This window comes from Pseudomonas sp. RT6P73 (assembly GCF_054897715.1).
The window spans coordinates 6597501-6652513 of sequence record NZ_JBUBUV010000002.1 but is presented as its reverse complement, the minus strand read 5'-3'; the positions used below and the strand labels follow the sequence as shown (position 1 = coordinate 6652513).

Below are 55013 nucleotides of genomic sequence, written 5' to 3'. Positions count from 1 at the left end.
GGCGAGCAAGCGGTCGTACGCCGCCAGCAGGTCGCGCAGGTTGTCTTCACGCGTTACGCGAGTGAGCGGGATGCCGGTGCCGCCAGTGTGCCCGCGCAAGTCGAACGTCAGGCACACACACCCCAGACCGGCGATGCCTTTGGCCCGTTCCAGGTCTCGCTCCTGGCTGCCGCCCCAACCATGCACAAACAACACGCCGGGGACTTTCGATTTAGGGCTCAGAAAAGTCCCGATCATCTGTTCATCGTCGATGTCGATCTGGATGGTTTCGCTTCTAGCCGTCATAGGATTTGACCGTTACGTACTTGAGAAGAAAGTCACTGTTTTCCGCCGGCCCGCGGTACACCTCGATGGCGTCCGCCGGCAGCGGTTGATCGATGTAGGTTTCTACCGAAGACACGCGAATCGCGCGCATCTGCGGGTCGTTGACGAAGCTCTGCAACGCGGCCACTTCGGCACTGCTGGCACCGCCCATGCGCCAGGACTGTTCAAGCACGCCGCTGCGCTGTTTGCCGTTGCTGTCCAGGCCTTGGGCGATGTCGTAGTTGCGGCGTGAGGCGTAGAAACCGGGATAGGCCTCGTCCGCGGCACTGTCGAAGACTTGCGCCTGCTGGATCGCCAGTCGCACATCGTCAGGCAGGTCCAGCTTCAGCAGGTCATCGTAATCACCCTGCACCACCAGCAGATTGGAACCTCCATAAACCTGCTCGCCTCGACCGTCTTCGGTCAAGTATTGATCACCGCAATAACTCAACACCTTGCCGCCGATAAAGCTCTGGCCGACGCTGTGGGTGATCACGTTGTCGAGATCCTGTTCGAGCACCACGCCCTCAGTGAACAAAACCTTGGCATCGGGGCGGGCCAGAACGGCGTCGAATTGGTCGAGGCTTTTGATCACTTCCTGCCCACGTCCGGCACAGGCGTGAATTGGCTTGATGCGGATAGGGCCGGCGTAGAGCAAATGCTCCGCCGCCGGCCGTGCATCGTCGAGCGAGAACACGCTGAGGCCATCGAGCACGACGTTGCGTACCCGTTCGGAAAACAGCGCAGACCAGCCTTCCGGGGCGTGCGCATTCTTGTTGCGCAATCCATGGCTGATGGCTTTGGTGCAGATGAAATCGTGGTCGACGTAGCCGCCCCACATATCCTCCGGCCCGGTGATGCCTAATGCCCGGGCAGCAGCGACGCCGACCAGGGTTTGGGTCGGCAAGAGATAAAGATCCCGGCCGTTATGAAGTTCGGGATCGTAACTGCCGCCGAACTTGAGCCCCAGGATATGCGCCAGCCAACGGGCCAGCGCACGATTGGTTTCGACTTCGTGCTGGGGCGCCTCGGCGCGGACCGAGTGGGCGACCACCAGTTTCTTGCGATTTGTTGGGGTCATGCGTCCCCCTTCAATCTGCGTTTGATGAATGTAGTTGAAGGGGTGCAGAGATCAAGCCAAGGAGGGCCGCAGTGAAACGGTTTCCGAATCAGCCAGTTGCGAAAAAAGTGATGGCACCAAGCCTGCTTTATTCTGCACGACATCCATTCCGACTCCCGCATTTTGCACGATCCATGCCTTGCATAGAGCCAATGTGGGAGCGAGCCTGCTCGCGATAGCAGCCTGTCATGCACCATCAATGTTGGATGATATGGCCCCATCGCGAGCAGGCTCGCTCCCACATTTGGATCTGCTGTGTTCTGACTATCGAGCTACGGTTGAGGGCGTCACGCCAAACCGTGAGCGGTAATCACTCGGCGCAAGCCCGGTGATTTTCTTGAAGGTCGCCCGAAACGCCCCCGGATCCTGATACCCCACGGTCCACGCGATGTGATCGATGGTGCCGTTGCTGAACTCGAGCATTTCCCGAGCCTTGCCGACCCGCAGGTGCTGGCAGTACTCGGTGGGTTTCAACCCGGTCGAGGCGCGGAATCGGCGCAGGAACGTGCGTTCTTCCAGCCCTGCCCGCTCGGCCATTGCCGTCAACGACACGTCAGTGGCCCCGGTGCTTTGCAGCCAATGCTGGACCTTTAGGATCGACGCGTCACCGTGGCTGAGAATCGGTGAAAAATTGCTGCCACATTCACTCGCGCTGTCGCTGTGTTCGACCACCAGGAAACGCGCGGTGCCGGTGGCGATACTCGGGCCGAGAAGACGGTCCACGAGGCGCAAACCCAGCTCGGACCAGGCCATCAGCCCCGCGGTGGTGATCAGGTCGCCATCGTCGACGATGGGGGTATCGGCCTTGAGTTTGATCGCAGGGTAACGCTCGGCGAAGGTTTTGGCCGAGGTCCAGTGGGTGGTCGCGCTACGGCCATCTAGCAAGCCACTTTCCGCCAGCAGAATAGAACCCACGCAGACGCCACCGAGGGTTGCGCCTTGCGCATGTTGCTGACGCATCCAGTGGATCAACGCCTGGGGTGCCTGCCCTTCGGAAAATCCGGCAATCGAGGGTGGAATCAACACCGCTACCAATGGGCGGTCGGGCCCCGGATGACTGTCGTATACCCGCTCGGGCGCCTGCTCGCCATCAACCTGCCAATGGCTGACCCGCAGTAGCGGCAACTGCGGGGCTTGATGCTCGGCGGCAATCCGGTTGGCCACGCCGAACAGGTCGGTCAACCCGTGCACCGCCGCCATCTGCGCGCCGGGATAAATCAGCACGCCGAGTTCAGCGATTGCCCTTTCTGCGTCCATTGTCAGTTTTCCCCCTTCTATTGTCGGTGCGGCCAATCCCCGGTCGGCCTGCCAGGGCCAATACTTCGTTCCACACCCAACACACACATTCGAGGAAACAGTCATGGCCAAGCAAGCACTCATCGTAGTCGATATCCAAAACGACTACTTCCCCCAAGGCAAGTGGCCGCTGGTCGGCGCCGACGCTGCAGCCGACAACGCCGTCCGTCTGCTCAAAGCCTTTCGTGATGCCGGTGATTCTGTGGTGCACATCCGTCACGAATTCACCTCCGAAGAAGCCCCGTTCTTCACCCCGGGTTCGGAAGGCGCGAAGTTGCACCCCAAAGTCCTGAATCGCGCCGATGAGCCGGTGGTGCTCAAGCACTTCGTCAACTCGTTCCGTGAAACCGAACTCAAATCGATCCTCGACGAGCAAGGCATCAAGGAACTGGTGGTTGTCGGCAGCATGAGCCACATGTGCGTCGATGGCATCACCCGCGCCGCTGCCGATTTCGGCTACACCGTCACCGTGATCCATGACGCCTGTGCCTCACGCGACCTGGAATTCAACGGCGTCACGGTGCCTGCGGCCCATGTTCACGCTGCCTTCATGTCAGCCCTGAGTTTTGCCTATGCGAGCGTGATCTCCACTGACGAATTCCTCGCGGCCAGCCACTAACGTCTTAACCTATTGATCAAATTCCGAAAAGGGCCCGCCGCGTTTTAGCGCTGCGGGCCTTTTTCGTCGGTCGGGAAAAGTAATACAAAAAATCTCACGCGTGAGCTATTGAGAGTGGCAAAAATTGCCTGTAGTGTTTCTCACGCGTGAGTTTTTCACAACGAGGTCAGCCCCATGAAAAGCAGCTCTCCATCGAGCCCCCCAGACGGGCCCGATACCGATACAGCAAGCCGCAAGGGAGAGCGCGCGAAACCGTCCGCGAAAAAACCATCGAGCTTTTACATGAAGCAGATGCGCGCGGGCCTGGGTGCCGCCGGTTATGTGAAACACGAGACTTGGGTGCTTCCCGAAAACCGAAGCCTGCTCAAGCAGATGGAGAAACAGCTTCGCCAACCGATTCTGGCTGGCTCATTCATGTCGGAGAATTACATGAGCGCAGGTACTAACTGGAACATCGATCGCCTCTTCAGCGCCCTTCAGGCCCTGGACGAAGTGGTTTCGAACGACATCACGCTTTCTCTCGTTCAAGGCTCCGAGTCCAGCATCAAGCTGGAAATGAACGATTTCGGTGGCCTGCCGATTTACATCGCGGTGGTGGGCGAACAGATCATCGTCGATACCGTGCTGGTCGACGTCGAGTCCATCAACGACGTACCGGCCTTCAATGACGCCGTGCTGCGCAGCCGGGAGATGTTCCCGCTGTCCTCGATCGGTATCGAGTCCATGCCGAACGGGCAGATTGTTTACAACATGTTCGGCGCCCTGAGCTCCGACTCCAGCCTGACGAACATCGTGACCGAGGCCAAAACCCTCGTCGACAATGTCCAGCGCGCCAGCGAAGCCTTCGAACGTTTCTTCAATTAATTATTCGGTAACAGGAAATATCCAATGACTCAGTCCATCTGGAGCAAATTGTTCACCGCGCTGCGTGGCGGTGCCACTGAAGTTGGCGAATCGATCGTCGACCAACAGGCCCTGCGCATCCTTGACCAGGAAATCCGCGATGCGGACAGCGCCTTGGCCAACGCCAAGCGTGAGCTGGTCACCATCATGGCCAAGCACAAACTGTCGGCTGACCGCGTCAGCGAGTACAACGCCAAGATCAAGGACCTGGAATCCAAGGCCCTGGCCGCGATCCAGGCCAACCGTGAAGACCTGGCGCTGGAAGTGGCCGAAGCCATTTCGACCCTGACCAACGAACTGGACGTCGAGCAAAAGCAGGCCACCGAATTCGGCGGTTACGCTGAAAACATGCGCAAAGACATCACCAAGGCCGAAAACCGCATCAAAAGCCTGCGCCAGCAAGTGGACATGGCCAAAGCCCGCGAAAGCGTACAGAAGGCCCAGGTCAGCGCTTCGATTGCCAGTGGCGGCGCCAACGGCAAGCTGGAAACCGCCGTCGGCACGCTGAACCGCTTGCAGGCCAAGCAGCAGCAACGCGCGGCTGAACTGGAAGCTCAGGACCAACTGGCCGATGCATCGACCGGCACTGACCTGGAACGCAAACTGCGCGACGCCGGCATCACGCCGAACGAAGGCAGCGCCAATGCGATTCTGGAACGCCTGAAGAAAAAATCGGCCGAATAACCGACTCTCGAGTCGAACGCATAACCTGTGGGAGCTAGCCTGCTAGCGATTGCGGTTTGTCAGACAACATTGATGTCGACTGACACTCCCTTTTCGCATGCAGGCTCGCTCCCACAATGGGTTGCGCTTCAGTTTTCAGTGAATCGAGGTCAAGGATGGATGCCCTGAAGGGGTTCAAGACAATCGCAGGCCTGGCGCTCTTCATGGTCGCGCTGCAACTGATCAACGTCGCGACCGGCTACAGCCTCATGGCATTCGGCCTGATCCCGAGAACCGTGCACGGTCTGCTCGGCATCATCACCTCGCCTTTTCTGCACGCTTCCTTTGCGCACCTGAGCGCGAACCTGATTGCCTTTTTGATTCTGGGCACCCTGGTCATCATCGAAGGACTCCACCGCTTCATTGCCGTTAGCGCGATCATTATCCTGCTGGGCGGATCGCTGGTCTGGCTGTTCGGTTTTTCAGGCGTACACATCGGTGCCAGCGGCTGGGTGTTCGGGCTGTGGGCGTACCTCTTGTCCCGTGCCTGGTTTCACCGCAGCTGGGGCAACCTGATAACGGCCGGCGTCGTGGCCCTGCTCTATGGCGGCCTGATATTTGGCTTCCTTCCACGCCAGGGTGTTTCCTTCGAAGGTCATCTGTTTGGTGCGCTCGCCGGATTTATTGCTGCCAAGGTACTTTTCTCCGCGTCGCGCAGCAGGTTTAATGCCGCCCGGTAACCGCACTTAAGCGTTCAGAAGTCGGGGCGATTACTGCGCCGGAACGAGTACCCACGGAGTCAGGGACGAAATGTCGATTTTCCTTTTGTTGCGCCTGTACGCCTCGTCCCTCTTCCACCGCTTCGGCTGGGCAGGTCTGGTCATTGCCTTGGGCGTACACCTGATCACGGCGTATCTGGGCCTGGTGCTTCTGGGCGAACAACACCTCACCGCCCCCGCTACGTTTACTTACTTCTATCTGACCACCACACTCACCGTCGGCTATGGCGATCTCGCGCCGCAGACACCGGCGGGGCGAATTTTCGTGGCTACCTGGGTCATGCTCGGGGGCATTGCGCTGCTGACGGCAGCCATCGGCAAAACCACCAGCAGCGTCATCGATGCATGGAGAAAAGGCATGAAGGGCAAAGGCGATTTCACCGGTAAGGTCGGGCATACGGTTCTCATCGGCTGGGAAGGCGCGTCCAGCGAGCGGGTCATTGAATTGTTGCTTCAGGACGAAACCTCGAACGACAACCTGATCGTCATTTGCGATTGCACCCTTGAAGAGAACCCGATGCCGGGCAAAGCGACCTTCATCAAAGGTGAAAGCCTGTCCTCCGTGGCATTGCTGCTGCGCGCCGGCGTTCCGGGTGCCGAACGCGTCCTGGTGCGAACCCATTCAGACGACCTGACCCTGGCCACCGTGCTGGCGGTCAATCAACTGAAACCTGTCGGGCATGTGGTTGCCCACTTCAATGACAGTGAAGTCGCTGCGCTGGCCAGCGCCTACGCACCCAGCCTGGAATGCACCTCAAGCATGGCCATCGAGATGCTGGTGCGCGCCTCTCAGGATCCGGGCTCGTCCGTGGTCATCAATGAACTGCTGTGCGTGGGCCAAGGCGCCACCCAATACCTGATGAAACTTCCCGAGGCCTTCGAAGCCACGTTCGGCGATCTGTACACTCAGATGAAAGAACACCACAACGCCACGCTCATCGGCTATCGCGCCAAAGGTGCCCAACAACCGTCGATCAACCCGCCCAGCGCCACGCGCGTTGAGGGCGGCGAACTCTTCTACATCGCCTCCACTCGCCTCAAGGAAATCTCCAATGGGATGGTTTAAACAGTTGATGGGGCTTGAGGCCCCGAACGCGACGACCGAGTCGAAATGGACCGCCAACGAAACCCCGCCGCCAGCCACCGGCCCATTGGGCCTGGGATTGGGCAAAGGCGTGATGTTCGACACGACCCTGAAATTATTGCTCGACGAAAAAACCACGGTGACCATCCCGGGCTCTCAGCAGATCTGGAGCAACGGCACCGTCGATCTCGGGCAGTCGACCTGGCTGTCGCGCTATTACATGAACGATGAAGACTACTGGCTGCAGGTGCACACCACCGGCGAAATTGCCGGGCAGGTCGAGTCGGTGATTTTGTTCAATTACCTCAGTTACATCACCATCAGCAGTGAAGCGGAGCTGCGTCGGCTGGCCGGTCCGCAGAGCCTGATCGGGCTGCCGACCTACACCCATAACGGCGTCGAATACACCCGCGAATGGGGCACCGAGAATGGCCAGACAGAATTGGTGGCGTTGAGCGAGCAGCTGAAAAATCCGGAAGAGTCCTACGGCATCGAGCACCGTTCGATGCTGTACGCCCGCGAAACAGGCCTGACCGATCGCCGGGAGTTCCTGCTGTTTTCCGTCGAAGAAGACGCCGAAGGCACCATCAGCTTGAGCACGTCGCTGGGCATCTCGCTGTACACAACCGACCTGAATACGTTCTGAAAAAGGAAGAAGTCCATGCTAGAAGCGCTCTCCATCTCCCTGAACAAAGCCGCCGTGTTCGGGTTTGTCGCGTACATCCTCGGCGCCGCTGTGCTGTTCGCGCTGTTCCAGTTCATCTACACCCGAATCACCCCGCACAAGGAATTCGAACTGATCCGCTCGGGCAACGTCGCCGCCGCAATCGCTCTGGGCGGCGCCCTCATCGGTTTCGCGATTCCGGCCAGCAATGTGATTGCCTACTCGATCAGCCTGCTCGACTTCGTCGTCTGGTCGCTGATCGCAGCAGTCGTGCAACTGCTGGCGTTCCTGGTGACCAGCCTGGTGTTGAAAGGCACTTCTGAACGGATCAAGAAAGGCGAAATCGCGGCGGGTGTCTATGTCGCGGCCGTGGCCATCAGCGTTGGCATGTTGAACGCCGCCTGCATGACCCCTACCCCGAACTGATTGCGCACGGAGCTCCCGATGAAACGAAGCAAGTACGTTCAACTGTCGCTGGCAGCCTCGGTCGCCATGGCGATATCAGGTTGCGGGCCGACGGAAAAAACTTACCCGGTGCAGAAGAAATACAACTTCCAGTCCGTTCAGCAATGTGCCGATGAAAAGCTTCCGGTGGACGTCTGCTCGGACGCCTACATGAGCGCCATGGCCGAGCATCGCCGCATTGCGCCGGTGTACGACAGCCAGGCCGATTGCGATGCCGACTTTGTCGCCGACTGGTGCCAGCAGGATTCCGCCGGCAAGTTCATCCCCAAGCTCGGCGGTTTCGAACTGACCGCCGATGGCCAGGTGACGCAATCCCAAGTGGACGCGGCCAAGGCGCAATTACCCGCCTCGGAAACGGCGAATACTGGCGGCTCGGGCTTTTCCACCGGCAGCCTGCTGACCGGCCTGCTGATCGGCAACATGCTGAGCAGCAACCGCAACAGTTACTACTCAGAGCCGGTGTACCGCTATCGCGATGATCGCGGCAGCTATTCGAACTCGACGCTCAGCCAGCGGATGTCGAAGGGCTCGACGTTTAACAAGTCCAATCAGGCGAGGTACGGCAGTAGCAACTACGCCGACTCGGTCCGTTCTTCCGCAAACAAACCGGTTTCCGTTGCCTCGTCCACCTCTCGTGGCGGCTTCGGCAGCAAGGCCAGCGCACGCAGCGGCTGGGGCGGCGGCGGGTCGAGCAGTTAAGGGAACGGGTCATGAAGAAAATCCATTGCGCAGAGCGTCCTGACTGGAAACAGACGGCCGAGGGTCTCGGCTTTCTGTTCCATACCATCGACGACGAACCCTACTGGGACGAGAGCGCGTATTACCAGTTCTCGCTCAAGCAAATCGAGAACGATCTCGAAGACCCGACCACCGAGATCCATGAGATGTGCATGGACCTGGTGGCCCGCGTGGTTCAGAGCGAGGAGCTGCTGCAGCGCCTGAGCATACCCGCGCCCTTCTTCGACATGGTTCGCACCTCATGGCTCGAAGGTCACCCGCACTTGTACGGGCGCATGGACTTCTCCTACAACGGCACCGGCCCCGCCAAGTTGCTGGAACTCAACTACGACACGCCGACCAGCCTGTATGAGGCCGCTGCGTTTCAGTGGGGCTGGCTGGAGCAATGCATCGAACGCGGCTTGCTGCCCAAGCATGCCGACCAGTTCAACAGCATCGACACCAAGCTGCATCAGGCCTTCGCTCAATTGCAGCTCAAACAGCCTTTCTACTTCGCCTCGATGAAAGACTCGGTCGAAGACAAGGGCACCACCGATTACCTGCGGCTGGTGGCGGAAAAGGTCGGCATCGAATCACGCCACATCGACATTGAAGACATCGGCCTGACCAGTGACGGGCGTTTCGTGGACCTTGAGGATCGCTGGATTCCGCACCTGTTCAAGCTGCACGCCTGGGAGTTCATCTTCCACGAGCCCTTTGGTGCAGCGATTGCCCAGAGTGATACGCAGTTTTTCGAGCCTGCGTGGAAGTCCATCATCTCCAACAAAGGCATCCTGCCGCTGTTGTGGGAGTTCAACAAAGGTCACCCGAACCTGCTCGCGGCCCACCTGGATACCGATCCGAACAAAGCAGTGCCCAAGGGTTGGGTGCGCAAGCCGTTCTTCTCCCGGGAAGGCGCCAACATCGAGCTGCAAACGGCTGACGGTCTGATCGTGAAAGAGGACGGCCCCTACACCGATGCGCCGTTTATCCTTCAGGAATTCGCGCCACTGCCGAAGTTTGGCGACAGCTATACGCTGATCGGTTCCTGGGTGATCGGAGATCAGGCGGCCGGTATCGGCGTGCGTGAGGACAACAGCTTGATCACCAAGGATTCGAGTCGGTTCTTGCCGCACCTGATACTCGACTGACCCTTCGTCATCCCACTAAAAAAGCCCGGTGCCGTGCATCGGGCATTGGGGCGAAACAGGTGTAAACCTGATCGAGAACCAGACAACCACAAGACTTACCGCTGAAAAGCCGGATAATGGCGGCCAAATCGTCTAGCCGTTATTCTGGTAATCCCCCATGGAAATCAAGGTCAACTTTCTCGACAACCTTCGGCTTGAAGCCAAGTTCGATGACTTCACGGTGGTGGCCGATCAACCAATCCGCTACAAGGGCGATGGCTCGGCACCGGGTCCGTTCGACTACTTCCTGGCGTCGTCGGCGTTGTGTGCCGCCTACTTTGTGAAGTTGTACTGCAGCACACGCAATATCCCCACCGATAATATCCGGCTGTCGCAGAACAACATTGTTGACCCGGAAAACCGTTACAACCAGATTTTCAAGATCCAGGTCGAGTTGCCGGCGGACATTTCCGACAAGGACCGCCAGGGCATCCTGCGTTCCATCGACCGCTGCACCGTGAAAAAAGTGGTGCAAGCCGGGCCTGAGTTTGTGATCGAAGAAGTGGAAAACCTCGACGCCGATGCCCAGGCGTTGCTGATGCCGGCGTCCAGTTCAGAGGCGAGCACTTACATAGCGGGCAAGGATCTGCCGCTGGAGCAAACCATCGCCAATATGTCGGCCATTCTGGCGGACCTGGGCATGAAGATCGAAATCGCCTCGTGGCGCAATATCGTGCCCAATGTCTGGTCGCTGCATATCCGCGATGCGCACTCGCCGATGTGCTTCACCAACGGCAAGGGTGCGACCAAGGAAGGCGCTTTGGCGTCGGCGTTGGGCGAGTTTATCGAGCGACTGAACTGTAACTTCTTCTACAACGACCAGTTCTGGGGCGAAGACATCGCCAACGCGCCGTTTGTGCATTACCCGGACGAACGCTGGTTCAAGCCTGGCCGTAAAGATGCACTGCCGGCGGAAATTCTCGACGCGTACTGCCTGAAGATTTACAACCGCGACGGCGAGCTGCGTGGCTCCCATCTGATCGATACTAATTCGGGCAATGAAGAGCGCGGCATCTGCTCGCTGCCGTACGTGCGTCAGTCAGACGGCGAGGTGGTGTATTTCCCGTCCAACCTGATTGAAAACCTGTTCCTGAGCAACGGTATGAGTGCCGGCAACACCCTGGCCGAAGCCCAGGTGCAGTGCCTGTCGGAGATCTTCGAGCGCGCGGTCAAACGCGAAATCATCGAAGGTGAATTTGCCCTGCCGGATGTGCCGGCCGATGTGCTGGCGAAGTACCCCGGGATACTGGCCGGTATTCAGGCGCTGGAAGAGCAAGGGTTCCCCGTGTTGGTGAAGGATGCGTCCCTGGGTGGTGAATTCCCGGTGATGTGCGTCACGCTGATGAACCCGCGTACCGGCGGTGTGTTCGCCTCGTTCGGCGCGCACCCGAGCCTGGAAGTGGCGCTGGAGCGCAGCCTGACAGAATTGCTCCAGGGCCGCAGCTTCGAAGGCCTCAACGACTTGCCCCAGCCGACGTTTGAAGGTCATGCAGTGACCGAGCCGAATAACTTCGTCGAGCACTTTATCGACTCCAGCGGCGTGGTGTCATGGCGCTTCTTTAGCTCCAAGTCCGATTACGAATTCGTGGAGTGGGACTTCTCCGGCCAGGGTGAAAACTCGAATACCGACGAAGCCGCGACCTTGTTCGGCATTCTCAAAGGCATGGGCAAAGAAGTTTACATGGCAGTCTACGAGCATATCGGCGCGACGGCCTGCCGCATCCTGGTGCCAGACTATTCGGAAATCTATCCCGCGGACGATCTGATCTGGGATAACACCAACAAAGCGCTGTTCTTCCGCGCCGATATCCTGAACCTGCATCGCCTGGACGAAGAGGAACTGCAAGCGCTGGTTGAACGTCTGGTGGAAAGCGAGCTGGACGACTACACCGACATCACCAGCTTGATCGGCATCGAGTTTGACGACAATACCGCCTGGGGTCAGCTGACGATCCTGGAGTTGAAGCTGCTGATTTATCTCGCCTTGCAACAATATGAAGAGGCGAAAGAGGCAGTGGAAATGTTCCTGCAATACAACGACAACACGGTTGAGCGTGGCTTGTTCTACCAGGCAGTCAATGTGGTGCTGGAGATGAAGCTGGACGAAGACCTGGAACTGGAAGACTACGAGGCCAACTTCCGCCGGATGTTTGGCAGCGAGCGGACGGATGCAGCGATCGGCTCAGTGGACGGCAGCGTGCGCTTCTATGGCTTGACGCCGACCAGCATGAAACTGGAAGGGCTCGATAGACACCTGCGCTTGATCGATAGCTACAAGAAACTGCACTCGGCGCGGGCAGCCGTAACCACGTCATCCCGTTAACCGCAATTCTGTAGGAGCCGGCTTGCTGGCGATGAACGATAACGCGGTTCGCCTGATTAACCGCGTTGCCGCAATCGCCAGCAAGCCGGCTCCTACAAAACAGCGTGCAAAAGAAAACCCCCGACCAGTCCAGAGGACCGATCGGGGGTTTCGAGGCTAAACCTTACAAAGGCCTAAGCCATATCCTAGAACGGGATATCGTCATCGAAGCTGTCGAAATCCGGAGCCGGTTGCGGAGCCTGCTGTGGTGCTGGACGCGACTGTTGCGGAGCCGATTGCTGCGGTGCCGACTGCTGCGGACGCGGAGCCTGCTGGCGTGGGGCCGGAGAGGACTGCTGATAGTTATTGCCCCCGCCTTGTTGGTCGCCCTGCTGTGGACGGCCGCCGAGCAGTTGCATGGTGCCTTGCATGTCGACCACGATTTCGGTGGTGTAACGCTTGATACCGTCTTTTTCCCACTCGCGGGTCTGCAGCTTGCCTTCGATGTAGACCTGCGAACCTTTACGCAGGTATTCGCCGGCGATCTCGGCAACCTTGCCGAACATCGAAACACGGTGCCATTCGGTCTTCTCGACCTTCTGACCGGTTTGCTTGTCGGTCCACTGTTCGCTGGTCGCCAGACTCAGGTTGGTCACGGCGTTACCGTTAGGCAAGTAGCGAACTTCGGGATCCTGGCCGCAAGTGCCGACCAATATGACTTTGTTAACCCCACGGGCCATAACGTTCTCCTAGGCTTCGCACGCTGTCGCGGCCGGGTTGTTCACCAGACGCTCGAGGGTAGTGCGATCCAATAATTCGGTGTCCAGTTTGATGTAAATCGCCGCTTCATCGGCAACCACGATTGCATCGGTTACTCCAACGACGGCCTTGAGGCGCTCGATCAGGCCAGCTTCACGAATCGCTTCGGGCGACAACGGCAAGCGCAGGCTCGTCACGTACGGAGGTTCCCGCATGGTAACAGCAAAGGCTAGCCAAAGTGCAGCCAGCCCGGCACATCCCAAGAACACAACCGACAAACCGCCGTGCTGGAACATCCAGCCGCCGAGGATCCCGCCCAGCGCCGAACCGAGGAACTGGCTGGTGGAATAAACCCCCATCGCCGTGCCTTTGCCGCCTGCCGGTGAAACCTTGCTGATCAACGATGGCAACGAAGCTTCCAGCAGATTGAACGCGGTAAAGAACACCACGGTGCCAATCACCAGAGCCCGCAAGCTATCGCCGAACTGCCAGAAGAATAGCTCAGTGAGCATCAGCGTCAGCACCGCGCCCAATAAAACTCGTTTCATTTTGCGTTTTTTCTCGCCGTAGATAATGAACGGGATCATGGCGAAGAAGGAGATCAGCAGCGCTGTGAGGTAGACCCACCAGTGCTGTTCTTTGGGCAGCCCGGCTTTTTCGACCAGGGCCAGGGGCAATGCAACGAAGCTCGACATTAACATCGCGTGCAACACAAAAATCCCCAGGTCCAGGCGCAGCAGGTCCGGATGCTTGAGCGTCGGTATCAGCGCCGAACGCGCGACACCGGATTCACGGTGCTGCAACGGCCCGGTGGAACGCGGCACCATGAACATCACGATCACGATGCCGAACAGCGCCATGCCGCCCGTGGCGAGGAACAACCCGGAAAGGCCGAAGGCGCGGGTCAGCAATGGTCCTACAACCATGGCGACAGCGAACGACAGACCAATCGTCATGCCGATCATGGCCATGGCTTTGGTTCGATGCTGTTCGCGGGTCAGGTCGGACAGCAGAGCCATCACCGCCGCGGAAATCGCTCCGGCGCCTTGGAGGATTCGCCCGGCGATCACGCCCCAGATCGAATCGGCATTGGCGGCCAGCACGCTGCCGAGGGCGAAGATGATCAGCCCCAGGTAAATTACCGGACGACGGCCGATGCGGTCGGAGATGAAGCCGAAAGGAATCTGGAAGATCGCCTGGGTCAGGCCGTAAGCGCCGATCGCCAGCCCGATGAGGGCCGGGGTCGCTCCTGCCAGGTCCATCCCATAGGTCGCCAGTACCGGCAACACCATGAACATGCCAAGCATACGGAAGGCGAACACGAGGGCCAGACCGCTTGCTGCGCGGGTCTCACTGCCACTCATGCGTTCGCTGTGGGGATCGTGCATGGAAAAACCTCATGTGAACCGGCGGCGATTCTACCAGTCCCATCGATTGACGGGGTATATCGCGACGCTTTGACGCGCTCCGCTGACAGACTCTTCATGTAAGACATCAACCCGCTCGTTTGATAGTGTGCATCCATCCAGTATTTGGCCGTATACTCCTACGTTTTCGACGCCCGCCAAGCGAGGCCACTTTGGACAAGATCCTGATTCGTGGGGCCCGAACCCACAACCTGAAGAACATCGACCTGACCCTGCCACGGGACAAACTGATCGTCATCACCGGCCTGTCCGGATCCGGCAAATCGTCCCTGGCATTCGACACGCTGTATGCCGAAGGCCAGCGCCGCTACGTCGAATCGCTGTCGGCTTATGCCCGGCAGTTTTTGTCGATGATGGAAAAACCTGACGTCGACACCATCGAAGGTTTGTCGCCAGCCATTTCCATCGAACAGAAGTCGACCTCGCACAACCCGCGCTCGACAGTCGGCACCATCACCGAAATCTACGACTACCTGCGCCTGCTTTACGCTCGCGTTGGTATTCCTCGCTGCCCGGATCACGACATTCCGCTGGAAGCGCAGACCGTCAGCCAGATGGTCGACCTGGTCCTCGCCCAGCCGGAGGGCAGCAAACTTATGCTGCTGGCCCCGGTGATTCGCGAGCGCAAAGGCGAACACCTGTCGGTCTTCGAAGAGCTGCGCGCCCAGGGTTTTGTGCGAGCCCGAGTCAATGGCCGGCTCTGCGAGCTGGACGAGTTGCCGAAGCTGGATAAACAGAAGAAGCACTCGATCGATGTCGTCGTCGATCGCTTCAAGGTCCGCGCCGACCTGCAACAGCGCCTGGCCGAGTCGTTCGAGACCGCGCTGAAGCTGGCGGACGGCATTGCTCTGGTCGCGCCGATGGACGACGAGCCCGGCGAAGAGATCATCTTCTCCGCGCGCTTCGCTTGCCCGATTTGCGGCCATGCCATCAGCGAACTGGAACCCAAGCTGTTCTCCTTCAACAACCCGGCCGGCGCTTGCCCGACGTGTGATGGTCTGGGGGTCAAGCAGTTCTTCGACATCAAGCGCCTTGTGAACGGCGAGCTGACGTTGGCCGAGGGTGCAATTCGCGGGTGGGACAGGCGCAACGTCTATTACTTCCAGATGCTTGGCTCGCTGGCTTCGCACTACAAGTTCAGCCTCGAAGTGCCGTTCAACGACCTGCCGGCCGATCAGCAGAAATACATACTGCACGGCAGTGGCTCGCAGAACGTCGACTTCAAATACCTGAACGACCGCGGCGATATCGTCAAACGCTCGCACCCGTTCGAAGGCATCGTGCCGAACCTGGAACGCCGCTACCGCGAAACCGAGTCGGCTTCGGTGCGTGAAGAGCTGGCCAAGTTCCTCAGCACCCAGCCTTGCCCGGATTGCCGTGGCACGCGCTTGCGTCGTGAGGCGCGGCACGTTTGGGTGGGTGAAAAGACGCTGCCGGCGGTAACCAATCTGCCGATTGGTGATGCCTGTGAGTATTTCGGCGTGCTGAAGCTCACGGGACGCCGCGGCGAAATTGCCGACAAGATTCTCAAGGAAATTCGCGAGCGCCTGCAGTTTCTGGTCAACGTGGGGCTCGACTATCTTTCGCTGGATCGCAGTGCCGACACATTGTCCGGTGGTGAAGCTCAGCGGATTCGCTTGGCCAGTCAGATTGGCGCCGGCCTGGTGGGGGTTCTGTACATCCTCGACGAGCCGTCGATTGGTCTGCATCAACGTGATAACGATCGGTTGCTCGGCACGCTCAAGCACCTGCGTGACATCGGCAACACGGTGATCGTGGTCGAGCACGACGAAGATGCGATTCGCCTGGCGGATTATGTAGTCGATATCGGTCCGGGCGCAGGTGTCCACGGCGGGCATATTGTCGCGGAAGGTACGCCGGCCGAGGTCATGGCTCACCCTGATTCGTTGACCGGTAAATACCTGTCTGGTCGGGTGAAGATTGCCGTTCCAGCCAAACGCACACCGCGTAACAAAAAGCTGTCGCTGTCCCTCAAGGGCGCTCGCGGCAACAACTTGCGCAATGTCGACCTGGATATTCCAATTGGTTTGTTGACGTGTGTGACCGGTGTATCGGGCTCGGGCAAGTCGACGCTGATCAACAACACGCTGTTTCCTTTGAGCGCTACCGCACTCAACGGTGCCACGACGCTTGAGGCGGCCGCTCACGACAGCATCAAGGGCCTGGAGCATCTGGACAAGGTCGTTGATATCGACCAAAGCCCGATCGGCCGTACGCCGCGCTCCAACCCGGCAACCTACACCGGGCTGTTCACGCCGATTCGTGAATTGTTCGCCGGTGTACCTGAGTCCCGTTCACGCGGTTACGGCCCAGGGCGCTTCTCCTTCAACGTGAAGGGTGGACGCTGCGAAGCGTGCCAGGGCGATGGCCTGATCAAGGTGGAAATGCACTTCCTGCCGGATATCTATGTCCCGTGCGACGTCTGTAAGAGCAAGCGCTACAACCGCGAGACTCTGGAGATCAAGTACAAGGGCAAGAACATCCACGAAACCCTCGAGATGACCATCGAGGAAGCGCGGGTGTTCTTCGATGCGGTTCCCGCGCTAGCACGCAAGCTTCAGACGTTGATGGATGTGGGTCTGTCCTACATCAAGCTGGGGCAATCTGCGACGACGCTGTCGGGGGGCGAAGCCCAGCGGGTGAAACTGTCCCGCGAGCTGTCCAAGCGCGATACAGGCAAGACGCTGTACATCCTCGATGAACCCACCACGGGTTTGCACTTCGCGGATATTCAGCAATTGCTGGACGTACTGCATCGCCTTCGTGACCACGGCAACACCGTGGTGGTAATCGAACACAACCTGGATGTGATCAAGACGGCCGACTGGCTGGTGGACCTGGGGCCGGAAGGCGGCTCCAAGGGCGGACAGATCATTGCCGTCGGTACGCCGGAGGAAGTGTCCGAGATGAAGCAGTCTCACACTGGCTTCTACCTCAAGCCGTTACTGGCTCGCGACAGGGACTGATTCAGGCCCATGAAAAAGCCCCTGTCACTTTATCGGTGACAGGGGCTTTTTTCTATCGGGAGCAATCAGGCGTGGGATTGCAGGTAGTTCTCAAGACCGATCAATTTGATCAGACCCATCTGCTTCTCAAGCCAGTAGGTGTGGTCTTCTTCGGTGTCATGCAATTGAACCCGCAGCATCTCGCGGCTGACATAGTCCTTGTGCTGCTCGCAGAGCTTGATGCCCTTGCAAAGTGCAGCGCGGACTTTGTATTCCAGGCGCAGGTCGGCGGCGAGCATGTCAGGCACCGTAGTACCGACATCGAGATCGTCCGGACGCATGCGCGGCGTGCCCTCCAGCATCAGGATACGACGCATCAGGGCATCGGCGTGCCCTGCTTCTTCTTCCATCTCGTGGTTGATTCGTTCGTAGAGCTTGGTGAATCCCCAGTCCTCATACATCCGCGAGTGAACGAAATATTGGTCACGCGCGGCCAGTTCGCCGGTCAGCAACGTGTTGAGGTAATCGATTACGTCTGGGTGGCCTTGCATCGCCCTACATCTCCCTGCTTGAAAGTCTGTAGTTTGAACCAAGGGGACTGTTTGGTCACTTCGTTTGCGCGATAAAAGCGAAGATATTCTGAGAAAAGTAGTTCAAATAACGCAAAAACCGCCCAAATGAGGGCGGTTCTGCTTCTCGTTTAGACTTCGTTAAGCTGTACGTTGAGTGCCTTTGCGATTGCTTCTCCATACGCCGGGTCAGCCTTGTAGAAATGCTGCAACTGGCGATCAACCACATCACTGGAAACACCAGCCATCGCGCCGGCAATGTTATTGACCAACAGGGTTTTCTGCTCGCCGCTCATGAGTCGGAACAGAGCACCGGCGTGGCTGTAGTAGTCGGTGTCTTCGCGATGATCGTAACGATCAGCGGCGCCGCTCAATGCCAAAGGTGGCTCAGCAAAGCGAGGCGCTTGTTTTGGCGACTCGACGTAGCTGTTCGGCTCATAGTTAGGTGCCGCACCGCCATTGCTGCCGAACGCCATCGAACCATCGCGCTGGTAGCTATTCACCGGACTGCGAGGCGCATTCACCGGCAGTTGTTGATGGTTGGTGCCAATGCGGTAGCGGTGAGCGTCAGCGTAAGCAAACACGCGACCCTGGAGCATGCGATCCGGCGACAGACCAACACCCGGGACCATGTTGCTCGGACCGAATGCCGCTTGTTCGACTTCAGCGAAGTAGTTCTGCGGATTGCGGTTGAGCTCCAGCTCGCCCACCTCGATCAGCGGAAACTCTTTCTGCGACCAGGTTTTGGTCACATCGAACGGATTCTCGTAGTGCGCCGCGGCCTGGGCCTCGGTCATGATCTGGATGCACACACGCCATTTCGGGAAGTCACCGCGCTCAATCGCCCCGAACAGGTCACGCTGCGCGTAATCCGGATCAGTACCAGCCAATCGTGCCGCGTCTGCAGGCGCCAGGTTCTTGATCCCTTGCTGGGTCTTGTAGTGCCACTTCACCCAGTGCGGCTCGCCATTGGCGTTGATCAGGCTGTAGGTGTGGCTGCCGAAGCCGTGCATGTGACGATAGCCGTCAGGAATGCCGCGGTCGGAGAACAGAATGGTGACCTGATGCAGCGCCTCAGGCGAGTGCGACCAGAAATCCCACATCATCTGCGCGCTTTTCAGATTGCTTTGTGGCAGACGCTTTTGGGTGTGGATGAAGTCCGGGAATTTCAGCGGATCACGGATGAAGAACACTGGCGTGTTGTTGCCGACGATGTCCCAGTTACCTTCTTCGGTGTAGAACTTCAGGGCAAAGCCGCGGGGATCGCGCTCAGTGTCGGCCGAACCACGTTCGCCACCGACAGTGGAAAACCGCAGGAATGTCGGAGTTTGCTTGCCGACCGACTCAAACAGTTTGGCGCTGGTGTATTCAGTGATGTCGCGAGTAACGGTAAACGTACCGTAAGCACCCGAGCCTTTGGCATGTACACGGCGCTCAGGGATGTTCTCACGGTTGAAGTGGGCAAGCTTCTCGATCAGGTGGAAGTCGTCGAGCAGCAGCGGGCCACGAGGGCCGGCGGAACGGGAATTCTGGTTGTCGGCTACAGGAGCGCCACTGGCGGTGGTAAGCGTTTTATTTTGGCTCATGCGTTCTACTTCCTCTGTCAGTCTTTAACTTGCCGGCTAATCGGCTGAGAGGGAGTATTGATCACGAACGTTACACCGACTAATTCATTAACTCGTGATCATCAATAGAAAATTACTAACGACTCCTCCCTTTCGGAGGATGACGACATAAATGATGTGTACGCACGAACAATCAGGCATAGGTTTATTTCAGACACAAAAAACCGGGCACTAGGCCCGGTTTTTCGTTTCAGACTGACGTCTTACTCAGCGGATACAGCTTCACCACCGGCAGGACGATCAACCAACTCGACGTACGCCATCGGCGCGTTGTCGCCAGTGCGGAAACCGCACTTGAGGATGCGCAGGTAGCCACCCTCACGGGTAGCGTAACGCTTGCCCAGGTCGTTGAAGAGCTTACCAACGATAGCTTTCGAACGAGTACGGTCGAAAGCCAGACGGCGGTTAGCCAGGCTGTCTGTCTTGGCCAAAGTGATCAGCGGCTCAGCAACGCGACGCAGTTCTTTAGCTTTTGGCAGTGTAGTTTTGATCAGCTCGTGCTCGAACAGCGACACTGCCATGTTTTGAAACATGGCCTTGCGGTGCGAGCTAGTGCGGCTCAGGTGACGACCACTTTTACGATGACGCATGGTTCATTCCTTACCAAACACAACGTTCGGTGATTACGACGATCAGGCAGTCGCCTTGTCGTCCTTCTTAAGACTTGCAGGCGGCCAGTTGTCGAGGCGCATGCCGAGGGACAGACCGCGGGAGGCCAGAACGTCCTTGATTTCAGTCAAGGATTTCTTGCCAAGGTTCGGAGTCTTCAACAGCTCTACTTCGGTACGCTGAATCAGGTCACCGATGTAGTAGATGTTTTCCGCCTTAAGGCAGTTAGCCGAACGTACAGTCAGTTCCAGATCGTCAACCGGGCGAAGCAGGATCGGATCGATCTCGTCTTCCTGCTCAACAACCACTGGCTCACTGTCACCTTTGAGGTCGACGAACGCAGCCAACTGCTGTTGCAGAATGGTTGCAGCGCGGCGGATAGCCTCTTCAGGATCCAGAGTACCGTTGGTTTCCAGATCAATAACCAGCTTGTCCAGGTTAGTACGCTGCTCGACACGGGCGTTTTCCACCACGTATGCGATACGGCGAACCGGGCTGAACGAAGAGTCAAGCTGCAAGCGACCGATGCTGCGGCTTTCGTCTTCATCGCTCTGACGCGAGTCTGCCGGTTCATAACCACGACCACGAGCTACGGTGAGCTTCATGTTCAGGGCGCCGTTAGACGCCAGGTTAGCGATTACGTGATCGGGGTTAACGATCTCGACATCATGATCCAGCTGAATATCGGCAGCGGTAACCACCCCCGAACCCTTCTTCGACAAGGTCAGCGTAACTTCGTCACGACCGTGCAGCTTGATAGCCAGACCTTTAAGGTTCAACAGGATTTCAATTACGTCTTCCTGTACGCCTTCGATGGCGCTGTACTCATGGAGCACACCGTCAATCTCGGCCTCGACTACTGCACAGCCGGGCATTGAGGACAACAGGATGCGTCGCAGCGCGTTGCCCAGGGTGTGGCCGAAACCACGCTCGAGAGGCTCGAGAGTGATCTTGGCGCGGGTTGGACTGACAACCTGCACATCAATATGGCGGGGTGTCAGGAACTCATTTACCGAAATCTGCATGGATGCACCTATTTTCTAGCCCTTACTTGGAGTAGAGCTCGACAATCAGGCTTTCGTTGATGTCGGCGGACAGATCACTGCGAGCAGGAACGTTCTTGAAAACGCCCGACTTCTTCTCAGTGTCTACTTCTACCCATTCTACGCGGCCACGTTGGGCACACAGATCGAGAGCTTGGACAATGCGAAGTTGGTTCTTTGCTTTCTCGCGAATCGCGACCACGTCACCAGCACGAACCTGGTAGGACGGTACGTTTACGGTCTGACCGTTAACGCTGACGGATTTGTGCGATACCAGCTGACGGGATTCGGCACGAGTAGAGCCAAAACCCATACGGTATACAACGTTGTCCAGACGGCATTCGAGCAGTTGCAGCAGGTTTTCACCGGTTGCACCTTTCTTGCCAGCAGCTTCTTTGTAGTAGCCGCTGAATTGACGCTCGAGAACGCCGTAGATACGACGGACCTTCTGCTTTTCACGCAGTTGGGTGCCGTAATCGGACTGGCGACCGCGGCGTTGGCCGTGGATACCAGGGGCTGCTTCGATGTTGCACTTCGATTCGATCGCGCGCACGCCGCTCTTCAAAAAGAGATCGGTGCCTTCGCGACGAGCGAGTTTGCATTTTGGACCAATGTAACGAGCCATTCTTTACAATCTCCTGGATTACACGCGGCGCTTCTTCGGCGGACGGCACCCGTTGTGCGGGATTGGCGTCACGTCGGTGATGCTGGCGATCTTGTAGCCACAGCCGTTCAAAGCGCGGACTGCAGATTCACGACCTGGGCCTGGACCTTTGACGTTAACGTCGAGGTTTTTCAGGCCGTATTCCAGCGCAGCTTGACCAGCACGTTCAGCAGCTACTTGAGCAGCAAACGGGGTGGACTTGCGGGAACCGCGGAAACCCGAACCACCGGAGGTAGCCCAGGAAAGAGCGTTGCCTTGACGGTCGGTGATGGTCACGATTGTGTTGTTAAAAGAAGCATGGATGTGGGCAATGCCATCAACCACTGTCTTTTTAACTTTTTTACGAGGACGAGCAGCAGGTTTAGCCATGATTAATTTCCTGTCGATTCGCTGGGGCGATTACTTGCGGATCGGCTTACGCGGACCTTTACGGGTACGCGCGTTAGTCTTGGTACGCTGACCGCGTACTGGAAGACCACGACGATGACGCAGACCGCGATAGCAACCGAGGTCCATCAAACGCTTGATTTTCATGTTGATTTCGCGACGCAGGTCACCTTCAGTGGTGAACTTCGCCACTTCGCCACGCAGCTGTTCAATCTGCTCGTCGCTCAGATCCTTGATCTTTGCGGCTGGGTTTACCCCAGTCACTGCACAGATCTTCTGCGCAGTAGTGCGACCAACACCATAGATGTAGGTCAGCGAGATAACAGTATGCTTGTTATCTGGAATGTTAACGCCTGCAATACGGGCCATTCAGTGGGACTCCAATTGACAGCTACCTACGCCCCGGAAGCCAAGAAATAGGGCGCGAGATAATATCGCTGTAATAACAAATAATCAACCCGGTAGCGCACTAGCTACCGGGCTTGAAGCACAATCACACTCAGCCTTGGCGCTGTTTGTGACGCGGTTCCGCGCTGCAAATTACTCGAACAACACCTTCGCGGCGAATAATTTTGCAGTTACGGCACAGCTTTTTCACCGATGCACGAACTTTCATCACCAACTCCTCGAACCTTATGGGTACTCAGCGCAACATGCCGCTGCCGTAACCCTTCAGGTTGGCTTTCTTCATCAGGGATTCGTACTGGTGCGAAACGAGGTGCGATTGTACTTGGGACATGAAGTCCATCACAACCACGACGACGATCAGCAACGAGGTCCCGCCAAGGTAGAACGGTACGTTTGCCGCAACCACCAGGAACTGGGGCAACAGACACACGGCCGTCATATATAGAGCACCGAACAGGGTCAAACGGGTCAGAACGCCATCAATGTAGCGCGCCGACTGCTCGCCTGGACGGATGCCCGGAATAAAGGCACCGGACTTCTTCAGGTTTTCCGCTACGTCTTTCGGATTGAACATCAACGCCGTATAGAAGAAGCAGAAGAAAATAATCCCTGCACTAAACAGCAGAATATTCAACGGCTGACCAGGAGCGATCGACTGCGAGATGTCCTGCAACCAGCCCATACCTTCAGACTGGCCGAACCAGGTACCCAACGAAGCCGGGAACAGCAAAATGCTGCTCGCGAAAATAGCCGGAATAACACCGGCCATGTTCACCTTCAGCGGCAAGTGGCTAGTCTGCGCAGCGAAGACCTTGCGGCCCTGCTGACGCTTGGCGTAGTGAACAGCAATACGACGCTGACCACGCTCAATGAACACCACAAAACCGATAATCGCTACTGCCAGCAAACCGATCGCAACCAGGGCGAAAATGTTGATGTCACCCTGACGCGCAGACTCGAAAGACTGCCCGATCGCTCTCGGAAGACCGGCGACGATACCTGCGAAAATCAACATCGAGATACCGTTGCCAACACCACGCTCAGTAATCTGCTCACCCAGCCACATCATGAACATCGCACCAGCCACAAAAGTGGATACCGCGACGAAATGGAAGCCAAAGTCACCAGTGAACGATACGCCCTGCCCCGCCAGACCAATGGACATGCCAATTGCCTGAACGAGAGCGAGGACGACAGTGCCGTAGCGGGTGTACTGGGCAATCTTGCGACGCCCAGCTTCACCTTCCTTCTTCAACTGCTCCAACTGCGGGCTGACGGCGGTCATCAGCTGCATGATGATCGATGCCGAAATGTACGGCATGATCCCCAGTGCAAAGATGCTCATCCGTTCCAGCGCGCCGCCGGAAAACATGTTGAACAAGCTAAGAATGGTCCCCTCATTCTGTCGAAACAGTTCCGCGAGTCGGTCCGGGTTGATACCTGGAACCGGGATGTGTGCGCCTATTCGGTAGACGATAATCGCCAGGAACAGAAAACGCAGACGAGCCCAGAGTTCAGACATACCGCCTTTGCCGAGCGCAGAGAGAGCACCTTGCTTAGCCATTTATTCCTCGAACTTGCCGCCAGCTGCTTCGATAGCCGCACGCGCACCTTTGGTGGCGCCGATTCCCTTTCCGATGGTCACAGCGCGAGTAACTTCGCCGGACAGCATGATTTTCACACGCTGTACGTTGACGTTGATCACGTTGGCATCTTTCAGGGACTGCACGGTGACGATGTCGCCTTCCACTTTAGCCAGCTCGGACAAACGCACTTCTGCGCGGTCCATGGCTTTCAGGGAAACGAAACCGAATTTCGGCAGGCGACGATGCAGCGGCTGTTGACCGCCTTCAAAGCCTGGAGCAATGGTGCCACCGGAGCGGGAGGACTGACCTTTGTGGCCACGGCCACCGGTCTTGCCCAAACCACTACCGATACCACGGCCCGGACGATGCTTTTCGCGACGGGAACCCGGCGCTGGACTCAGATCATTGAGTTTCATCGATTAACCCTCGACACGCAGCATGTAGTAAGCCTTGTTGATCATCCCGCGATTCTCGGGAGTATCAAGCACTTCTACAGTGTGACCGATGCGACGCAGACCCAGACCCTTAACGCACAGTTTGTGGTTAGGGATGCGGCCGGTCATGCTTTTGATCAGCGTAACTTTAACGGTAGCCATGATCAGAAGATCTCCTTGACGCTTTTGCCACGCTTGGCGGCAATGGATTCAGGAGACTGCATAGCTTTCAAACCTTTGAAAGTGGCGTGAACCACGTTTACTGGGTTAGTCGAGCCGTAGCACTTGGCCAGAACGTTCTGAACGCCAGCAACTTCGAGGACAGCACGCATAGCGCCGCCAGCGATGATACCGGTACCTTCAGAAGCAGGCTGCATGTACACCTTCGAAGCGCCGTGACCGGACTTCATTGCGTACTGCAGAGTGGTGCCGTTCAGATCAACTTGGATCATGTTGCGACGAGCAGCTTCCATTGCCTTCTGGATCGCAGCAGGCACTTCACGTGACTTGCCACGGCCGAAGCCAACACGCCCTTTACCATCACCAACCACGGTCAACGCGGTGAAAGTGAAGATACGGCCGCCTTTTACGGTTTTGGCTACGCGGTTAACTTGAACCAGCTTCTCAATGTAGCCTTCGTCGCGCTTTTGGTCGTTATTTGACATAACTTAGAACTCCAGCCCAGCTTCACGAGCAGCATCAGCCAGCGCCTTGACGCGGCCGTGGTACTTGAAGCCAGAGCGGTCGAAAGCCACCTGCGAGACGCCAGCGGCTTTAGCACGCGTAGCGACCAGCTGGCCAACCTTAGTGGCCGCGTCGATGTTGCCAGTGGCGCCATCACGCAGTTCTTTATCCAAAGTCGAGGCAGATGCCAGGACTTTGTTGCCGTCGGCCGAAATGACCTGGGCGTAGATGTGCTGCGACGAGCGGAACACGCAGAGACGCACGACTTCGAGTTCGTGCATTTTCAGGCGTGCTTTGCGAGCGCGACGCAGTCGAGTAACTTTTTTGTCGGTCATTTGCTATGCCCTACTTCTTCTTGGCTTCTTTACGACGGACGACTTCGTCCGCGTAGCGCACACCTTTGCCTTTGTACGGCTCTGGTGGACGGAAGTCGCGGATCTCGGCGGCCACTTGACCTACCAGCTGCTTATCGATGCCCTTGATCAGGATATCGGTCTGGCTAGGAGTCTCAGCGGTGATGCCTTCCGGCAGTTCATAATCCACTGGGTGCGAGAAGCCAAGAGCCAGGTTCAGCACTGTGCCTTTTGCTTGCGCTTTGTAACCAACACCGACCAGCTGGAGCTTACGCTCGAAGCCTTGGCTTACGCCTTGGACCATGTTGTTTACCAACGCACGAGTGGTACCAGCCATTGCGCGAGTTTGTTGATCGCCATTGCGAGCAGCGAAACGCAGCTCACCAGCTTCTTCAACGATCTCAACGGACGAATGGATGTTCAGTTCGAGAGTGCCCTTGGCACCCTTCACCGAAAGCTGTTGGCCTGCGAATTTTACTTCGACACCGGCTGGCAGCTTAACGGGGTTCTTAGCGACGCGTGACATGCTTATCCCCCCTTAGAACACAGTGCAAAGAACTTCGCCGCCGACACCGGCAGCGCGCGCAGCACGATCCGTCATCACACCTTTGTTGGTGGAGACGATAGACACACCGAGACCGCCACGAACTTTTGGCAGATCATCGACGGACTTGTACTGACGCAGGCCTGGACGGCTAACGCGCTTCACTTCCTCGATGACCGGACGGCCTTCGAAGTACTTCAGCTCGATGGACAGCAGTGGTTTGATTTCGCTGCTGATCTGATAACCCGCAATGTAACCTTCGTCCTTCAGGACTTTGGCAACAGCTACCTTCAAAGTAGAAGATGGCATGCTTACGACGGACTTTTCAGCCATCTGGGCATTACGGATTCGAGTTAGCATGTCCGCTAACGGGTCCTGCATACTCATGGGCTAGACGCTCCTAATACAAAAAAATTAGCCTTGCGGCTACTACTTGTCGCCGAGGACATCCGTGCGGAAAAAGCACGGGCTCAGGCGAGCCGGGTATTCTAGACACACCCCACAAATGAATCAAGCCCCAAAAGGGGCTTGATTCAAGTTCAAGGTCACCGATGGTCAGGATCTCGCGATCCCGAGCACCGAGACTTTGATAGTGCTTACCAGCTGGCTTTAACCAGACCAGGTACGTCACCACGCATTGCAGCTTCACGCAGTTTGTTACGGCCGAGGCCGAACTTGCGGTAAACGCCGTGTGGACGACCGGTCAGGCGGCAGCGGTTACGCATGCGCGAAGCGCTTGCGTCACGTGGCTGCTTCTGCAGAGCTACTGTAGCTTCCCAACGCGCTTCTGGACTTGCGTTCAGATCAACGATGATAGCTTTCAGTGCTGCACGCTTTTTGGCGTACTTGGCAACCGTGAGCTGACGCTTCAGCTCGCGGTTTTTCATGCTCATCTTGGCCATTTTCCTACTCCAATCAGTTGCGGAACGGGAATTTGAAAGCACGCAGCAGCGCGCGACCTTCATCATCGTTCTTGGCAGTGGTGGTCAGGGTAATGTCCAGACCGCGGAGAGCATCGATCTTGTCGTAGTCGATTTCCGGGAAGATGATCTGCTCTTTAACGCCCATGCTGTAGTTACCACGACCATCGAAGGACTTGGCATTCAGGCCGCGGAAGTCGCGAACCCGAGGCAGGGAGATCGACAGCAGACGATCCAGGAATTCGTACATACGCTCACGGCGCAGAGTCACTTTGACGCCGATCGGCCAACCTTCACGGACTTTAAAGCCAGCGATGGATTTCCGAGCGTAAGTCACAACGACTTTCTGACCGGTGATCTTTTCCAGGTCGGCAACAGCGTGCTCGATGACTTTCTTGTCACCGACCGCTTCGCCCAGACCCATGTTCAGGGTGATTTTTGTAACGCGTGGAACTTCCATCACGTTCGAAAGCTTAAGTTCTTCCTTAAGCTTCGGTGCGATTTCTTTCCAGTAAATCTCTTTTAGTCGTGCCATGGTCTCATCTACCTAGCAGTGTTCAAGCATCAACCGCTTTTTGGGTCGACTTGAAGACACGAATTTTCTTGCCGTCTTCTACTTTGAAACCAACGCGATCAGCCTTGTTGGTTTCGCCGTTGAAAATGGCGACGTTAGAAGCGTCCAGTGGAGCTTCTTTTTCGACGATACCGCCTTGTACGCCCGACATCGGGTTAGGCTTGGTATGACGCTTAACCAGGTTCAGACCACCGATAACCAGACGGTTATTAGCGAGAACCTTAAGCACCTTACCGCGCTTACCTTTGTCTTTGCCGGCGATCACGATGATCTCGTCGTCACGACGAATCTTTTGCATGTCGGATCTCCTTACAGCACTTCTGGGGCGAGCGAGACGATCTTCATGAACTTCTCAGTACGAAGTTCACGGGTCACTGGCCCAAAGATACGGGTGCCGATCGGCTCTTGCTTGTTGTTCAGAAGAACAGCAGCGTTGCCATCAAAGCGGATAATGGAACCATCAGCACGACGTACGCCGTGACGAGTGCGGACTACAACAGCAGTCATCACTTGGCCTTTTTTCACTTTACCGCGAGGAATTGCTTCCTTCACGGTAACTTTGATGATGTCACCGATACCAGCGTAACGACGATGGGAGCCACCCAGCACCTTGATGCACATAACGCGGCGAGCGCCGCTGTTATCGGCCACATCGAGCATGGATTGAGTCTGAATCATATAATTTCTCCGACCCCTAGTCCTTAGACTTCCACAGCGCGTTCGAGAACATCAACCAGCGCCCAAGACTTGGTCTTGGCCAAAGGACGAGTTTCACGAATAGTGACTTTGTCGCCGATGTGGCACTGATTGGTTTCGTCGTGCGCGTGCAGCTTAGTCGAACGCTTAACGTATTTACCGTAGATCGGGTGCTTAACGCGACGCTCGATCAGAACGGTGATGGTTTTGTCCATCTTGTCGCTGACAACACGGCCAGTCAGCGTACGGACAGTTTTTTCGGCTTCAGCCATGATTACTTACCTGCCTGCTGGTTGAGCACAGTCTTCACGCGAGCGATGTCACGCTTAACTTGCGAGAGCAGATGAGACTGCCCCAACTGGCCAGTTGCTTTCTGCATACGCAGATTGAACTGGTCGCGCAGCAAGCCGAGCAGTTGCTCGTTCAGCTGCTGTGCGGATTTTTCACGAAGTTCATTCGCTTTCATCACATCACCGTCCGTTTAACAAAGGCGGTGGCGAGCGGCAGCTTTGCAGCAGCCAGGGCAAAAGCCTCACGCGCCAGCTCTTCAGTAACACCCTCGATTTCATACAGGACTTTGCCTGGCTGAATCTGGGCAACCCAGTACTCCACACTACCCTTACCTTTACCCATCCGAACTTCGAGTGGCTTTTTGGAAATAGGCTTGTCCGGGAATACACGGATCCAGATCTTGCCGCCACGTTTAACGTGACGGGTCAGAGCACGACGCGCTGACTCGATCTGACGAGCGGTGAGACGACCACGAGCTACAGACTTCAGCGCGAACTCGCCGAAGCTGACTTTGCTACCGCGCTGAGCCAGACCACGGTTGTGGCCTGTCATCTGCTTGCGGAACTTCGTACGCTTTGGTTGCAACATTTGGCGTACCCCTTACTTAGCAGCTTTTTTACGAGGCGCTGGTGCTTGTGGTTTCAGTTCTTCTTGGCGACCACCAATTACTTCGCCTTTGAAGATCCAAACCTTTACACCGATCACACCGTAAGTGGTGTGAGCTTCGTAGTTGGCATAGTCGATGTCGGCACGCAGGGTGTGCAGTGGCACACGACCTTCGCGATACCATTCAGTACGTGCGATTTCAGCACCGCCGAGACGACCGCTCACTTGGATTTTGATGCCTTTGGCACCAATGCGCATGGCGTTCTGAACAGCGCGCTTCATAGCGCGACGGAACATTACGCGACGCTCCAGCTGCTGAGCTACGCTCTGCGCAACCAGCATACCGTCAAGCTCCGGCTTGCGGATCTCTTCGATATTGATGTGCACAGGCACACCCATTTGCTTGGTCAGGTCCTGACGCAGTTTCTCAACATCTTCACCTTTCTTCCCGATAACGATACCTGGACGAGCGGTGTGGATGGTGATACGTGCAGTTTGAGCCGGACGATGGATATCGATACGGCTTACGGACGCGCTTTTTAGTTTGTCTTGGAGATACTCGCGCACCTTCAGATCAGCGAACAAATAGTCCGCATAAGTCCGACCGTCTGCGTACCAGACGGAGGTGTGCTCCTTGACGATTCCCAGGCGAATGCCAATGGGATGTACTTTCTGACCCATCTCTTCGACTCCGTTACTTGTCAGCAACCTTGACAGTGATATGGCAAGACCGCTTGACGATGCGATCAGCACGGCCTTTGGCACGTGGCATGATTCGCTTCAGCGAACGCCCTTCGTTGACGAAAACGGTGCTGACTTTAAGGTCATCAACGTCTGCGCCTTCGTTATGCTCGGCGTTGGCTACGGCCGACTCCAGCACTTTCTTCATGATCTCGGCGGCTTTCTTACTGCTGAAAGCCAACAGGTTGAGCGCTTCGCCCACCTTCTTCCCGCGGATCTGGTCGGCGACCAAGCGGGCTTTCTGGGCGGAGATTCGAGCGCCCGACAACTTAGCGGCTACTTCCATCGTTCCTTACCCCTTAACGCTTGGCTTTCTTGTCTGCCACGTGCCCACGATATGTGCGGGTACCGGCAAACTCGCCTAGTTTGTGGCCGACCATGTCTTCGTTCACGAGAACTGGAACATGTTGACGACCGTTATGCACAGCAATGGTCAAACCGACCATTTGTGGCAGGATCATCGAACGACGCGACCAGGTTTTAACTGGTTTGCGATCGTTCTTTTCCGCCGCCACTTCGATCTTCTTCAGTAGGTGAAGATCAATAAAAGGACCTTTTTTCAGAGAACGTGGCACTGTCGTATCCCTCTATTTACTTGCGACGACGGACGATCATTTTGTCGGTACGCTTATTACCACGAGTCTTCGCGCCCTTAGTCGGGAAGCCCCATGGCGATACCGGATGACGACCACCAGAGGTACGACCTTCACCACCACCATGTGGGTGGTCAACCGGGTTCATGGCAACACCACGAACGGTTGGGCGAACGCCACGCCAGCGTTTGGCACCAGCTTTACCCAGCGAACGCAGGCTGTGCTCGGAGTTCGAGACTTCACCCAGGGTCGCGCGGCATTCAGCCAGCACTTTACGCATCTCACCAGAACGCAGACGCAGGGTCACGTAGACACCTTCACGAGCGATCAGCTGAGCCGAAGCACCAGCGGAACGAGCGATTTGCGCGCCTTTACCTGGCTTCAATTCGATGCCGTGTACGGTGCTACCAACTGGAATGTTACGCAGTTGCAGAGCGTTGCCCGGCTTGATCGGCGCCAAAGCACCTGCGATCAGCTGGTCACCAGCACTCACGCCTTTAGGGGCGATGATGTAGCGACGCTCGCCATCTGCGTACAGCAGCAGAGCGATGTGAGCAGTACGGTTTGGATCGTATTCAATACGCTCGACAGTGGCAGAGATGCCATCTTTGTCGTTGCGACGGAAATCAACCAGACGATAATGCTGCTTATGGCCACCACCGATGTGACGAGTGGTAATGCGACCATTGTTGTTACGACCACCAGTCTTCGATTTTTTCTCGAGCAGCGGTGCGTGAGGAGCGCCTTTATGCAGCTCCTGGTTGACCACCTTGACCACAAAACGGCGGCCAGGGGAAGTCGGTTTGCATTTAACGATTGCCATGATGCACCCCTTCCTTACTCAGCACTGCTGCTGAAATCGAGATCTTGGCCTGGCTGAAGGGAGATAACTGCCTTCTTCCAGTCATTACGCTTGCCCAGACCGCGAGCAGTGCGCTTGCTCTTACCCAGAACATTCAGGGTAGTAACACGCTCTACTTTCACGCTGAACAGGCTTTCGACGGCCTTCTTGATTTCCAGCTTGGTTGCGTCAGTTGCAACCTTGAAAACGAACTGGCCTTTCTTGTCAGCCAGAACCGTAGCCTTCTCGGAAACGTGCGGGCCAAGCAGAACTTTAAATACGCGTTCCTGGTTCATCCCAGCAGCTCCTCGAATTTCTTCACGGCCGACACGGTGATCAACACCTTGTCGTATGCGATCAGACTAACTGGATCGGAACCTTGCACGTCACGTACATCAACGTGTGGCAGGTTGCGAGCAGCCAGGTACAGGTTCTGATCAACTACTTCAGACACGATCAAGACGTCAGTCAGGCCCATGCCGGTCAGTTTGTTCAGCAGATCTTTGGTCTTCGGTGCATCAACAGCGAAGTCCTGAACCACAACCAGACGATCAGTACGCACCAGCTCAGCAAGGATGGAACGCATTGCTGCGCGATACATCTTCTTGTTCAGCTTCTGGGTGTGATCCTGAGGACGAGCTGCGAAAGTGGTACCGCCGCCACGCCAGATTGGGCTACGGATAGTACCGGCACGAGCACGGCCAGTACCTTTCTGACGCCATGGGCGCTTACCGCCACCACGAACGTCGGAACGGGTCTTTTGCTGCTTGCTACCTTGACGGCCGCCGGCCATGTAGGCCACGACTGCTTGGTGAACCAGCGTCTCGTTGAATTCGCCGCCAAATGTCAGTTCGGAAACTTCGATCGCTTGAGCGTCATTTACATTTAATTGCATGTCAGCTTCCCCTTAACCGCGAGCCTTGGCTGCTGGACGTACAACCAAGTTGCCGCCAGTAGCGCCAGGAACAGCGCCCTTGACCAACAACAGATTGCGTTCAGCGTCCACGCGCACTACTTCGAGGGACTGCACGGTCACGCGCTCAGCGCCCATATGACCGGACATTTTTTTGCCCTTGAATACACGACCAGGAGTCTGGCACTGGCCGATAGAGCCTGGAACGCGGTGGGACACGGAGTTACCGTGGGTATTATCTTGCCCGCGGAAGTTCCAACGCTTGATCGTACCCTGGAAGCCTTTACCCTTGGACTGACCGGTTACATCAACCAGTTGACCAGCGGCGAAGATTTCAGCGTTGATCAGATCGCCGGCCTGGTACTCGCCTTCTTCAAGGCGGAATTCCATTACGGTACGACCAGCGGCAACGTTCGCTTTAGCGAAGTGGCCAGCTTGAGCAGCTGTAACACGCGAAGCACGACGCTCGCCTACAGTGACTTGCACTGCACGATAGCCATCGGTCTCTTCAGTTTTGAACTGGGTGACGCGATTCGGCTCGATCTCAATGACCGTGACCGGAATGGAGACACCTTCTTCGGTGAAAATACGGGTCATACCGCATTTACGACCGACTACACCAATAGTCATGTTGTAAACCTCATGAGTGTACGGGGCTTTCACCCGCTATGGCCGCCCATTTCAGAGCGTTACACGACTAAGACCGAGTCTTAGCCGAGGCTGATCTGTACTTCCACACCGGCCGCAAGATCAAGCTTCATAAGAGCATCAACGGTTTTATCCGTTGGCTGGACGATGTCCAGAACGCGCTTATGAGTACGGATCTCGTACTGGTCGCGCGCGTCTTTGTTGACGTGCGGGGAGACCAGAACGGTGAACCGCTCTTTACGGGTAGGCAGTGGAATTGGACCACGCACTTGAGCACCAGTACGTTTCGCGGTTTCCACGATTTCCTGGGTGGATTGGTCGATCAGGCGATGGTCAAAAGCCTTCAACCTGATACGGATTTGCTGATTTTGCATTGGATTTCAGACTCCGGCTGCTATTCCCACCGAGCGCAATACGCCCGTTAAAAGGAGGCGCAATTCTATAGACGCCCCATATAGGTGTCAACCCAATAAAAAAGCCCCCGCTAAGCGGGGGCTTTTTCAATTCATCAAAGCTTACTCAAAAAGAGCTTACTCGATGATTTTGGCTACGACGCCAGCGCCGACGGTACGACCGCCTTCACGGATAGCGAAACGCAGACCGTCTTCCATTGCGATGGTCTTGATCAGGGTGACAACCATTTTGATGTTGTCGCCCGGCATTACCATTTCAACGCCTTCCGGCAGTTCGCAGTTACCAGTCACGTCAGTAGTACGGAAGTAGAACTGTGGACGGTAGCCTTTGAAGAACGGAGTGTGACGACCGCCTTCTTCTTTGCTCAGAACGTAGACTTCAGCTTCGAACTTGGTGTGCGGCTTAACCGAACCCGGCTTAACCAGAACCTGGCCACGCTCAACGTCGTCACGCTTGGTACCACGCAGCAGAACGCCGCAGTTCTCGCCAGCACGACCTTCGTCGAGCAGCTTACGGAACATTTCAACACCGGTGCAGGTGGTGACGGTAGTGTCACGCAGACCAACGATTTCCAGTGGATCCTGAACCTTGACGATACCGCGCTCGATACGGCCAGTTACAACAGTACCGCGACCGGAGATCGAGAATACGTCTTCGATTGGCATCAGGAACGGCTTGTCGATAACACGGACTGGATCTGGAATGTAGCTGTCCAGAGTCTCAACCAGCTTACGAACGGCAGTGGTGCCCATTTCGTTGTCGTCTTGGCCGTTCAGAGCCATCAGAGCGGAACCGATGATGATCGGGGTGTCGTCGCCTGGGAAGTCGTAAGTGCTCAGCAGATCGCGCACTTCCATCTCAACCAGCTCCAGCAGCTCAGCGTCGTCAACCATGTCAGCCTTGTTCAGGAAGACAACGATGTACGGAACGCCAACCTGACGGGACAGCAGGATGTGCTCACGGGTTTGTGGCATCGGACCATCAGCGGCCGAGCAAACCAGGATAGCGCCGTCCATCTGAGCAGCACCGGTGATCATGTTCTTCACGTAGTCAGCGTGACCTGGGCAGTCAACGTGAGCGTAGTGACGGATCAGCGAGTTGTATTCAACGTGCGCGGTGTTGATGGTGATACCACGAGCCTTTTCTTCCGGAGCGCTGTCGATCTTGTCGAAAGCAACAACGGCCGAACCGAAAACTTCGGAGCAGACGCGAGTCAGAGCAGCGGTCAGCGTGGTTTTACCGTGGTCGACGTGACCGATGGTGCCAACGTTGACGTGCGGGAGGGTACGGTCAAATTTTTCTTTAGCCACGACAATTAACTCCTAGCCTAAAGGGGCTGAATCAGCCTTGTTTTTTGGTAACGGTTTCGACGATGTGCGACGGAGCCGTATTGTATTTTTTGAATTCCATAGAGTAGCTTGCGCGACCTTGGGACATGGAACGGACGTCGGTCGCATAACCGAACATCTCGCCCAGCGGAACTTCGGCACGAATTACTTTGCCGGAGACCGTGTCTTCCATACCCAGGATCATGCCGCGACGACGGTTAAGGTCGCCCATCACGTCACCCATATAGTCTTCAGGTGTAACAACCTCTACCGCCATGATCGGCTCGAGCAACTCACCACCGCCCTTCTGGGCCAGTTGCTTGGTCGCCATGGAAGCAGCCACCTTAAACGCCATCTCGTTGGAGTCGACGTCATGGTAGGAACCATCAAACACGGTAGCCTTCAGACCGATCAGCGGATAGCCGGCAACAACGCCGTTCTTCATCTGCTCTTCGATACCCTTCTGGATAGCCGGGATGTATTCCTTAGGAACCACACCACCCACTACTTCGTTCAGGAATTGCAGACCTTCCTGACCTTCGTCAGCAGGAGCAAAACGAATCCAGCAATGACCGAACTGGCCACGACCGCCGGACTGACGAACGAACTTGCCTTCGATTTCGCAACTCTTCGTGATGCGCTCACGGTACGAAACTTGAGGCTTACCGATGTTGGCTTCGACGTTGAACTCACGGCGCATCCGGTCAACCAGGATGTCCAAGTGCAACTCGCCCATGCCGGAGATGATCGTTTGACCAGTCTCTTCATCAGTCTTGACGCGGAAAGATGGGTCTTCCTGAGCAAGTTTGCCCAGTGCGATACCCATTTTTTCCTGGTCATCCTTGGTCTTAGGCTCTACGGCAACCGAGATAACCGGCTCCGGGAAGTCCATGCGAACCAGGATGATTGGCTTGTCAGCGTTGCACAAAGTCTCACCGGTGGTGACGTCCTTCATGCCGATCAAGGCCGCGATGTCACCAGCGCGTACTTCCTTGATTTCTTCACGGGCGTTTGCGTGCATTTGCACCATACGACCCACGCGCTCTTTCTTGCCTTTAACCGAGTTGATCACGCCGTCGCCGGAGGCCAACACGCCCGAGTAAACTCGAACAAAGGTCAAGGTACCCACGAATGGGTCGGTGGCAATTTTGAATGCCAGAGCGGAGAACGGTTCGTTATCGTCTGCATGACGCTCCAGATCGATAGTCTCGTCATCCGGGTCAGTACCCTTGATGGCAGGAATATCAACAGGCGCAGGCAGGTAATCGATAACGGCGTCGAGAACCAGGGGAACACCCTTGTTCTTGAAGGAAGAACCGCAAACAGCCAGAACGATCTCACCAGCGATAGTACGCTGACGCAGAGCGGCCTTGATTTCCGCGTTGGTGAGTTCTTCACCTTCGAGGTACTTGTTCATCAGCTCTTCGCTGGCTTCGGCCGCAGCCTCAACCATGTTGCCGCGCCACTCGTCAGCCAATTCCTGCAGTTCAGCAGGGATAGGCTTGCGAACAGGAACCATGCCTTTGTCAGCGTCGTTCCAGTAAACAGCTTCCATGGACATCAGGTCGATCTGACCCTGGAAGTTGTCTTCGGAACCGATAGCCAACTGGATTGGAACCGGGGTGTGACCCAGACGCTGCTTGATCTGACCGATCACGCGCAGGAAGTTCGCACCAGCACGGTCCATCTTGTTTACGTAAACAAGACGTGGAACGCCGTATTTGTTGGCTTGACGCCATACGGTTTCCGACTGAGGCTCAACACCCGAGGTGCCGCAGAACACAACGACCGCGCCGTCGAGAACACGCAGGGAACGCTCAACTTCAATAGTGAAGTCAACGTGGCCCGGGGTGTCGATGACGTTAAAGCGGTATTGGTCCTTGTGCTGCTTCTCGGAACCCTGCCAGAAGGCGGTAATGGCAGCAGAAGTAATGGTAATACCACGCTCCTGCTCCTGAACCATCCAGTCTGTGGTCGCGGCGCCGTCATGCACCTCGCCCATTTTGTGACTTTTGCCAGTGTAAAAAAGGACGCGCTCGGTGGTGGTGGTTTTACCAGCATCCACGTGAGCAACGATACCAATGTTACGGTAGCGGTTAATCGGTGTTGTACGAGCCATAAAGCCCTCGCAAAATTAGTGACGCTAAAATTAGAAGCGGTAGTGCGAGAAAGCCTTGTTGGCTTCAGCCATACGGTGCACGTCTTCACGCTTCTTAACTGCAGCACCTTTGCCTTCAGCGGCGTCCAACAGTTCGCCAGCCAAACGCAGAGCCATAGACTTCTCGCCGCGCTTACGGGCGAAGTCTACCAACCAGCGCATTGCCAGAGCGTTACGACGGGACGGACGAACTTCGACCGGAACCTGGTAAGTAGCACCGCCTACACGGCGCGACTTTACTTCGACCAGCGGAGCGATGGCGTCGAGAGCTTTCTCGAAGATTTCCAGGGGATCGCTGTTCTTGCGTTCTTTAACCTTTTCCAGCGCGCCATAAACGATACGCTCGGCAACGGCTTTCTTGCCGCTTTCCATCACGTGGTTCATGAACTTGGCCAGGATCTGGCTGCCGTATTTTGGATCGTCAAGCACTTCGCGCTTGGCTGCTACGCGTCTTCTTGGCATGGATAAGCCCTCAAACGGTCTTCAGGTTCGCTCGGAATCGGTGCCCTTTCGGGACGCCTCCGACCTTACTCTTATCGACTCAGAAAAATAGAAAATCAGTTTTACAAAAAGCCACTACTACTTAGGCTTCTTGGTACCGTACTTCGAACGACCTTGGTTACGACCTTTAACGCCGGAAGTATCCAAAGAGCCGCGAACGGTGTGGTAACGAACACCTGGCAAGTCTTTTACACGGCCGCCACGGATCAGTACGACGCTGTGCTCTTGCAGGTTGTGGCCTTCACCGCCGATGTACGAGGAAACCTCGAAACCGTTGGTCAGACGCACACGGCATACTTTACGCAGTGCCGAGTTAGGTTTTTTCGGCGTGGTGGTATACACACGGGTGCATACGCCACGACGTTGCGGGCAGTTCTGCAGCGCAGGTACGTCGGATTTCTCGACGATACGCTTACGCGGCTGACGTACCAGCTGGTTGATAGTTGCCATCTACTAGCTCCACTGTTGTCTTGCGACGCTATTGTCTTGCAAGAAAAGCAAAATGGCAGGAACGAATTCCCGCCAAATTTAGGGGTACAAGAGTCTAAAGAGGATCTTGTCCCCAGTCAAGGCAAGGCCCCGACCTTCCCGCTCATCCAACCTCGACAAATTGTCTTGATTCGATGAACGGAACGATCAGGGCCTTACGCTCATTTATCGCAGAACTCAGTTACCGCTAGAGTTCAGCGCTTCGGTCAGTGCAGCTTCCACTTCACTGGCGCTTACGCGCAACGGTTTGTCAGCATCACGGCGGCGCTTGCGCTCGCTGTGATAAGCCAGACCGGTACCTGCCGGGATCAGACGACCCACGACCACGTTTTCTTTCAGGCCGCGCAGGTAATCGCGCTTGCCGGTTACCGCCGCTTCGGTCAGTACGCGAGTGGTTTCCTGGAAGGAAGCCGCCGAGATGAACGATTCGGTGGACAACGACGCCTTGGTGATACCCAACAGCACGCGAGTGAACTTGGAAACGAATTTCTCGTCACCAGCCAGACGCTCGTTCTCTACCAGAACGTGAGTCAATTCCATCTGGTCGCCCTTGATGAAACTGGAATCGCCGGATTCAGCGATTTCAACTTTACGCAGCATCTGACGCAGGATGGTCTCGATGTGCTTGTCGTTGATCTTCACGCCTTGCAGACGGTAAACGTCCTGGATCTCGTTCACGATGTACTTGGCCAGCGCACTCACACCCAGCAAACGCAGGATGTCGTGTGGATCGCTCGGGCCGTCGGAGATAACTTCGCCGCGGTTTACCTGTTCGCCTTCGAAGACGTTCAGGTGACGCCACTTCGGAATCAGCTCTTCGTACGGATCGCTACCGTCGTTCGGGGTGATAACCAGACGGCGCTTGCCTTTGGTCTCTTTACCGAACGCGATGGTGCCGCTGACTTCAGCCAGAATCGAGGCTTCTTTCGGACGACGGGCTTCGAACAAGTCGGCAACACGCGGCAGACCACCGGTGATGTCACGGGTCTTCGAAGTCTCTTGCGGAATACGAGCGATAACATCACCGATCGCGATTTTCGCACCGTCCGCTACACCGACAAGGGCGTTGGCAGGCAGGAAGTACTGAGCAATTACGTCGGTACCCGGCAGCAAGAGATCCTTGCCGTTGTCATCAACCATCTTCACAGCAGGACGGATATCTTTACCGGCAGCTGGACGGTCTTTGGCATCGAGTACTTCAATGTTGGTCATACCGGTCAATTCGTCAGTCTGACGCTTGATCGTGATGCCTTCTTCCATGCCCACGTAGGTCACGGTACCTTTCATTTCGGTAACGATTGGGTGAGTGTGCGGATCCCACTTGGCCACGATTGCGCCAGCGTCGACCTTGTCACCTTCTTTAACCGAAATCACAGCACCGTACGGCAGCTTGTAACGCTCACGCTCACGACCGAAGTCATCAGCGATCGCCAGCTCACCGGAACGGGACACAGCAACCAGGCAACCATCCACTCGCTCAACGTGCTTCAGGTTATGCAGACGGACGGTACCGCCATTCTTAACCTGAACGCTGTCGGCTGCGGAGGTCCGGCTAGCCGCACCACCGATGTGGAACGTACGCATGGTCAGCTGGGTACCCGGCTCACCGATGGACTGGGCAGCAATAACGCCGACCGCTTCACCGATGTTCACCTGGTGACCACGAGCCAGGTCGCGGCCGTAGCACTTGGCGCAAATGCCATAGCGGGTTTCGCAGCTGATCGGCGAACGCACGATCACTTCGTCGATGCTGTTCAGCTCGATGAACTCGACCCACTTCTCGTCTACCAGAGTACCGGCAGGAACGATGATTTCTTCGGTACCCGGCTTGAACACGTCACGAGCAATGACACGACCCAATACGCGCTCACCCAACGGCTCAACAACGTCACCGCCTTCAATGTGCGGAGTCATTACCAGGCCATGTTCGGTGCCGCAATCGATCTCGGTCACAACCAGATCCTGCGCCACGTCTACCAGACGACGAGTCAGGTAACCGGAGTTCGCAGTTTTCAACGCGGTATCCGCCAAACCTTTACGAGCACCGTGAGTGGAGATGAAGTACTGAAGTACGCTCAAACCTTCACGGAAGTTCGCAGTAATCGGCGTTTCGATGATGGAACCGTCCGGCTTGGCCATCAGGCCACGCATACCGGCGAGCTGACGGATCTGCGCAGCAGAACCCCGTGCGCCCGAGTCGGCCATCATGTACATCGAGTTGAAAGACTCTTGGTCGACTTCGACGCCATGGCGGTCGATGACTTTCTCTTTCGAGAGGTTGGCCATCATCGCCTTGGAAACTTCGTCGTTCGCCTTGGACCAAAGGTCGATCACTTTGTTGTACTTCTCGCCCTGGGTTACCAGGCCGGAGGCGTACTGACTTTCGATCTCTTTCACTTCGTCGGTAGCAGCACCGATGATGCGGGCTTTTTCATCCGGGATAACGAAGTCGTTAACACCGATGGAAACGCCAGAAATGGTCGAATAGGCAAAACCGGTGTACATCAACTGGTCAGCGAAGATCACGGTCTCTTTCAAACCAACCACGCGGTAGCACTGGTTGATCAGCTTGGAGATCGCCTTTTTCTTCATCGGCTGGTTGACGACGTCGTACGACAGGCCAGGTGGAACAACCTGGAACAACAGCGCACGGCCGACAGTGGTGTCGACGATACGGGTGTTCTTGACGCTGCCACCATCACGATCGTTGACAGTTTCGTTGATCCGCACTTTGACTTTAGCGTGCAGTGCGGCTTCGCCGGCACGGAACACACGGTCAACTTCCTGCAGATCCGCGAACACACGACCTTCGCCCTTGGCGTTGATCGCTTCACGAGTCATGTAGTACAGACCCAATACAACGTCCTGCGAAGGAACGATGATTGGCTCACCGTTCGCTGGCGACAAAATGTTGTTGGTCGACATCATCAACGCACGCGCTTCCAACTGGGCTTCCAGTGTCAGCGGTACGTGCACGGCCATTTGGTCGCCGTCGAAGTCGGCGTTGTACGCAGCACAGACCAGAGGGTGCAGCTGGATAGCCTTACCTTCGATCAGTACCGGTTCAAACGCCTGGATACCCAGACGGTGAAGGGTCGGTGCACGGTTGAGGAGAACCGGGTGTTCGCGGATAACTTCAGCGAGAACGTCCCAAACCTCAGGCAGCTCGCGCTCGACCATCTTCTTGGCAGCTTTGATGGTGGTCGCGAGGCCACGCATTTCCAGCTTGCCGAAAATGAACGGCTTGAACAGCTCGAGAGCCATTTTCTTCGGCAGACCGCACTGGTGCAGACGCAGGGTCGGACCTACGGTAATTACCGAACGACCGGAGTAGTCAACACGCTTACCGAGCAAGTTCTGACGGAAACGACCTTGCTTACCCTTGATCATGTCAGCCAGGGATTTCAGAGGACGCTTGTTCGAACCGGTGATAGCGCGGCCACGACGACCGTTGTCGAGCAGTGCATCGACGGCTTCCTGCAACATACGCTTTTCGTTGCGCACGATGATGTCCGGAGCGGACAGATCAAGCAGGCGCTTCAAGCGATTGTTACGGTTGATCACTCGACGATACAGGTCGTTGAGGTCGGAAGTCGCGAAGCGACCGCCATCCAGCGGGACCAGTGGACGCAGATCTGGCGGCAGAACCGGCAGAACGGTCAGCACCATCCATTCTGGAAGGTTGCCGGAACCCTGGAAGGCTTCCATCAACTTCAGACGCTTGGACAGCTTCTTGATCTTGGTTTCGGAGTTGGTTTGCGGAATTTCTTCGCGCAGACGGCCAATCTCGTGCTCCAGGTCGATAGCGTGCAGCAGTTCACGGACAGCTTCGGCACCCATGCGGGCATCGAAATCGTCGCCGAACTCTTCCAGCGCTTCGAAGTACTGCTCGTCGTTCAGCAGCTGACCTTTTTCAAGGGTGGTCATGCCTGGGTCGATAACGACATAGCTCTCGAAGTAGAGAACGCGCTCGATATCACGCAGGGTCATGTCCATCAGCAAACCGATACGCGACGGCAGCGATTTCAGGAACCAGATGTGGGCAACTGGCGAGGCCAGTTCGATGTGCGCCATGCGCTCACGACGAACTTTAGCCAGCGCGACTTCAACGCCGCACTTCTCGCAGATCACACCACGGTGCTTCAAGCGCTTGTACTTACCGCACAGGCACTCGTAATCCTTTACCGGGCCAAAAATCTTGGCGCAGAACAGGCCGTCACGCTCAGGTTTGAACGTACGGTAGTTGATGGTTTCCGGCTTTTTAACTTCACCGAACGACCACGAACGGATCATCTCAGGCGATGCCAATCCAATACGGATGGCGTCGAACTCTTCGACTTGACCCTGGTTTTTCAGCAAATTCAGTAGGTCTTTCAAGGCCTTTCCTCCTGGCGGAGCAGAGAGCGGGCAATCCTGCCCCGCTCTCGATTCGCGTCACGTGTTATTCGGTTTCCAGATCGATATCGATGCCGAGGGAACGAATTTCCTTGATCAACACGTTGAAAGACTCGGGCATGCCCGGCTCCATACGGTGATCGCCATCCACGATGTTTTTGTACATCTTGGTACGGCCGTTCACATCGTCCGACTTCACTGTGAGCATTTCTTGCAGAGTGTAAGCAGCACCGTATGCTTCCAGTGCCCAGACCTCCATCTCCCCGAAACGCTGACCACCGAACTGCGCCTTACCACCCAGCGGCTGCTGGGTAACCAGGCTGTACGAACCGGTAGAACGAGCGTGCATCTTGTCGTCTACCAAGTGGTTCAGCTTCAGCATGTACATGTAGCCAACAGTAACCGGGCGCTCGAACTTGTTGCCGGTACGGCCGTCGGTCAGCTGCATCTGGCCGCTTTCTGGCAGGTCTGCCAGTTTCAGCATGGCCTTGATTTCGCTTTCCTTGGCGCCGTCGAACACTGGAGTGGCCATTGGAACGCCGCCACGCAGGTTCTTCGCCAGATCCAGGATTTCCTGGTCGGAGAAGCTATCCAGATCTTCGTTACGACCGCCGATCTGGTTGTAGATCTCGTCGAGGAATTTACGAAGCTCAGCGACTTTGCGCTGCTCTTCGATCATCCGGTTGATCTTCTCGCCCAGACCTTTGGCCGCTAGGCCCAGGTGGGTTTCAAGGATCTGACCAACGTTCATACGCGAAGGTACGCCCAACGGGTTGAGGACGACGTCGACCGGGGTGCCATTGGCATCGTGCGGCATGTCTTCAACCGGCATGATCACGGAGACCACACCTTTGTTACCGTGACGACCGGCCATCTTGTCGCCCGGCTGGATGCGGCGACGGATTGCCAGGTAAACCTTGACGATTTTCAGCACGCCTGGAGCCAGGTCATCGCCCTGCTGCAGTTTGCGCTTCTTGTCTTCGAACTTGTCGTCCAGCAGACGGCGGCGATCAACGATGTAGGCCTGAGCCTTCTCGAGTTGCTCGTTCAGAGCATCTTCAGCCATGCGCAGTTTGAACCACTGACCATGCTCAAGACCGTCGAGAACTTCGTCGGTGATTTCCTGACCTTTCTTCAGACCGGCGCCGCCTTCGGCTTTGTGGCCGACCAGAGCGGAACGCAGACGTTCGAAAGTGGCGCCTTCAACGATACGGAACTCTTCGTTCAGATCCTTGCGGATCTCGTCGAGTTGAGTCTTCTCGATCGACAGTGCACGAGCATCACGCTCAACGCCGTCGCGGGTGAAGACCTGTACGTCGATGACGGTACCCTTGGTGCCGGTAGGCACACGCAGGGAAGTGTCTTTAACGTCGCTGGCTTTTTCACCGAAGATGGCACGCAGCAGTTTTTCTTCCGGAGTCAGTTGGGTCTCGCCTTTCGGAGTGACCTTACCTACCAGAATGTCGCCTGCGCCTACTTCAGCACCTACGTAAACGATACCGGCTTCGTCCAGTTTGTTCAGTGCAGCTTCACCCACGTTCGGGATGTCTGCAGTGATTTCCTCTGGCCCAAGCTTGGTGTCACGCGCCACACAGGTCAGTTCCTGAATGTGGATCGTGGTGAAGCGGTCTTCCTGAACCACACGCTCGGACAGGCAGATGGAGTCTTCGAAGTTGAAGCCGTTCCATGCCATGAACGCGATGCGCATGTTCTGACCCAGAGCCAGCTCACCCATATCGGTGGACGGACCATCAGCCATGATGTCGCTGCGCTGAACCCGATCACCTTTACGCACCAGCGGACGCTGGTTGATGCAGGTGTTCTGGTTGGAGCGGGTGTACTTGGTCAGGTTGTAGATGTCGACGCCAGCTTCGCCGGTTTCAACTTCGTCATCAGCAACTCGAACCACGATACGGCTGGCGTCGACGGAATCGATAACGCCACCACGACGAGCCACGACGCAAACGCCGGAGTCACGGGCTACGTTACGCTCCATGCCGGTACCGACCAGCGGCTTGTCAGCGCGCAGGGTTGGTACAGCTTGACGCTGCATGTTCGAACCCATCAACGCACGGTTGGCGTCGTCGTGCTCGAGGAACGGGATCAGCGACGCAGCAACCGAAACTACCTGCTTCGGCGATACGTCCATCAAGGTGACGTCTTCCGGCGCCTTGACGGTGAACTCGTTCAAGTGACGAACAGCTACCAGTTCGTCGATCAGGACTTTCTTGTCGTTCATCGTGGCCGAAGCCTGAGCGATCACGTGATCAGCTTCTTCGATGGCAGACAGGAACACGATCTCGTCGGTGACCAGAGCGTCTTTCACCACACGGTACGGGCTCTCGAGGAAGCCGTACTGGTTGGTGCGCGCATAAGCGGCCAGGGAGTTGATCAGACCGATGTTCGGACCTTCCGGCGTTTCAATCGGGCATACACGACCGTAGTGAGTCGGGTGTACGTCACGCACTTCAAAGCCAGCACGCTCACGAGTCAAACCGCCAGGGCCGAGTGCAGACACACGACGCTTGTGGGTGATCTCGGACAGCGGGTTGTTCTGGTCCATGAACTGGGAAAGCTGGCTGGAACCGAAGAACTCTTTCACCGCCGCAGCCACTGGCTTGGCGTTGATCAGATCTTGCGGCATCAGGCCTTCGCTTTCAGCCATCGACAGACGCTCTTTGACCGCACGCTCTACACGTACCAGGCCAACGCGGAACTGGTTCTCGGCCATTTCGCCTACGCAGCGAACACGACGGTTACCCAGGTGGTCGATGTCATCGACGATGCCTTTACCGTTACGGATGTCGACCAGAGTCTTCAGTACCGCGACGATGTCTTCTTTGCACAACACGCCCGAACCTTCGATCTCGGTACGACCGATACGACGGTTGAACTTCATCCGGCCGACCGCAGACAGGTCATAGCGCTCAGGGCTGAAGAACAGGTTGTTGAACAGAGTCTCGGCAGCGTCTTTGGTTGGTGGCTCGCCTGGACGCATCATGCGATAGATCTCGACCAGCGCTTCCAATTGGTTGCTGGTGGAGTCGATCTTCAGTGTGTCGGAGACGAACGGACCGCAGTCGATATCGTTGGTGTACAGAGTTTCGATGCGAACAACCTGAGCCTTGGCAATTTTGGCCAGGATCTCAGTGTTCAGCTCGGTGTTGCACTCTGCCAGGATTTCGCCGGTTGCCGGATGCACGATGGCCTTGGCGGTAGTGCGACCCAGGACGTAGTCCAGTGGCACTTCCAGGGTTTTGAGACCGGCTTTTTCGATCTGGTTGATGTGGCGCGCAGTAATACGACGACCAGCCTCAACGATGACCTTGCCCTTCTCGTCCTGAATATCCAGAACAGCAATTTCACCACGCAGACGCGAAGCAATCAGTTCCAGACTGAGGGTTTCGCCGCTCAGATGGAAAACGTTGGTGGTGTAGAACGCGTCGAGCACTTCTTCAGTGGTATAGCCGAGCGCGCGCAGCAGTACCGATGCAGGCAGCTTGCGACGACGGTCGATACGCACGAACACGCAGTCTTTCGGGTCGAACTCGAAGTCCAGCCACGAACCGCGGTAAGGAATGATGCGCGCGGAGTACAGCAGTTTACCGGAGCTGTGCGTCTTGCCACGGTCGTGGTCGAAGAACACGCCCGGGGAACGGTGCAGCTGGGAAACGATTACACGCTCGGTACCGTTGATTACGAAGGTACCGTTCTCAGTCATCAGGGGGATTTCACCCATGTAGACTTCTTGCTCTTTAATGTCCTTGATCGCTTTGTTCGACGATTCTTTGTCGAAAATGATCAGGCGCACTTTTACCCGCAAAGGTACGGCGTAAGTTACACCGCGCAATACGCATTCTTTGACATCAAATGCCGGTTCGCCCAGGCGATAACCGACGTACTCCAGCGCAGCATTGCCGGAGTAGCTGATGATCGGGAAAACGGATTTGAAGGCCGCATGCAGGCCCACGTCGCGGAACTGATCTTTAGTCGCTCCCGCTTGCAAGAATTCACGATACGAATCCAGCTGGATGGCCAGGAGGTACGGCACATCCATGACGTCCGGCAACTTGCTAAAGTCCTTGCGGATACGTTTTTTCTCAGTATATGAGTAAGCCATCAGCGTTCCCCAGCTTGGTCACCTGCTTGTTTGGCCCCTCCCGACGGGAGCAGCCAGAAAATCGTGCAAACCCCATGGTTTGCGCCACCGCATCGGGTGGTTACAGCTCGTTACCAGCACCGACCCAGTCGGCTGCCAATAACGGAAAAAGGCCGGTGGCAAGAGCCACCAGCCATCAGCCTTTCGCTTAACGCTCGGGCTGGAGGAGCAAAGTCGATGCTTACTTCAGCTCGACTTTAGCGCCTGCTTCTTCCAGAGTGGCTTTGGCTTTGTCAGCTGCGTCTTTCGAAACAGCTTCCAGAACCATGCCAGGAGCGCCGTCAACTACAGCCTTGGCTTCTTTCAAGCCCAGACCGGTCAGTTCACGTACTGCCTTGATCACGTTAACTTTCTTCTCGCCAGCTTCCAGCAGCATGACGTTGAATTCAGTTTGTTCTTCAACAACAGCAGCGACAGCAGCTGGACCAGCGGAAGCAGCGGCAGCGGAAACGCCGAACTTCTCTTCCATGGCCTTGATCAGCTCAACGATTTCCAGAACGGATTTTTCGCCGATTGCTTCGATGATTTGGTCGTTAGTCAGAGACATGACTATAAATTCCTGTATTGGGGTGACAGCCTACGCGGCCATCGAAATAAACAATAAACGCTGAAAGGAGTCGCTCAGCCTTAGGCTGCAGCGGCTTCTTTCTGGTCGCGAAGAGCCGCCAGAGTACGAGCCAATTTGCTGGTTGCGCCTTGAATCACGCTCATCAGCTGAGAAATTGCTTCGTCACGGGTCGGCAGGCTTGCCAGTACGTCGATCTGATTAGCTGCGAGGAACTTGCCCTCGAACGCAGCTGCCTTGATCTCGAACTTATCCTGACCTTTTGCGAACTCTTTGAAGATACGGGCAGCAGCGCCCGGATGTTCTTTGGAGAATGCAATCAAGGTCGGGCCAGTGAACACGTCGTTGAGCACGTCATATTGAGTGCCAGCAACGGCGCGCTTGAGCAGGGTGTTACGTACAACACGTACGTAAACGCCAGCTTCACGAGCCTCTTTACGGAGTCCGGTCATAGCGCCTACTGTTACGCCACGGGCATCAGCCACGACAGCGGACAGAGCAACTTGGGCAGCCTTGTTGACTTCAGCGACGATGGCCTTCTTGTCTTCAAGTTTAATTGCCACGGGAAAAACTCCTGCTTGTTACCGTTTCATCCAACCGAGGCCAGATGTCGTTTTGGTGTCTGATTCGGTAAGGAACCGGGAGCACCATCTGCGTAGGCTTGTGGTTTAAGACTTGCGCCGCCTACGGTCTTGGATAGCCCCCGCCAGGCAGGGACCCCAATCTTTCAATTGGCGCAATCGCTTGCGCCAACCTCTGTCTTACGCGTCGAGCGAGCCTTGGTCGATGACCAGACCTGGACCCATGGTGGTGCTCAGGGTAACGCGCTTGACGTAAATACCTTTCGAGGAAGCTGGCTTGATACGCTTCAGATCAGCGATCAGGGCTTCAACGTTTTCCTTCAGCTTGACGGCATCAAAGCCGACTTTGCCAACGGAGGTGTGAATGATGCCGTTTTTGTCGGTGCGATAACGAACCTGACCAGCCTTGGCGTTTTTAACCGCGGTAGCTACGTCTGGAGTTACAGTGCCGACTTTAGGGTTAGGCATCAGGCCGCGCGGGCCCAGGATCTGACCCAACTGACCAACAACGCGCATGGCATCCGGGGATGCGATAACTACGTCATAGTTCAGGTCGCCGCCTTTCATTTCGGCAGCCAGGTCGTCCATACCTACACGGTCAGCGCCGGCAGCCAAAGCGGCCTCAGCAGCTGGACCCTGGGTGAACACAGCTACGCGAACGGTCTTGCCAGTGCCGTGTGGCAGCACAGTAGCGCTACGAACAACCTGGTCAGATTTACGCGGGTCAACACCCAGGTTTACAGCAACGTCGAACGACTCGCTGAACTTGACAGTCGACAGCTCAGCCAGCAGAGCAGCAGCGTCTACAAAGTTGTAGGACTTGCCTGCTTCGATTTTGCCGGCGATAGCCTTTTGACGCTTGGTCAACTTAGCCATTACACACCCTCCACGTTAAGGCCCATGCTACGAGCAGAACCGGCGATAGTACGCACGGCTGCGTCCATATCAGCTGCAGTCAGATCCGCGTTTTTGGTTTTCGCGATTTCTTCCAGCTGAGCACGGGTCACGGTGCCAACCTTAACGGTGTTCGGACGAGCGGAACCGCTAGTCAGACCAGCAGCCTTCTTCAGCAGAACCGAAGCAGGGGTGGATTTGGTTTCGAAAGTGAAGCTACGGTCGCTGTAGACAGTGATGATCACTGGAGTCGGCAGACCTGGTTCAATACCCTGAGTACGGGCGTTGAAAGCCTTGCAGAATTCCATGATGTTCACGCCGTGCTGACCCAAAGCAGGACCAACAGGTGGGCTTGGGTTAGCCTGAGCGGCCTTCACTTGCAGCTTGATGTAAGCGGTAATCTTCTTGGCCATGAGGCACTCCAATTACGGGTTCGAACGCCTCGAAAGGCTCCCCGGTTACTTGCGCGTTTATCCCAGTGACGACAAAACCCCACAGCCTAGGCTGCGGGGTTGGGATGCTTGTTCAGCTAGACCTTTTCGACCTGACTGAACTCTAACTCTACCGGAGTAGAGCGACCGAAAATGAGCACCGCCACTTGGATCCGGCTCTTTTCGTAGTTAACTTCTTCGACCGTGCCAGTGAAATCGGCAAACGGACCGTCATTGACACGTACCGACTCACCCGGCTCGAACAACGTCTTCGGCTTCGGCTTGTCGCTACCATCAGCAACGCGACGCAGAATCGCTTCTGCCTCTTTATCTGTGATCGGTGCAGGCTTATCAGCGGTACCGCCGATGAAACCCATCACCCGAGGAGTATCCTTGACCAAGTGCCAAGTACCCTCATTCATGTCCATCTGAACCAGCACATAACCTGGGAAGAACTTGCGCTCGCTTTTGCGTTTCTGGCCATTACGCATTTCAACCACTTCTTCAGTGGGAACCAGAATTTCGCCAAAGCCATCTTCCATGCCAGCCAGCTTTACGCGCTCTACTAACGAGCGCATGACATGCTTCTCGTAACCGGAGTAAGCATGCACAACGTACCAACGCTTAGCCACGGGACACCCTTAGCCGACAATCAAGGAAACAAGCCAGCCGAGCAGGGAATCTAGCCCCCACAACAGCAACGCCATAACCAGGACAACAGCCACAACAATCAGCGTGGTCTGCGTGGTTTCTTGGCGAGTTGGCCATACGACTTTACGAATTTCGGTGCGAGCTTCCTTAACCAGTACGAAGAAAGACTTGCCCTTGACTGTCTGCAGGCCTACAAAGGCAGCTACAGCAGCAATGGCGAGCAATGCAAGTACGCGATACAGGATCGGCGATGCTGAGTAATACTGATTGCCAACAACGCCAACAACCACCAAGGCGACTACTACAAGCCACTTGAGCAGATCGAAGCGAGAGCCTTGAACTTCAGCTTTAGGAGTCATCTATGAAGATCCTGTGAAAAGAAAGCCAGACACACCAAGTGAATCTGGCAGGTCAGGAGGGAATCGAACCCCCAACCTACGGTTTTGGAGACCGTCGCTCTGCCAATTGAGCTACTGACCTAAAACAAAATCAGGCCGACCATTATGCCGACCCGAAAAAGACATTACAACAATTTACTCGGCAGCCTTGGCTTCACCACCAAAACCACCCGCACGATCACCCAGAAAAAACAACAAGATGCGACCGCAACCATTAAAACAAAGGCAGATATTTTCATATCTGCCTTGTTATATGGAGCTCTTGAGCGGATTTGAACCGCTGACCTCACCCTTACCAAGGGTGTGCTCTACCAACTGAGCTACAAGAGCGTAACACTTTGCAGGATCTGCAAACTTGGAGCGGGTAGCGGGAATCGAACCCGCATCATCAGCTTGGAAGGCTGAGGTTCTACCACTAAACTATACCCGCGGAGCTTGCAGCTCTCGCTAAAAATGGTGGAGGGGGAAGGATTCGAACCTTCGAAGTCGTAGACGTCAGATTTACAGTCTGATCCCTTTGGCCGCTCGGGAACCCCTCCTAAGCGAGCCGGCATTCTATATCATGCCGACCTTCTGTCAAGCATTTTCTCATTAAAAAACCTGAGGTTAGCTGCATTGACACCGCTTTGCACCGTCGACCTTTAAATGTCTTCACTGCGAAGCGGGCGCCATTCTATGCAAACTATTCCGCAGGCGCAACCCCCTCGCACGGCATTATTTTATGTTTTAACTCATTGAATTCTCTGGAAAGGTTCAGCAGCTGAAGATCATCCACCAAACGACGGCTTTCGGGCGCTACGCGGACCCAGTAACCTGCGGAAGCAGAGGAGTCTTTTGGCAAAGACTGAAATTTGATATCCATCCCACCCAATCGCCGCTCAGCTGCCAGTGCGATCTCCTGACGAGTAAAGCCACCCAAATAGAGACACCCACTGTCCGCCGACGTCGACGTTGACTTTCCTTTCTCACGAGCCGCATCAGTCGCCTCGCTCAGCAAGCGGATATCCTGCTGCGATCCTCGATACAAACTCAACGGCGTAACGTCTTTGGCACGCAGCGGAGCTTCTTGTTGATGCCAGACGTAATAGAAGACATTGAGAACCAGTAGCAGCAGGAACAACCAACGCATAAAAACCTCAAGACAAAGGACATGCCATCGCCAGACCTACAAATACCAGGTCGGGAATCAGCCTGGCATCGGGCACGATTTCAGAGACGAGCGCCGCATCACCTCCCGTGAGGAATACAGCAAAATCCTCCCCCCAATAACTATGCGCCATTTCCAGCTGGGTCAGGACGAAGCCCCTCAGCATAAGCGAACATCCCCGCTCAACCGCTTCGACAGTTGTACGGCCAGGTACGAGGCTTTCCAGGGCGCGCTCGGCAGCAATATCACCGTAGCGAATCTTGCGCGTATGTGTTCGTAACTGGTTGCGCATCAAAGGCATCCCTGGACAGATAAACCCGCCAAGATGCTCTCCATCCCCCGCAATGAAATCAGCAGTCACTGCAGTTCCGAAATCAAGTACCAGGCAGGCTCCTGCGGCCAGATGAAATCCACCGAGCATCGCGAGCCAGCGATCAAGCCCTAACCGCTCGAACTCCTCGTACCCATTTCGAACGCCAGCCATTTCTCGCGCCGGCGCAGCGCATATCGCGGACACAGAGAACGCTTGCGTCAGCAGAGAAGTCAACGCACCGGTCTCTTCGGTCGTTCTGACGCTGACCAACCGGCACTGCTTGAGGGTCAGCCCCTCAAGTTCATCCAGGCTTTCCAGCAATGCGAGATCCGAATCCACCACGCCCTCACCAAACACCCGCTTGGCATCCGCATGGAGAACGCGCCATTTTATAAAACTGTTTCCACAGTCGAGCTCAAGAATCATCACGCAACCTCAGGCTGAGCTCACCACCACTAAAGACTTTTTCCACACCATCTACCTTCAAGCGCAAGGCACCCTGACTGTCGATACCCAACACCTCACCATCTATCTGGTTAACACCAGCAATCAACGAGACTGCCCGCCCTTGCCAAAGATGGTTCTGCTCCCATTCCCGCTGGATGGCGGAAAACCCATCGATCTGATGACGAGCCAGATACTTCTGAAGCATTAACCCCAATTGCGCGACGAGGTGATTGCGATCAAACACCCTGCCCGACTCGAGCCGCATGGATGTCCATTGCTGATCAATCTCATCGGTCGACTGCATGTTCACATTAATTCCAACACCCAGCACCACGTGACACACATCAGCAGGATCACCCACCAACTCGAGCAATATTCCGGCAATTTTTTTCTGGCCAACCAAAACATCGTTGGGCCACTTCAAGCCCGCGCCCGGAATACCGAGATCTCGCAAAGCCTGCATGACGGCAAGCCCAACCACAAGACTCAAACCCTCGAGCTGACGCATTCCACCCTCTATGCGCAACACGAGGCTGTAATAGATGTTTTCCGCGAAAGGACTGGCCCAATTACGGCCACGTCGGCCACGCCCCGCAGTCTGCCGTTCGGAGAGCACCAAAAATGGCGCAGCCTGGCCACGCTCGATTGCGCGCAAGGCTTCAGCGTTAGTGGAGTCAATTGAATCGAAGACCAGAATAGGCCAGTCACACGAGGGCGCCTGCTCTTTTATGTCGACAGGATCAAGCAGCGTCAATGGCGCAGCCATTTGATAGCCGCGACCCCGCACCTTGTGGATGGACAAGCCGAGCTCAGCCTCTAAATGCTGCAGCTGCTTCCATACCGCACTACGACTGATACCCAAGGCGATGCCCAGAGCCTGACCCGAATGGAACTTGCCATCCTTAAGAAGCTTTAACAACGTCAGCATGCAAGTCTCGCCTCACAATGAGGCCCGCATGATAGCCATGCCCCGAGCCGTTGCATAGAAAACCCGAGAGCCAGTACTTTCCTGCGGACAAAACAAAACCCCAACTGCTTTCGCAATTGGGGTTTCGGAATTTAATCTTGACGATGACCTACTCTCACATGGGGAAACCCCACACTACCATCGGCGATGCATCGTTTCACTGCTGAGTTCGGGATGGGATCAGGTGGTTCCAATGCTCTATGGTCGTCAAGAAATTCGGTAGCCAGGTCGTGGGCCTTTGCAGGTTCACGCTCCAGCGAATGGGTATGTGATAGCTTTCGGTGTTTTGTGCTGCTTTTGTGAGTACAGTCGAACTTTCGGTTCGTTTCGTCTTCACACACCGCAATCTGATGCTCTTTCGAGTAGTCAAATTGCTTGGGTGTTATATGGTCAAGCCTCACGGGCAATTAGTATTGGTTAGCTCAACGCCTCACAGCGCTTACACACCCAACCTATCAACGTCGTAGTCTTCGACGGCCCTTCAGGGGACTCAAGGTCCCAGTGAGATCTCATCTTGAGGCTAGTTTCCCGCTTAGATGCTTTCAGCGGTTATCTATTCCGAACATAGCTACCCGGCAATGCCACTGGCGTGACAACCGGAACACCAGAGGTTCGTCCACTCCGGTCCTCTCGTACTAGGAGCAGCCCCTCTCAAATCTCAAACGTCCACGGCAGATAGGGACCGAACTGTCTCACGACGTTCTAAACCCAGCTCGCGTACCACTTTAAATGGCGAACAGCCATACCCTTGGGACCGGCTTCAGCCCCAGGATGTGATGAGCCGACATCGAGGTGCCAAACACCGCCGTCGATATGAACTCTTGGGCGGTATCAGCCTGTTATCCCCGGAGTACCTTTTATCCGTTGAGCGATGGCCCTTCCATACAGAACCACCGGATCACTAAGACCTACTTTCGTACCTGCTCGACGTGTCTGTCTCGCAGTCAAGCGCGCTTTTGCCTTTATACTCTACGACCGATTTCCGACCGGTCTGAGCGCACCTTCGTACTCCTCCGTTACTCTTTAGGAGGAGACCGCCCCAGTCAAACTACCCACCATACACTGTCCTCGATCCGGATAACGGACCTGAGTTAGAACCTCAAAGTTGCCAGGGTGGTATTTCAAGGTTGGCTCCACGCGAACTGGCGTCCACGCTTCAAAGCCTCCCACCTATCCTACACAAGCAAATTCAAAGTCCAGTGCAAAGCTATAGTAAAGGTTCACGGGGTCTTTCCGTCTAGCCGCGGATACACTGCATCTTCACAGCGATTTCAATTTCACTGAGTCTCGGGTGGAGACAGCGCCGCCATCGTTACGCCATTCGTGCAGGTCGGAACTTACCCGACAAGGAATTTCGCTACCTTAGGACCGTTATAGTTACGGCCGCCGTTTACCGGGGCTTCGATCAAGAGCTTCGCGTTAGCTAACCCCATCAATTAACCTTCCGGCACCGGGCAGGCGTCACACCCTATACGTCCACTTTCGTGTTTGCAGAGTGCTGTGTTTTTAATAAACAGTCGCAGCGGCCTGGTATCTTCGACCGGCATGGGCTTACGCAGTAAATGCTTCACCCTCACCGGCGCACCTTCTCCCGAAGTTACGGTGCCATTTTGCCTAGTTCCTTCACCCGAGTTCTCTCAAGCGCCTTGGTATTCTCTACCCAACCACCTGTGTCGGTTTGGGGTACGGTTCCTGGTTACCTGAAGCTTAGAAGCTTTTCTTGGAAGCATGGCATCAACCACTTCGTGTTCTAAAAGAACACTCGTCATCAGCTCTCGGCCTTAGAATCCCGGATTTACCTAAGATTCCAGCCTACCACCTTAAACTTGGACAACCAACGCCAAGCTGGCCTAGCCTTCTCCGTCCCTCCATCGCAATAACCAGAAGTACAGGAATATTAACCTGTTTTCCATCGACTACGCTTTTCAGCCTCGCCTTAGGGACCGACTAACCCTGCGTCGATTAACGTTGCGCAGGAAACCTTGGTCTTTCGGCGTGGGTGTTTTTCACACCCATTGTCGTTACTCATGTCAGCATTCGCACTTCTGATACCTCCAGCAAGCTTCTCAACTCACCTTCACAGGCTTACAGAACGCTCCTCTACCGCATCACCTAAGTGATACCCGTAGCTTCGGTGTATGGTTTGAGCCCCGTTACATCTTCCGCGCAGGCCGACTCGACTAGTGAGC

General features: G+C 56.0%; 62 protein-coding genes, 4 tRNA genes and 2 rRNA genes (2 of these 68 cut by a window edge). 12 read left to right on the top strand and 56 right to left on the bottom strand.

Going from position 1 to position 55013, the window contains the following annotated elements:
* The 3 genes from ACYZT6_RS30645 to ACYZT6_RS30635 all read right to left on the bottom strand — a co-directional run.
* On the bottom strand, window positions 1-285 hold the 5' end (the start) of the coding sequence (locus ACYZT6_RS30645; RefSeq protein ID WP_462029828.1) for an alpha/beta hydrolase family protein. The gene continues 474 nt to the left of window position 1, outside the view; 285 of the gene's 759 nt are visible here — the first part of the coding sequence; the start codon lies at window positions 283-285; its stop codon lies beyond the left edge, outside the window.
* Window positions 275-1384, bottom strand: a complete 1110-nt coding sequence (locus tag ACYZT6_RS30640) for a DUF3182 family protein (RefSeq protein WP_462029827.1) — start codon at window positions 1382-1384, stop codon at window positions 275-277. The genes ACYZT6_RS30645 and ACYZT6_RS30640 overlap by 11 nt, the downstream gene beginning before the upstream one ends.
* A gap of 303 nt (window positions 1385-1687) precedes the next feature.
* Window positions 1688-2680: a GlxA family transcriptional regulator gene (locus ACYZT6_RS30635; protein ID WP_462029826.1), complete on the bottom strand. Its 993-nt coding sequence runs from the start codon at window positions 2678-2680 to the stop codon at window positions 1688-1690.
* 103 nt (window positions 2681-2783) lie between these two features.
* Between ACYZT6_RS30635 and ACYZT6_RS30630 the strand changes: the two genes are divergently transcribed.
* From ACYZT6_RS30630 to ACYZT6_RS30585, 10 genes are all read left to right on the top strand, one after another.
* A complete protein-coding gene (locus ACYZT6_RS30630; RefSeq protein ID WP_462029825.1) occupies window positions 2784-3338 on the top strand; it encodes a cysteine hydrolase family protein in 555 nt (184 codons plus the stop codon).
* Window positions 3339-3620: 282 nt separating this feature from the next.
* Window positions 3621-4202: a YjfI family protein gene (locus ACYZT6_RS30625; RefSeq protein ID WP_462029824.1), complete on the top strand. Its 582-nt coding sequence runs from the start codon at window positions 3621-3623 to the stop codon at window positions 4200-4202.
* Between the two features lie 24 nt (window positions 4203-4226).
* Window positions 4227-4925 carry a PspA/IM30 family protein gene (locus ACYZT6_RS30620; protein ID WP_109635239.1) on the top strand — a complete coding sequence of 233 codons (699 nt, stop codon included), beginning with the start codon at window positions 4227-4229 and terminating at the stop codon, window positions 4923-4925.
* 155 nt (window positions 4926-5080) lie between these two features.
* On the top strand, window positions 5081-5644 hold the full coding sequence (locus ACYZT6_RS30615) for a rhomboid family intramembrane serine protease (RefSeq protein WP_462029823.1): 564 nt from the start codon (window positions 5081-5083) through the stop codon (window positions 5642-5644).
* A gap of 70 nt (window positions 5645-5714) precedes the next feature.
* Window positions 5715-6749, top strand: coding sequence for an ion channel (locus ACYZT6_RS30610; RefSeq protein WP_462029822.1), 1035 nt, complete (start codon window positions 5715-5717; stop codon window positions 6747-6749).
* Window positions 6736-7413, top strand: a complete 678-nt coding sequence (locus ACYZT6_RS30605) for a DUF2491 family protein (protein ID WP_462029821.1) — start codon at window positions 6736-6738, stop codon at window positions 7411-7413. Before ACYZT6_RS30610 ends, ACYZT6_RS30605 begins: the two co-directional genes overlap by 14 nt.
* Before the next feature lie 15 nt (window positions 7414-7428).
* On the top strand, window positions 7429-7857 hold the full coding sequence (locus tag ACYZT6_RS30600) for a DUF350 domain-containing protein (protein ID WP_131062034.1): 429 nt from the start codon (window positions 7429-7431) through the stop codon (window positions 7855-7857).
* Between the two features lie 18 nt (window positions 7858-7875).
* Window positions 7876-8595, top strand: a complete 720-nt coding sequence (locus tag ACYZT6_RS30595) for a DUF1190 domain-containing protein (protein WP_462029820.1) — start codon at window positions 7876-7878, stop codon at window positions 8593-8595.
* A gap of 11 nt (window positions 8596-8606) precedes the next feature.
* A complete protein-coding gene (locus ACYZT6_RS30590) occupies window positions 8607-9764 on the top strand; it encodes a glutathionylspermidine synthase family protein (protein ID WP_462029819.1) in 1158 nt (385 codons plus the stop codon).
* A 157-nt stretch (window positions 9765-9921) separates the two neighbouring features.
* Window positions 9922-12126 (top strand): OsmC domain/YcaO domain-containing protein, encoded by a 2205-nt coding sequence (locus ACYZT6_RS30585; protein ID WP_462029818.1) that lies wholly within the window; start codon window positions 9922-9924, stop codon window positions 12124-12126.
* A gap of 185 nt (window positions 12127-12311) precedes the next feature.
* Here ACYZT6_RS30585 and ACYZT6_RS30580 read toward each other — a convergent pair whose 3' ends face one another.
* Window positions 12312-12845: a single-stranded DNA-binding protein gene (locus ACYZT6_RS30580; protein ID WP_462029817.1), complete on the bottom strand. Its 534-nt coding sequence runs from the start codon at window positions 12843-12845 to the stop codon at window positions 12312-12314.
* 9 nt (window positions 12846-12854) lie between these two features.
* On the bottom strand, window positions 12855-14252 hold the full coding sequence (locus ACYZT6_RS30575; protein ID WP_462029816.1) for an MFS transporter: 1398 nt from the start codon (window positions 14250-14252) through the stop codon (window positions 12855-12857).
* A gap of 191 nt (window positions 14253-14443) precedes the next feature.
* On the opposite strand from ACYZT6_RS30575, the gene uvrA reads away from it, so the two are divergent.
* Complete coding sequence (uvrA, locus tag ACYZT6_RS30570; RefSeq protein ID WP_462029815.1) at window positions 14444-17278, top strand: excinuclease ABC subunit UvrA; 2835 nt, start codon at window positions 14444-14446, stop codon at window positions 17276-17278.
* 65 nt (window positions 17279-17343) lie between these two features.
* On the opposite strand, the gene bfr is transcribed toward uvrA, so the two are convergent.
* The 43 genes from bfr to ACYZT6_RS30355 all read right to left on the bottom strand — a co-directional run bounded on the left by bfr (window position 17344) and on the right by ACYZT6_RS30355 (window position 50032).
* A complete protein-coding gene (gene bfr / locus ACYZT6_RS30565) occupies window positions 17344-17808 on the bottom strand; it encodes a bacterioferritin (protein ID WP_007943775.1) in 465 nt (154 codons plus the stop codon).
* Window positions 17809-17957: 149 nt separating this feature from the next.
* The gene (locus tag ACYZT6_RS30560; RefSeq protein WP_462029814.1) at window positions 17958-19412 is read right to left on the bottom strand and encodes a catalase; all 1455 of its coding nucleotides are present in this window, start codon (window positions 19410-19412) and stop codon (window positions 17958-17960) included.
* A gap of 242 nt (window positions 19413-19654) precedes the next feature.
* On the bottom strand, window positions 19655-20041 hold the full coding sequence (gene rplQ, locus ACYZT6_RS30555; protein WP_008145500.1) for a 50S ribosomal protein L17: 387 nt from the start codon (window positions 20039-20041) through the stop codon (window positions 19655-19657).
* Window positions 20042-20083: 42 nt separating this feature from the next.
* A complete protein-coding gene (locus ACYZT6_RS30550; RefSeq protein WP_003186012.1) occupies window positions 20084-21085 on the bottom strand; it encodes a DNA-directed RNA polymerase subunit alpha in 1002 nt (333 codons plus the stop codon).
* Window positions 21086-21107: 22 nt separating this feature from the next.
* Entirely contained in the window at window positions 21108-21728 is a 621-nt protein-coding gene (gene rpsD / locus ACYZT6_RS30545; RefSeq protein ID WP_003210056.1) for a 30S ribosomal protein S4, read from the bottom strand.
* 18 nt (window positions 21729-21746) lie between these two features.
* On the bottom strand, window positions 21747-22136 hold the full coding sequence (gene rpsK / locus ACYZT6_RS30540; protein ID WP_002555466.1) for a 30S ribosomal protein S11: 390 nt from the start codon (window positions 22134-22136) through the stop codon (window positions 21747-21749).
* A 30-nt stretch (window positions 22137-22166) separates the two neighbouring features.
* On the bottom strand, window positions 22167-22523 hold the full coding sequence (gene rpsM / locus ACYZT6_RS30535; RefSeq protein WP_003186020.1) for a 30S ribosomal protein S13: 357 nt from the start codon (window positions 22521-22523) through the stop codon (window positions 22167-22169).
* Between the two features lie 130 nt (window positions 22524-22653).
* Window positions 22654-22770 carry a 50S ribosomal protein L36 gene (gene rpmJ / locus ACYZT6_RS30530; RefSeq protein ID WP_002555468.1) on the bottom strand — a complete coding sequence of 39 codons (117 nt, stop codon included), beginning with the start codon at window positions 22768-22770 and terminating at the stop codon, window positions 22654-22656.
* A 27-nt stretch (window positions 22771-22797) separates the two neighbouring features.
* Window positions 22798-24126, bottom strand: a complete 1329-nt coding sequence (gene secY, locus ACYZT6_RS30525) for a preprotein translocase subunit SecY (protein WP_150595170.1) — start codon at window positions 24124-24126, stop codon at window positions 22798-22800.
* Entirely contained in the window at window positions 24127-24564 is a 438-nt protein-coding gene (gene rplO / locus ACYZT6_RS30520; RefSeq protein ID WP_007896782.1) for a 50S ribosomal protein L15, read from the bottom strand.
* Window positions 24565-24567: 3 nt separating this feature from the next.
* On the bottom strand, window positions 24568-24744 hold the full coding sequence (gene rpmD / locus ACYZT6_RS30515; RefSeq protein ID WP_003186033.1) for a 50S ribosomal protein L30: 177 nt from the start codon (window positions 24742-24744) through the stop codon (window positions 24568-24570).
* Between the two features lie 2 nt (window positions 24745-24746).
* On the bottom strand, window positions 24747-25247 hold the full coding sequence (gene rpsE, locus ACYZT6_RS30510; protein WP_007943782.1) for a 30S ribosomal protein S5: 501 nt from the start codon (window positions 25245-25247) through the stop codon (window positions 24747-24749).
* Between the two features lie 3 nt (window positions 25248-25250).
* Window positions 25251-25601 (bottom strand): 50S ribosomal protein L18, encoded by a 351-nt coding sequence (gene rplR, locus ACYZT6_RS30505; RefSeq protein ID WP_003186037.1) that lies wholly within the window; start codon window positions 25599-25601, stop codon window positions 25251-25253.
* A gap of 10 nt (window positions 25602-25611) precedes the next feature.
* Window positions 25612-26145 (bottom strand): 50S ribosomal protein L6, encoded by a 534-nt coding sequence (gene rplF, locus ACYZT6_RS30500; RefSeq protein ID WP_003176412.1) that lies wholly within the window; start codon window positions 26143-26145, stop codon window positions 25612-25614.
* 12 nt (window positions 26146-26157) lie between these two features.
* Complete coding sequence (rpsH, locus tag ACYZT6_RS30495) at window positions 26158-26550, bottom strand: 30S ribosomal protein S8 (protein ID WP_003186040.1); 393 nt, start codon at window positions 26548-26550, stop codon at window positions 26158-26160.
* 209 nt (window positions 26551-26759) lie between these two features.
* Window positions 26760-27065 (bottom strand): 30S ribosomal protein S14, encoded by a 306-nt coding sequence (gene rpsN, locus ACYZT6_RS30490; protein WP_003176414.1) that lies wholly within the window; start codon window positions 27063-27065, stop codon window positions 26760-26762.
* Between the two features lie 13 nt (window positions 27066-27078).
* Window positions 27079-27618 (bottom strand): 50S ribosomal protein L5, encoded by a 540-nt coding sequence (rplE, locus tag ACYZT6_RS30485; protein WP_003176415.1) that lies wholly within the window; start codon window positions 27616-27618, stop codon window positions 27079-27081.
* Window positions 27619-27640: 22 nt separating this feature from the next.
* The gene (gene rplX, locus ACYZT6_RS30480; RefSeq protein ID WP_003176416.1) at window positions 27641-27955 is read right to left on the bottom strand and encodes a 50S ribosomal protein L24; all 315 of its coding nucleotides are present in this window, start codon (window positions 27953-27955) and stop codon (window positions 27641-27643) included.
* 11 nt (window positions 27956-27966) lie between these two features.
* Window positions 27967-28335, bottom strand: a complete 369-nt coding sequence (gene rplN, locus ACYZT6_RS30475) for a 50S ribosomal protein L14 (RefSeq protein WP_002555479.1) — start codon at window positions 28333-28335, stop codon at window positions 27967-27969.
* 23 nt (window positions 28336-28358) lie between these two features.
* Window positions 28359-28625, bottom strand: a complete 267-nt coding sequence (gene rpsQ / locus ACYZT6_RS30470; protein WP_003176419.1) for a 30S ribosomal protein S17 — start codon at window positions 28623-28625, stop codon at window positions 28359-28361.
* Window positions 28626-28627: 2 nt separating this feature from the next.
* On the bottom strand, window positions 28628-28819 hold the full coding sequence (gene rpmC / locus ACYZT6_RS30465; protein WP_002555481.1) for a 50S ribosomal protein L29: 192 nt from the start codon (window positions 28817-28819) through the stop codon (window positions 28628-28630).
* Window positions 28819-29232 (bottom strand): 50S ribosomal protein L16, encoded by a 414-nt coding sequence (rplP, locus tag ACYZT6_RS30460; RefSeq protein ID WP_008145497.1) that lies wholly within the window; start codon window positions 29230-29232, stop codon window positions 28819-28821. Before rplP ends, rpmC begins: the two co-directional genes overlap by 1 nt.
* Before the next feature lie 12 nt (window positions 29233-29244).
* Window positions 29245-29931 carry a 30S ribosomal protein S3 gene (gene rpsC / locus ACYZT6_RS30455; protein WP_003176422.1) on the bottom strand — a complete coding sequence of 229 codons (687 nt, stop codon included), beginning with the start codon at window positions 29929-29931 and terminating at the stop codon, window positions 29245-29247.
* A 13-nt stretch (window positions 29932-29944) separates the two neighbouring features.
* A complete protein-coding gene (gene rplV, locus ACYZT6_RS30450) occupies window positions 29945-30277 on the bottom strand; it encodes a 50S ribosomal protein L22 (protein ID WP_003103908.1) in 333 nt (110 codons plus the stop codon).
* Window positions 30278-30290: 13 nt separating this feature from the next.
* On the bottom strand, window positions 30291-30566 hold the full coding sequence (gene rpsS, locus ACYZT6_RS30445) for a 30S ribosomal protein S19 (RefSeq protein WP_002555486.1): 276 nt from the start codon (window positions 30564-30566) through the stop codon (window positions 30291-30293).
* A 16-nt stretch (window positions 30567-30582) separates the two neighbouring features.
* A complete protein-coding gene (gene rplB / locus ACYZT6_RS30440; RefSeq protein ID WP_003176423.1) occupies window positions 30583-31407 on the bottom strand; it encodes a 50S ribosomal protein L2 in 825 nt (274 codons plus the stop codon).
* Between the two features lie 14 nt (window positions 31408-31421).
* Window positions 31422-31721: a 50S ribosomal protein L23 gene (rplW, locus tag ACYZT6_RS30435; RefSeq protein ID WP_002555488.1), complete on the bottom strand. Its 300-nt coding sequence runs from the start codon at window positions 31719-31721 to the stop codon at window positions 31422-31424.
* A complete protein-coding gene (rplD, locus tag ACYZT6_RS30430; RefSeq protein ID WP_007896707.1) occupies window positions 31718-32320 on the bottom strand; it encodes a 50S ribosomal protein L4 in 603 nt (200 codons plus the stop codon). The genes rplW and rplD overlap by 4 nt, the downstream gene beginning before the upstream one ends.
* A gap of 12 nt (window positions 32321-32332) precedes the next feature.
* Window positions 32333-32968, bottom strand: a complete 636-nt coding sequence (gene rplC / locus ACYZT6_RS30425; RefSeq protein ID WP_003186059.1) for a 50S ribosomal protein L3 — start codon at window positions 32966-32968, stop codon at window positions 32333-32335.
* A gap of 80 nt (window positions 32969-33048) precedes the next feature.
* Window positions 33049-33360, bottom strand: a complete 312-nt coding sequence (gene rpsJ / locus ACYZT6_RS30420) for a 30S ribosomal protein S10 (RefSeq protein ID WP_003186070.1) — start codon at window positions 33358-33360, stop codon at window positions 33049-33051.
* A gap of 156 nt (window positions 33361-33516) precedes the next feature.
* Window positions 33517-34710, bottom strand: a complete 1194-nt coding sequence (gene tuf / locus ACYZT6_RS30415) for an elongation factor Tu (RefSeq protein ID WP_007896660.1) — start codon at window positions 34708-34710, stop codon at window positions 33517-33519.
* Window positions 34711-34741: 31 nt separating this feature from the next.
* Window positions 34742-36847, bottom strand: a complete 2106-nt coding sequence (gene fusA / locus ACYZT6_RS30410; RefSeq protein ID WP_438662389.1) for an elongation factor G — start codon at window positions 36845-36847, stop codon at window positions 34742-34744.
* A 30-nt stretch (window positions 36848-36877) separates the two neighbouring features.
* The gene (rpsG, locus tag ACYZT6_RS30405; protein WP_002555493.1) at window positions 36878-37348 is read right to left on the bottom strand and encodes a 30S ribosomal protein S7; all 471 of its coding nucleotides are present in this window, start codon (window positions 37346-37348) and stop codon (window positions 36878-36880) included.
* A 117-nt stretch (window positions 37349-37465) separates the two neighbouring features.
* A complete protein-coding gene (gene rpsL / locus ACYZT6_RS30400; RefSeq protein ID WP_002555494.1) occupies window positions 37466-37837 on the bottom strand; it encodes a 30S ribosomal protein S12 in 372 nt (123 codons plus the stop codon).
* Between the two features lie 216 nt (window positions 37838-38053).
* Window positions 38054-42253, bottom strand: a complete 4200-nt coding sequence (gene rpoC, locus ACYZT6_RS30395) for a DNA-directed RNA polymerase subunit beta' (RefSeq protein ID WP_007896632.1) — start codon at window positions 42251-42253, stop codon at window positions 38054-38056.
* Window positions 42254-42317: 64 nt separating this feature from the next.
* Window positions 42318-46391 (bottom strand): DNA-directed RNA polymerase subunit beta, encoded by a 4074-nt coding sequence (gene rpoB, locus ACYZT6_RS30390; protein ID WP_462029813.1) that lies wholly within the window; start codon window positions 46389-46391, stop codon window positions 42318-42320.
* Between the two features lie 220 nt (window positions 46392-46611).
* Window positions 46612-46977 (bottom strand): 50S ribosomal protein L7/L12, encoded by a 366-nt coding sequence (gene rplL, locus ACYZT6_RS30385; RefSeq protein WP_010467258.1) that lies wholly within the window; start codon window positions 46975-46977, stop codon window positions 46612-46614.
* Between the two features lie 80 nt (window positions 46978-47057).
* Window positions 47058-47558, bottom strand: coding sequence for a 50S ribosomal protein L10 (gene rplJ / locus ACYZT6_RS30380; protein WP_010467255.1), 501 nt, complete (start codon window positions 47556-47558; stop codon window positions 47058-47060).
* A 198-nt stretch (window positions 47559-47756) separates the two neighbouring features.
* Window positions 47757-48452, bottom strand: coding sequence for a 50S ribosomal protein L1 (gene rplA / locus ACYZT6_RS30375; protein ID WP_007896626.1), 696 nt, complete (start codon window positions 48450-48452; stop codon window positions 47757-47759).
* On the bottom strand, window positions 48452-48883 hold the full coding sequence (gene rplK, locus ACYZT6_RS30370) for a 50S ribosomal protein L11 (protein ID WP_003210097.1): 432 nt from the start codon (window positions 48881-48883) through the stop codon (window positions 48452-48454). The genes rplA and rplK overlap by 1 nt, the downstream gene beginning before the upstream one ends.
* Window positions 48884-48999: 116 nt before the next feature.
* On the bottom strand, window positions 49000-49533 hold the full coding sequence (nusG, locus tag ACYZT6_RS30365) for a transcription termination/antitermination protein NusG (RefSeq protein WP_007896622.1): 534 nt from the start codon (window positions 49531-49533) through the stop codon (window positions 49000-49002).
* 9 nt (window positions 49534-49542) lie between these two features.
* Window positions 49543-49911, bottom strand: a complete 369-nt coding sequence (secE, locus tag ACYZT6_RS30360; RefSeq protein WP_090179217.1) for a preprotein translocase subunit SecE — start codon at window positions 49909-49911, stop codon at window positions 49543-49545.
* A gap of 45 nt (window positions 49912-49956) precedes the next feature.
* Window positions 49957-50032 (bottom strand) — tRNA-Trp (locus ACYZT6_RS30355).
* A 23-nt stretch (window positions 50033-50055) separates the two neighbouring features.
* On the opposite strand from ACYZT6_RS30355, the gene ACYZT6_RS30350 reads away from it, so the two are divergent.
* Window positions 50056-50226, top strand: coding sequence for a hypothetical protein (locus tag ACYZT6_RS30350; RefSeq protein WP_462029812.1), 171 nt, complete (start codon window positions 50056-50058; stop codon window positions 50224-50226).
* Here the strand turns inward: ACYZT6_RS30350 and ACYZT6_RS30345 are convergent.
* The 8 genes from ACYZT6_RS30345 to ACYZT6_RS30310 all read right to left on the bottom strand — a co-directional run.
* Window positions 50205-50280 (bottom strand) — tRNA-Thr (locus ACYZT6_RS30345). The two genes, ACYZT6_RS30350 and ACYZT6_RS30345, sit on opposite strands and share 22 nt — an antisense overlap.
* A gap of 26 nt (window positions 50281-50306) precedes the next feature.
* A tRNA-Gly gene (locus ACYZT6_RS30340) sits at window positions 50307-50380 on the bottom strand.
* Window positions 50381-50404: 24 nt separating this feature from the next.
* Window positions 50405-50489: transfer RNA gene (locus ACYZT6_RS30335), tRNA-Tyr, on the bottom strand.
* A 143-nt stretch (window positions 50490-50632) separates the two neighbouring features.
* Window positions 50633-51079, bottom strand: a complete 447-nt coding sequence (locus tag ACYZT6_RS30330; RefSeq protein WP_462029811.1) for a hypothetical protein — start codon at window positions 51077-51079, stop codon at window positions 50633-50635.
* Between the two features lie 7 nt (window positions 51080-51086).
* Window positions 51087-51836: a pantothenate kinase gene (locus tag ACYZT6_RS30325; RefSeq protein WP_462029810.1), complete on the bottom strand. Its 750-nt coding sequence runs from the start codon at window positions 51834-51836 to the stop codon at window positions 51087-51089.
* On the bottom strand, window positions 51826-52785 hold the full coding sequence (birA, locus tag ACYZT6_RS30320) for a bifunctional biotin--[acetyl-CoA-carboxylase] ligase/biotin operon repressor BirA (RefSeq protein ID WP_462029809.1): 960 nt from the start codon (window positions 52783-52785) through the stop codon (window positions 51826-51828). Before birA ends, ACYZT6_RS30325 begins: the two co-directional genes overlap by 11 nt.
* Before the next feature lie 135 nt (window positions 52786-52920).
* Window positions 52921-53036, bottom strand: a 5S ribosomal RNA gene (rrf, locus tag ACYZT6_RS30315).
* Between the two features lie 174 nt (window positions 53037-53210).
* Window positions 53211-55013 (bottom strand): 23S ribosomal RNA (locus ACYZT6_RS30310) (it continues 1089 nt past the right edge of the window).

What these genes read in the sequence shown, in the direction of transcription:
- ACYZT6_RS30325 (WP_462029810.1), bottom strand. Translation starts at nt 51,836, where the DNA reads ATGATTCTTGAGCTCGACTGTGGAAACAGTTTTATAAAATGGCGCGTT.
- rplE (WP_003176415.1), bottom strand. Translation starts at nt 27,618, where the DNA reads ATGGCACGACTAAAAGAGATTTACTGGAAAGAAATCGCACCGAAGCTT.
- rplN (WP_002555479.1), bottom strand. Translation starts at nt 28,335, where the DNA reads ATGATTCAGACTCAATCCATGCTCGATGTGGCCGATAACAGCGGCGCT.
- rpsC (WP_003176422.1), bottom strand. Translation starts at nt 29,931, where the DNA reads ATGGGTCAGAAAGTACATCCCATTGGCATTCGCCTGGGAATCGTCAAG.
- rpsM (WP_003186020.1), bottom strand. Translation starts at nt 22,523, where the DNA reads ATGGCCCGTATTGCAGGCGTTAACATTCCAGATAACAAGCATACTGTT.
- rplC (WP_003186059.1), bottom strand. Translation starts at nt 32,968, where the DNA reads ATGACTATTGGTGTAGTCGGTCGTAAATGCGGTATGACCCGTATTTTC.
- ACYZT6_RS30580 (WP_462029817.1), bottom strand. Translation starts at nt 12,845, where the DNA reads ATGGCCCGTGGGGTTAACAAAGTCATATTGGTCGGCACTTGCGGCCAG.
- ACYZT6_RS30350 (WP_462029812.1), top strand. Translation starts at nt 50,056, where the DNA reads ATGCCGACCCGAAAAAGACATTACAACAATTTACTCGGCAGCCTTGGC.
- rplP (WP_008145497.1), bottom strand. Translation starts at nt 29,232, where the DNA reads ATGTTGCAACCAAAGCGTACGAAGTTCCGCAAGCAGATGACAGGCCAC.
- rplO (WP_007896782.1), bottom strand. Translation starts at nt 24,564, where the DNA reads ATGAAACTCAATGATCTGAGTCCAGCGCCGGGTTCCCGTCGCGAAAAG.
- rpmD (WP_003186033.1), bottom strand. Translation starts at nt 24,744, where the DNA reads ATGGCTACCGTTAAAGTTACGCTGATCAAAAGCATGACCGGCCGCATC.
- rplB (WP_003176423.1), bottom strand. Translation starts at nt 31,407, where the DNA reads ATGGCAATCGTTAAATGCAAACCGACTTCCCCTGGCCGCCGTTTTGTG.
- rpoB (WP_462029813.1), bottom strand. Translation starts at nt 46,391, where the DNA reads ATGGCTTACTCATATACTGAGAAAAAACGTATCCGCAAGGACTTTAGC.
- rpsJ (WP_003186070.1), bottom strand. Translation starts at nt 33,360, where the DNA reads ATGCAAAATCAGCAAATCCGTATCAGGTTGAAGGCTTTTGACCATCGC.
- rpsN (WP_003176414.1), bottom strand. Translation starts at nt 27,065, where the DNA reads ATGGCCAAGATGAGCATGAAAAACCGCGAGCTGAAGCGTCAGCTCACG.
- ACYZT6_RS30330 (WP_462029811.1), bottom strand. Translation starts at nt 51,079, where the DNA reads ATGCGTTGGTTGTTCCTGCTGCTACTGGTTCTCAATGTCTTCTATTAC.
- fusA (WP_438662389.1), bottom strand. Translation starts at nt 36,847, where the DNA reads ATGGCTCGTACAACACCGATTAACCGCTACCGTAACATTGGTATCGTT.
- rplR (WP_003186037.1), bottom strand. Translation starts at nt 25,601, where the DNA reads ATGACCGACAAAAAAGTTACTCGACTGCGTCGCGCTCGCAAAGCACGC.
- secE (WP_090179217.1), bottom strand. Translation starts at nt 49,911, where the DNA reads ATGACTCCTAAAGCTGAAGTTCAAGGCTCTCGCTTCGATCTGCTCAAG.
- rpsQ (WP_003176419.1), bottom strand. Translation starts at nt 28,625, where the DNA reads ATGGCTGAAGCCGAAAAAACTGTCCGTACGCTGACTGGCCGTGTTGTC.
- ACYZT6_RS30595 (WP_462029820.1), top strand. Translation starts at nt 7,876, where the DNA reads ATGAAACGAAGCAAGTACGTTCAACTGTCGCTGGCAGCCTCGGTCGCC.
- rpsH (WP_003186040.1), bottom strand. Translation starts at nt 26,550, where the DNA reads ATGAGTATGCAGGACCCGTTAGCGGACATGCTAACTCGAATCCGTAAT.
- ACYZT6_RS30560 (WP_462029814.1), bottom strand. Translation starts at nt 19,412, where the DNA reads ATGAGCCAAAATAAAACGCTTACCACCGCCAGTGGCGCTCCTGTAGCC.
- ACYZT6_RS30605 (WP_462029821.1), top strand. Translation starts at nt 6,736, where the DNA reads ATGGGATGGTTTAAACAGTTGATGGGGCTTGAGGCCCCGAACGCGACG.
- rpmC (WP_002555481.1), bottom strand. Translation starts at nt 28,819, where the DNA reads ATGAAAGCGAATGAACTTCGTGAAAAATCCGCACAGCAGCTGAACGAG.
- rplW (WP_002555488.1), bottom strand. Translation starts at nt 31,721, where the DNA reads ATGAACCAGGAACGCGTATTTAAAGTTCTGCTTGGCCCGCACGTTTCC.
- rpsD (WP_003210056.1), bottom strand. Translation starts at nt 21,728, where the DNA reads ATGGCTCGTTACATTGGTCCAAAATGCAAACTCGCTCGTCGCGAAGGC.
- rplD (WP_007896707.1), bottom strand. Translation starts at nt 32,320, where the DNA reads ATGCAATTAAATGTAAATGACGCTCAAGCGATCGAAGTTTCCGAACTG.
- rplX (WP_003176416.1), bottom strand. Translation starts at nt 27,955, where the DNA reads ATGCAAAAGATTCGTCGTGACGACGAGATCATCGTGATCGCCGGCAAA.
- rpsK (WP_002555466.1), bottom strand. Translation starts at nt 22,136, where the DNA reads ATGGCTAAACCTGCTGCTCGTCCTCGTAAAAAAGTTAAAAAGACAGTG.
- ACYZT6_RS30585 (WP_462029818.1), top strand. Translation starts at nt 9,922, where the DNA reads ATGGAAATCAAGGTCAACTTTCTCGACAACCTTCGGCTTGAAGCCAAG.
- ACYZT6_RS30640 (WP_462029827.1), bottom strand. Translation starts at nt 1,384, where the DNA reads ATGACCCCAACAAATCGCAAGAAACTGGTGGTCGCCCACTCGGTCCGC.
- rpsE (WP_007943782.1), bottom strand. Translation starts at nt 25,247, where the DNA reads ATGTCAAATAACGACCAAAAGCGCGACGAAGGCTACATTGAGAAGCTG.
- rpsG (WP_002555493.1), bottom strand. Translation starts at nt 37,348, where the DNA reads ATGCCAAGAAGACGCGTAGCAGCCAAGCGCGAAGTGCTTGACGATCCA.
- rpsL (WP_002555494.1), bottom strand. Translation starts at nt 37,837, where the DNA reads ATGGCAACTATCAACCAGCTGGTACGTCAGCCGCGTAAGCGTATCGTC.
- ACYZT6_RS30600 (WP_131062034.1), top strand. Translation starts at nt 7,429, where the DNA reads ATGCTAGAAGCGCTCTCCATCTCCCTGAACAAAGCCGCCGTGTTCGGG.
- rplQ (WP_008145500.1), bottom strand. Translation starts at nt 20,041, where the DNA reads ATGCGTCATCGTAAAAGTGGTCGTCACCTGAGCCGCACTAGCTCGCAC.
- ACYZT6_RS30635 (WP_462029826.1), bottom strand. Translation starts at nt 2,680, where the DNA reads ATGGACGCAGAAAGGGCAATCGCTGAACTCGGCGTGCTGATTTATCCC.
- rplF (WP_003176412.1), bottom strand. Translation starts at nt 26,145, where the DNA reads ATGTCACGCGTCGCTAAGAACCCCGTTAAGCTGCCAGCCGGTGTCGAA.
- ACYZT6_RS30610 (WP_462029822.1), top strand. Translation starts at nt 5,715, where the DNA reads ATGTCGATTTTCCTTTTGTTGCGCCTGTACGCCTCGTCCCTCTTCCAC.
- rplK (WP_003210097.1), bottom strand. Translation starts at nt 48,883, where the DNA reads ATGGCCAAGAAGATTACCGCTTACATCAAGCTGCAAGTGAAGGCCGCT.
- ACYZT6_RS30590 (WP_462029819.1), top strand. Translation starts at nt 8,607, where the DNA reads ATGAAGAAAATCCATTGCGCAGAGCGTCCTGACTGGAAACAGACGGCC.
- rplV (WP_003103908.1), bottom strand. Translation starts at nt 30,277, where the DNA reads ATGGAAGTAGCCGCTAAGTTGTCGGGCGCTCGAATCTCCGCCCAGAAA.
- ACYZT6_RS30575 (WP_462029816.1), bottom strand. Translation starts at nt 14,252, where the DNA reads ATGCACGATCCCCACAGCGAACGCATGAGTGGCAGTGAGACCCGCGCA.
- rpmJ (WP_002555468.1), bottom strand. Translation starts at nt 22,770, where the DNA reads ATGAAAGTTCGTGCATCGGTGAAAAAGCTGTGCCGTAACTGCAAAATT.
- ACYZT6_RS30620 (WP_109635239.1), top strand. Translation starts at nt 4,227, where the DNA reads ATGACTCAGTCCATCTGGAGCAAATTGTTCACCGCGCTGCGTGGCGGT.
- ACYZT6_RS30630 (WP_462029825.1), top strand. Translation starts at nt 2,784, where the DNA reads ATGGCCAAGCAAGCACTCATCGTAGTCGATATCCAAAACGACTACTTC.
- birA (WP_462029809.1), bottom strand. Translation starts at nt 52,785, where the DNA reads ATGCTGACGTTGTTAAAGCTTCTTAAGGATGGCAAGTTCCATTCGGGT.
- ACYZT6_RS30625 (WP_462029824.1), top strand. Translation starts at nt 3,621, where the DNA reads ATGAAGCAGATGCGCGCGGGCCTGGGTGCCGCCGGTTATGTGAAACAC.
- ACYZT6_RS30615 (WP_462029823.1), top strand. Translation starts at nt 5,081, where the DNA reads ATGGATGCCCTGAAGGGGTTCAAGACAATCGCAGGCCTGGCGCTCTTC.
- secY (WP_150595170.1), bottom strand. Translation starts at nt 24,126, where the DNA reads ATGGCTAAGCAAGGTGCTCTCTCTGCGCTCGGCAAAGGCGGTATGTCT.
- rplA (WP_007896626.1), bottom strand. Translation starts at nt 48,452, where the DNA reads ATGGCTAAGTTGACCAAGCGTCAAAAGGCTATCGCCGGCAAAATCGAA.
- bfr (WP_007943775.1), bottom strand. Translation starts at nt 17,808, where the DNA reads ATGCAAGGCCACCCAGACGTAATCGATTACCTCAACACGTTGCTGACC.
- rplL (WP_010467258.1), bottom strand. Translation starts at nt 46,977, where the DNA reads ATGTCTCTGACTAACGACCAAATCATCGAAGCAATCGGCGAAAAATCC.
- ACYZT6_RS30550 (WP_003186012.1), bottom strand. Translation starts at nt 21,085, where the DNA reads ATGCAGATTTCGGTAAATGAGTTCCTGACACCCCGCCATATTGATGTG.